Origin of the sequence: Synechococcus sp. R55.3 (assembly GCF_047461975.1) — a bacterium.
GTDB lineage: Bacteria > Cyanobacteriota > Cyanobacteriia > Thermostichales > Thermostichaceae > Thermostichus.
This window is the reverse complement of the sequence record NZ_JANSIG010000011.1, coordinates 1-51,492: the sequence shown is the minus strand read 5'-3', so window position 1 is coordinate 51,492 and position 51,492 is coordinate 1. Positions and strand designations below refer to the sequence as shown.

General features: G+C 57.8%; 50 protein-coding genes and 2 tRNA genes. 28 read left to right on the top strand and 24 right to left on the bottom strand.

What is annotated here, in order from left to right:
- Positions 1-772: 772 nt before the first annotated feature.
- Both NW849_RS03250 and NW849_RS03245 read left to right on the top strand, forming a co-directional pair.
- Complete coding sequence (locus tag NW849_RS03250) at positions 773-1,255, top strand: ABA4-like family protein (protein ID WP_414355884.1); 483 nt, start codon at positions 773-775, stop codon at positions 1,253-1,255.
- Between the two features lie 464 nt (positions 1,256-1,719).
- Positions 1,720-2,340 (top strand): biotin transporter BioY, encoded by a 621-nt coding sequence (locus tag NW849_RS03245; RefSeq protein WP_414355882.1) that lies wholly within the window; start codon positions 1,720-1,722, stop codon positions 2,338-2,340.
- Between the two features lie 398 nt (positions 2,341-2,738).
- Here the strand turns inward: NW849_RS03245 and gshB are convergent, their stop codons facing one another.
- Positions 2,739-3,686 (bottom strand): glutathione synthase, encoded by a 948-nt coding sequence (gene gshB / locus NW849_RS03240; protein ID WP_414355881.1) that lies wholly within the window; start codon positions 3,684-3,686, stop codon positions 2,739-2,741.
- A 254-nt stretch (positions 3,687-3,940) separates the two neighbouring features.
- Between gshB and NW849_RS03235 the strand changes: the two genes are divergently transcribed.
- The gene (locus tag NW849_RS03235) at positions 3,941-4,669 is read left to right on the top strand and encodes a pentapeptide repeat-containing protein (RefSeq protein WP_414328957.1); all 729 of its coding nucleotides are present in this window, start codon (positions 3,941-3,943) and stop codon (positions 4,667-4,669) included.
- A gap of 39 nt (positions 4,670-4,708) precedes the next feature.
- Here NW849_RS03235 and rpmB read toward each other — a convergent pair whose 3' ends face one another.
- Complete coding sequence (rpmB, locus tag NW849_RS03230) at positions 4,709-4,945, bottom strand: 50S ribosomal protein L28 (RefSeq protein WP_011431026.1); 237 nt, start codon at positions 4,943-4,945, stop codon at positions 4,709-4,711.
- Between the two features lie 24 nt (positions 4,946-4,969).
- Positions 4,970-5,332: a hypothetical protein gene (locus NW849_RS03225; protein ID WP_414344659.1), complete on the bottom strand. Its 363-nt coding sequence runs from the start codon at positions 5,330-5,332 to the stop codon at positions 4,970-4,972.
- 165 nt (positions 5,333-5,497) lie between these two features.
- On the opposite strand from NW849_RS03225, the gene NW849_RS03220 reads away from it, so the two are divergent.
- The 5 genes from NW849_RS03220 to NW849_RS03200 all read left to right on the top strand — a co-directional run bounded on the left by NW849_RS03220 (position 5,498) and on the right by NW849_RS03200 (position 10,341).
- Positions 5,498-6,610, top strand: coding sequence for a dockerin type I domain-containing protein (locus tag NW849_RS03220; RefSeq protein ID WP_414355880.1), 1,113 nt, complete (start codon positions 5,498-5,500; stop codon positions 6,608-6,610).
- A 368-nt stretch (positions 6,611-6,978) separates the two neighbouring features.
- A complete protein-coding gene (locus tag NW849_RS03215; protein WP_414355879.1) occupies positions 6,979-8,115 on the top strand; it encodes an NYN domain-containing protein in 1,137 nt (378 codons plus the stop codon).
- Between the two features lie 224 nt (positions 8,116-8,339).
- Complete coding sequence (locus tag NW849_RS03210) at positions 8,340-8,957, top strand: HD domain-containing protein (protein WP_414329611.1); 618 nt, start codon at positions 8,340-8,342, stop codon at positions 8,955-8,957.
- 70 nt (positions 8,958-9,027) lie between these two features.
- A complete protein-coding gene (locus NW849_RS03205) occupies positions 9,028-9,465 on the top strand; it encodes a peroxiredoxin (protein WP_011432689.1) in 438 nt (145 codons plus the stop codon).
- Positions 9,466-9,513: 48 nt separating this feature from the next.
- Positions 9,514-10,341: a D-alanyl-D-alanine carboxypeptidase family protein gene (locus NW849_RS03200; RefSeq protein ID WP_414355877.1), complete on the top strand. Its 828-nt coding sequence runs from the start codon at positions 9,514-9,516 to the stop codon at positions 10,339-10,341.
- Between the two features lie 106 nt (positions 10,342-10,447).
- Here NW849_RS03200 and NW849_RS03195 read toward each other — a convergent pair.
- Positions 10,448-10,519, bottom strand: a tRNA-Gly gene (locus NW849_RS03195).
- 152 nt (positions 10,520-10,671) lie between these two features.
- Here NW849_RS03195 and zds point away from each other — a divergent pair.
- The 3 genes from zds (at position 10,672) to NW849_RS03180 (ending at position 13,651) form a co-directional block, all read left to right on the top strand.
- Positions 10,672-12,114 (top strand): 9,9'-di-cis-zeta-carotene desaturase, encoded by a 1,443-nt coding sequence (gene zds, locus NW849_RS03190; protein WP_414355875.1) that lies wholly within the window; start codon positions 10,672-10,674, stop codon positions 12,112-12,114.
- A gap of 352 nt (positions 12,115-12,466) precedes the next feature.
- Positions 12,467-13,039: a Uma2 family endonuclease gene (locus NW849_RS03185; protein WP_011432692.1), complete on the top strand. Its 573-nt coding sequence runs from the start codon at positions 12,467-12,469 to the stop codon at positions 13,037-13,039.
- A 39-nt stretch (positions 13,040-13,078) separates the two neighbouring features.
- Complete coding sequence (locus NW849_RS03180; RefSeq protein WP_414355874.1) at positions 13,079-13,651, top strand: Uma2 family endonuclease; 573 nt, start codon at positions 13,079-13,081, stop codon at positions 13,649-13,651.
- A 97-nt stretch (positions 13,652-13,748) separates the two neighbouring features.
- Here NW849_RS03180 and NW849_RS03175 read toward each other — a convergent pair whose 3' ends face one another.
- The 5 genes from NW849_RS03175 to NW849_RS03155 all read right to left on the bottom strand — a co-directional run bounded on the left by NW849_RS03175 (position 13,749) and on the right by NW849_RS03155 (position 19,321).
- Complete coding sequence (locus tag NW849_RS03175) at positions 13,749-15,119, bottom strand: cytosine deaminase (protein ID WP_414355887.1); 1,371 nt, start codon at positions 15,117-15,119, stop codon at positions 13,749-13,751.
- Between the two features lie 75 nt (positions 15,120-15,194).
- On the bottom strand, positions 15,195-15,524 hold the full coding sequence (locus NW849_RS03170) for a YggT family protein (protein WP_414355873.1): 330 nt from the start codon (positions 15,522-15,524) through the stop codon (positions 15,195-15,197).
- Positions 15,525-15,702: 178 nt separating this feature from the next.
- Positions 15,703-16,071 (bottom strand): hypothetical protein, encoded by a 369-nt coding sequence (locus NW849_RS03165; protein ID WP_414355872.1) that lies wholly within the window; start codon positions 16,069-16,071, stop codon positions 15,703-15,705.
- A 55-nt stretch (positions 16,072-16,126) separates the two neighbouring features.
- Complete coding sequence (locus NW849_RS03160; RefSeq protein ID WP_414355871.1) at positions 16,127-17,899, bottom strand: ABC1 kinase family protein; 1,773 nt, start codon at positions 17,897-17,899, stop codon at positions 16,127-16,129.
- A gap of 135 nt (positions 17,900-18,034) precedes the next feature.
- On the bottom strand, positions 18,035-19,321 hold the full coding sequence (locus tag NW849_RS03155) for a glucose-1-phosphate adenylyltransferase (protein WP_414355870.1): 1,287 nt from the start codon (positions 19,319-19,321) through the stop codon (positions 18,035-18,037).
- Positions 19,322-19,445: 124 nt separating this feature from the next.
- On the opposite strand from NW849_RS03155, the gene NW849_RS03150 reads away from it, so the two are divergent.
- The 3 genes from NW849_RS03150 (at position 19,446) to sat (ending at position 22,097) form a co-directional block, all read left to right on the top strand.
- On the top strand, positions 19,446-20,228 hold the full coding sequence (locus tag NW849_RS03150) for a ParA family protein (RefSeq protein ID WP_414355869.1): 783 nt from the start codon (positions 19,446-19,448) through the stop codon (positions 20,226-20,228).
- A gap of 140 nt (positions 20,229-20,368) precedes the next feature.
- Positions 20,369-20,734 (top strand): hypothetical protein, encoded by a 366-nt coding sequence (locus NW849_RS03145; RefSeq protein WP_414355868.1) that lies wholly within the window; start codon positions 20,369-20,371, stop codon positions 20,732-20,734.
- Between the two features lie 166 nt (positions 20,735-20,900).
- The gene (gene sat / locus NW849_RS03140) at positions 20,901-22,097 is read left to right on the top strand and encodes a sulfate adenylyltransferase (protein WP_414355867.1); all 1,197 of its coding nucleotides are present in this window, start codon (positions 20,901-20,903) and stop codon (positions 22,095-22,097) included.
- Positions 22,098-22,174: 77 nt separating this feature from the next.
- Here sat and NW849_RS03135 read toward each other — a convergent pair whose 3' ends face one another.
- The 8 genes from NW849_RS03135 to pstS form a co-directional block, all read right to left on the bottom strand.
- Complete coding sequence (locus tag NW849_RS03135) at positions 22,175-24,175, bottom strand: primary-amine oxidase (protein WP_414355866.1); 2,001 nt, start codon at positions 24,173-24,175, stop codon at positions 22,175-22,177.
- 244 nt (positions 24,176-24,419) lie between these two features.
- Positions 24,420-24,596, bottom strand: a complete 177-nt coding sequence (locus NW849_RS03130) for a hypothetical protein (RefSeq protein WP_414355865.1) — start codon at positions 24,594-24,596, stop codon at positions 24,420-24,422.
- A gap of 368 nt (positions 24,597-24,964) precedes the next feature.
- On the bottom strand, positions 24,965-25,390 hold the full coding sequence (locus NW849_RS03125; RefSeq protein WP_011432703.1) for a hypothetical protein: 426 nt from the start codon (positions 25,388-25,390) through the stop codon (positions 24,965-24,967).
- Between the two features lie 43 nt (positions 25,391-25,433).
- Positions 25,434-26,261, bottom strand: a complete 828-nt coding sequence (locus NW849_RS03120) for a TlyA family RNA methyltransferase (protein WP_414355864.1) — start codon at positions 26,259-26,261, stop codon at positions 25,434-25,436.
- A gap of 95 nt (positions 26,262-26,356) precedes the next feature.
- Positions 26,357-27,184 carry a phosphate ABC transporter ATP-binding protein PstB gene (pstB, locus tag NW849_RS03115; protein ID WP_414355863.1) on the bottom strand — a complete coding sequence of 276 codons (828 nt, stop codon included), beginning with the start codon at positions 27,182-27,184 and terminating at the stop codon, positions 26,357-26,359.
- A gap of 82 nt (positions 27,185-27,266) precedes the next feature.
- The gene (gene pstA / locus NW849_RS03110) at positions 27,267-28,157 is read right to left on the bottom strand and encodes a phosphate ABC transporter permease PstA (protein ID WP_414355862.1); all 891 of its coding nucleotides are present in this window, start codon (positions 28,155-28,157) and stop codon (positions 27,267-27,269) included.
- Positions 28,158-28,163: 6 nt separating this feature from the next.
- Entirely contained in the window at positions 28,164-29,132 is a 969-nt protein-coding gene (pstC, locus tag NW849_RS03105) for a phosphate ABC transporter permease subunit PstC (RefSeq protein WP_414355861.1), read from the bottom strand.
- Positions 29,133-29,165: 33 nt separating this feature from the next.
- Positions 29,166-30,242, bottom strand: coding sequence for a phosphate ABC transporter substrate-binding protein PstS (gene pstS / locus NW849_RS03100; protein ID WP_414355860.1), 1,077 nt, complete (start codon positions 30,240-30,242; stop codon positions 29,166-29,168).
- 623 nt (positions 30,243-30,865) lie between these two features.
- Here pstS and rplI point away from each other — a divergent pair.
- From rplI to glmS, 8 genes are all read left to right on the top strand, one after another.
- Positions 30,866-31,330, top strand: a complete 465-nt coding sequence (rplI, locus tag NW849_RS03095) for a 50S ribosomal protein L9 (RefSeq protein WP_414355859.1) — start codon at positions 30,866-30,868, stop codon at positions 31,328-31,330.
- A 179-nt stretch (positions 31,331-31,509) separates the two neighbouring features.
- The gene (gene dnaB / locus NW849_RS03090; protein ID WP_414341640.1) at positions 31,510-33,285 is read left to right on the top strand and encodes a replicative DNA helicase; all 1,776 of its coding nucleotides are present in this window, start codon (positions 31,510-31,512) and stop codon (positions 33,283-33,285) included.
- A 131-nt stretch (positions 33,286-33,416) separates the two neighbouring features.
- Positions 33,417-34,313, top strand: coding sequence for a universal stress protein (locus NW849_RS03085; protein WP_414355858.1), 897 nt, complete (start codon positions 33,417-33,419; stop codon positions 34,311-34,313).
- A gap of 46 nt (positions 34,314-34,359) precedes the next feature.
- Complete coding sequence (gene larB / locus NW849_RS03080; RefSeq protein WP_414355857.1) at positions 34,360-35,193, top strand: nickel pincer cofactor biosynthesis protein LarB; 834 nt, start codon at positions 34,360-34,362, stop codon at positions 35,191-35,193.
- Positions 35,194-35,453: 260 nt separating this feature from the next.
- Positions 35,454-36,341, top strand: coding sequence for a TerC family protein (locus tag NW849_RS03075; protein WP_414355856.1), 888 nt, complete (start codon positions 35,454-35,456; stop codon positions 36,339-36,341).
- A 204-nt stretch (positions 36,342-36,545) separates the two neighbouring features.
- Complete coding sequence (locus NW849_RS03070; RefSeq protein ID WP_414355855.1) at positions 36,546-37,352, top strand: ABC transporter ATP-binding protein; 807 nt, start codon at positions 36,546-36,548, stop codon at positions 37,350-37,352.
- Entirely contained in the window at positions 37,352-38,575 is a 1,224-nt protein-coding gene (locus NW849_RS03065; RefSeq protein WP_414355854.1) for an MlaD family protein, read from the top strand. The genes NW849_RS03070 and NW849_RS03065 overlap by 1 nt, the downstream gene beginning before the upstream one ends.
- 146 nt (positions 38,576-38,721) lie before the next feature.
- A complete protein-coding gene (glmS, locus tag NW849_RS03060; RefSeq protein ID WP_414355853.1) occupies positions 38,722-40,569 on the top strand; it encodes a glutamine--fructose-6-phosphate transaminase (isomerizing) in 1,848 nt (615 codons plus the stop codon).
- Here glmS and NW849_RS03055 read toward each other — a convergent pair.
- Entirely contained in the window at positions 40,530-41,036 is a 507-nt protein-coding gene (locus tag NW849_RS03055; RefSeq protein WP_414355852.1) for a heavy metal-responsive transcriptional regulator, read from the bottom strand. The genes glmS and NW849_RS03055 overlap by 40 nt on opposite strands.
- 160 nt (positions 41,037-41,196) lie before the next feature.
- Entirely contained in the window at positions 41,197-41,604 is a 408-nt protein-coding gene (atpC, locus tag NW849_RS03050; RefSeq protein WP_414355851.1) for an ATP synthase F1 subunit epsilon, read from the bottom strand.
- 306 nt (positions 41,605-41,910) lie between these two features.
- On the opposite strand from atpC, the gene NW849_RS03045 reads away from it, so the two are divergent.
- Positions 41,911-42,549: a Crp/Fnr family transcriptional regulator gene (locus NW849_RS03045; RefSeq protein WP_414355850.1), complete on the top strand. Its 639-nt coding sequence runs from the start codon at positions 41,911-41,913 to the stop codon at positions 42,547-42,549.
- A 261-nt stretch (positions 42,550-42,810) separates the two neighbouring features.
- Here NW849_RS03045 and NW849_RS03040 read toward each other — a convergent pair whose 3' ends face one another.
- The 3 genes from NW849_RS03040 to NW849_RS03030 all read right to left on the bottom strand — a co-directional run bounded on the left by NW849_RS03040 (position 42,811) and on the right by NW849_RS03030 (position 45,170).
- Entirely contained in the window at positions 42,811-43,494 is a 684-nt protein-coding gene (locus NW849_RS03040; protein ID WP_414355849.1) for a Uma2 family endonuclease, read from the bottom strand.
- 14 nt (positions 43,495-43,508) lie between these two features.
- Positions 43,509-44,171, bottom strand: a complete 663-nt coding sequence (locus NW849_RS03035; RefSeq protein WP_414355848.1) for a Uma2 family endonuclease — start codon at positions 44,169-44,171, stop codon at positions 43,509-43,511.
- Positions 44,172-44,345: 174 nt separating this feature from the next.
- Positions 44,346-45,170, bottom strand: a complete 825-nt coding sequence (locus NW849_RS03030) for a creatininase family protein (RefSeq protein ID WP_414355886.1) — start codon at positions 45,168-45,170, stop codon at positions 44,346-44,348.
- Positions 45,171-45,344: 174 nt separating this feature from the next.
- Here NW849_RS03030 and NW849_RS03025 point away from each other — a divergent pair, with 174 nt between their 5' ends.
- Positions 45,345-45,761 (top strand): hypothetical protein, encoded by a 417-nt coding sequence (locus tag NW849_RS03025; RefSeq protein WP_414355847.1) that lies wholly within the window; start codon positions 45,345-45,347, stop codon positions 45,759-45,761.
- Here the strand turns inward: NW849_RS03025 and NW849_RS03020 are convergent.
- A complete protein-coding gene (locus tag NW849_RS03020) occupies positions 45,758-47,023 on the bottom strand; it encodes an aspartate aminotransferase family protein (RefSeq protein WP_414355846.1) in 1,266 nt (421 codons plus the stop codon). The two genes, NW849_RS03025 and NW849_RS03020, sit on opposite strands and share 4 nt — an antisense overlap.
- Positions 47,024-47,158: 135 nt before the next feature.
- Between NW849_RS03020 and cysC the strand changes: the two genes are divergently transcribed.
- Complete coding sequence (cysC, locus tag NW849_RS03015; protein WP_414355885.1) at positions 47,159-47,686, top strand: adenylyl-sulfate kinase; 528 nt, start codon at positions 47,159-47,161, stop codon at positions 47,684-47,686.
- Positions 47,687-47,782: 96 nt separating this feature from the next.
- Positions 47,783-48,718: an alpha/beta fold hydrolase gene (locus NW849_RS03010; RefSeq protein WP_414355845.1), complete on the top strand. Its 936-nt coding sequence runs from the start codon at positions 47,783-47,785 to the stop codon at positions 48,716-48,718.
- Between the two features lie 9 nt (positions 48,719-48,727).
- On the opposite strand, the gene NW849_RS03005 is transcribed toward NW849_RS03010, so the two are convergent.
- Positions 48,728-49,264 (bottom strand): HNH endonuclease, encoded by a 537-nt coding sequence (locus NW849_RS03005; protein ID WP_414355844.1) that lies wholly within the window; start codon positions 49,262-49,264, stop codon positions 48,728-48,730.
- A 223-nt stretch (positions 49,265-49,487) separates the two neighbouring features.
- Between NW849_RS03005 and NW849_RS03000 the strand changes: the two genes are divergently transcribed.
- Entirely contained in the window at positions 49,488-51,098 is a 1,611-nt protein-coding gene (locus NW849_RS03000; protein WP_414355843.1) for an apolipoprotein N-acyltransferase, read from the top strand.
- An 82-nt stretch (positions 51,099-51,180) separates the two neighbouring features.
- Positions 51,181-51,253: transfer RNA gene (locus tag NW849_RS02995), tRNA-Thr, on the top strand.
- The last annotated feature ends 239 nt before the right edge of the window (positions 51,254-51,492 follow it).

Here is a 51,492-nt window from a genome sequence, read left to right as displayed (position 1 = left end):
GTAGTAATCCGTACTGAACATATTATACATTATTTTCAGTATAGTTGAGCTTATTATTGACTAGAGTCATGCTCCCTAAGCAAGCTACTTAATCATACTCGTTATGACTTTGCTCTATCAAGACTGGCAGAGGGGATGGATTCTCAGGCCAGAGCATGGCAGGATAACACCATTCCTCACTGCTCTCTCCCTCAGTAGCCAACCCAGCCATGTGGCAACTCCTCAAAGCCTTATGGGGAAAGATCGCCGGCCAAGCCCCCCCTGCACCCCCCGCTGCCGCGCCACGACCACCCCTTGACAAGAGGCTGGTTCAGCAGCCCTCTCCCCGGAATGTCCCTGCTGCAGAGGCCGCCCGCAAAGAAGAAGCCCCTGAGCCCACACCAGAACATCCCGCCCCAAAAGTTGCAGCAGCCCAACGGGGTGAGGAACCTGTGGTGTGGATCCCTTCTCAGGAGAAATCCCCAGACTCTGTGGCAGTAGAATCCCCCATCGGCCCGGCTCAACCCACCTCTACCGCCAAAAGCATCAGCAGCTTCTGGGCCATGACCGACACTGGATCCCGGATTTCCTGCATTGCTGCCACCACCGACAGTGGCCGTGCGGTCAGCTCCATTGCGACTGCTAGGCTCCGCCAACCGGAATAGCGACCGGGATCCCTCTGGCTCCAGAAAAAAACTTCAGGAATAACTCCTATCCATTTCCACCCGCTACTGCAGGGATCCCCAGGGGGCATTGGGCCGATAATGGACAGGTAGCGTTGGGGGTTCCAAGCATGCTGGAGATGATCTTTAACGGGGCCAACTGGTTTGCTTTGCCCTTTTGGGCCTTGATGATTCTGCTGCCGGGTTGGAAGGTAACCCGCAAAGTGATGGAATCGCTTTTGCCCATCGCTCTTCTGGCGGCGGTTTATTTGTATCTTTTGGTCACCGGGTTCAACGCGGATGTTCTCAAGGAATTTTCCGACCCTCAACTGTCTCTGACCAGCCTAACCGACCTATTCAGTCAACCCGCCGTTATGGCGACGGGATGGGTACACTACATCGTCATGGATTTGTTTGTGGGCCGCTGGATCTTCTTGGAAGGGTGGGATAAGCGAGTATGGACAACCCATTCCCTGATTTTGTGCTTGTTTGCCGGGCCTGTGGGTCTGCTCTCCCATTTGCTTACGGTGGCGATTGTACAAGCAACTCGCCAGAACCGGCCCAGTGTCGCTCAACCTGAAAAAGGCTCAGAAGTGCCGCAAGAATCCATCTAGCCCCTGCTTGGCTTTATGGCTCTTTCCGATGCACAGGGTGCAAAATGAGCAGCGTGGGATCATCCTCGACCTCAACGTTGCTGCCACGCAGCTCCCCAGCGCTACGTACTCGCCAGCACACAGGGTGGTTCCCGAGTGCCTTTAGGTGCCGTTGTAAACAACAACCACAAAACCCACTGAGGTCGGATCCAACCGTCAGGCTGTCGGGTTTAGGGCCTACAGCCCGTTTACGCGAACAATGCGCCCTGTGCTGCTGTGGGCGAGAGCGGCTGACTACCCTGGCACTGCAGGCGGCGTAGCACAAAGCCGCTTTAAAGGGCGGGGCTTCAAACCCAGTTTTTCGGTAACCGAATTCTTGTATTCTGAAACCCTGACATACTCCCCGCCCTACTGGCTTGCTTCCGCGCAGCGATGGGACGGGGCCTCAAGCTCAGTCTTCGGGTAAACAGGAGTGCAAACCTCTCATGACTGCTACCTTTGTTCACACACCCTTGGCGCAAACTGTTCTGCCTCGCCCTTCCCGAACTCGGGATCTCCTGCTGGTTCTGGGGGGAAGTTTGTTCGTAGCTGCCTTGGCTCAGGTGCGGATCCCTCTGCCCTTCACGCCGGTACCGATTACCGGACAAACCTTTGGAGTAATGCTGGTGGGGGCAGGCTTTGGGGCACGGCTGGGCTTTCTCACGTTGCTGGTGTACCTGCTGGAAGGGATCCTGGGATTGCCCTTCTTCAGCGGTGGCAGATCCGGGCTTAGCCACTTGGCGGGGGCGACGGGGGGCTACCTATTGGCTTTTCCCCTGGCTGCAGGGCTGATGGGTTGGTTGGTGGAGCGCTGGGGCGTGGATCGCAACCCCTGGAAGATGGCGCTGGCGATGTTGTCCTGCTCAGCTCTGATTTATTTGCTAGGAGCCACTTGGCTAGGGGTGTGGCTGAACCAGAATGTTGAGCCCACCTCGATCTTGGCCGTCCTCAACAAAGGGGTCTTCCCTTTTATTCCAGGAGACTTGGTGAAGTGCGGACTGGCGGCAGTGCTGCTGCCCACCATCTGGCGCTGGGTGGGTCGGGAAAGGCCACCGGCAGACTCCTAGCCCACTGGGCAAGAGCAGCAACTCTAAAGACCGCTCCGGCAAAGCAGAAGGGGCCTGGGATTAGCCTCGGGTCGGAAAATCTAAAAAAAAGATAACAGCTCCGAGGATTTGGCCTTTTTTCTGAGATTCTAAAAACTGTGCTCAATACGGTGTTCAATACGGCCTATTCATGGAGCTTTTCTTTATATTGCTCTAGAGTTTTATAAGTCGCTGACTGGTCGCGGCAGAGCCCCCTTGTGGGGCTTTTTATTTTCTATCTGCCGACCGGAAAAAGTTGAACTCAACCTACTATGGTCATTCCAAGCTATAATTTGATCTCTATAGACTCCCTAAATAGACGGGATCCCTGCCATGCAACAGACGCGCCGGATCCCAGAAACATCCTGGTGGGTAGTCATTCAGCCCTTGACGGGCACCTTCTTTTCCAGCCACTGAGCCACTTGATCTGCCAGGTCAACTCCTTCCAACTGACAGAGTTCTCGCAGCATTGTTGGGCTGGTCACGTTCACTTCGGTTAGTCGTTCCCCGATAACATCAATCCCGACAAAATACAGCTTCTCCTGCCTGAGCACCGGCGCCAAAGCCCCGCAGAGAGCCCGTTCTTTTTCGGTAATCTTGGTTTTTTCCACTCGACCGCCGGCGGCAATATTGCCCCGAAAATCTCCCTCTCCAGGGATCCGATTGACGGCACCCAAAGGCTCTCCTTCCAGCAGCAAAATGCGTTTGTCTCCTGCCGCCGCCTGTGGCAAATACTCCTGCACCATCACAGGCAGCCGACCAAATTGGGTGCTCATTTCAATCAACGAGTTGAGGTTTGGATCCCCGGCATTGACCCTCAGGATCCCTTCCCCACCTTTGCCACCCAAAGGCTTGAGCACCGCCTGTCCTTCCTGTTCGACGAACTGACGCAGCAGACGCTTGTTGCTGCTGACGCGGGTGCGCGGGATCCACTCTTGAAATTGCAGGGCATAGAGCTTTTCGTTGGCCGAGCGGATCCCGGCAGGATGATTGAGCACCAGTGTGCGGCTGGGGGAGAGACGATCCAAAAGGTAAGTGGCATAGAGATAGGCCGTATCCACCGGCGGATCCTTGCGCATCCACACCGCCTGCATTTGGCTCAGGGGCAGCAGTTGCCGGTCTTTGACCTCATACCAGGGATCCGCTTGCAGATCCAACCGGATTTCCTCAAGGGATCCCCACGTTTCCCCTTGATCCCAGTAGAGATCCGCCAGGCCCAGGCAGAAAATGCGGTGCCCCCGTTTCTGCAGAGCTTCCATCAGGGCAATGCTGGTGTCATGGCCCACCTGCAACTGAGGCAATGGATCGACAATAAAAGCTACCTGCATGGGAGGTGTGGTTCACTGACGAAAGGCTGCCCCGAGTATGCAACAAATCGGAGCCGATGGCTCTCCCCCGGTAGGCTGTTTCCACAAGAGAAGACCCCCTCTGGAAAGCTCGATGCAGAGTTGTCTTTTTAATATCCTCTTAACCTCGACAGGCGACGCAAACGTTAGCTTGATAGGTGGAATCCCCAGTTGGCCCTCAGTTCTCGGCTGGGTTGACCGGATTTCTGGCCTAACCTGTGAGGAATGCTCCATCTGTGAGTGCTCCCCCTTCTCAACCCTCAGAGCCGGTTCGCATTGAAACCACGCGGGACTTGCTGGAAGCCTTGCGTGAGGGGCGCTCCCTGGTGGGTGCCAACCTGGAGAATGCCTACCTCTCGCGGGGCCTGTTCGACCGCATTCAGATGCCCAAATCCAATTTGACGCGGGCTAACCTGCGCTCGATCAGCCTGCAGCAAGCCGACCTACGTCTGTGCAACTTTCGCCGCGCTGAGCTAGAGCGGGCCAATTTTACCGCCTCAGATCTACGGGGATCCAGCTTTAGCCAGGCTCTGGGGGACTACAGCAACTTTACCGCCGCCAAACTGGACAAAAGCAGCTTTCAGGGGGGCCGTTTCAGCCATTCCATCTTTCGCGAAGCCAGCTTGGTGGCTGCTAATCTGGCGGAGGGGAACTTTTTTGCCGCCGACTTCCGCCAGGCCAACCTATCTCGCTGCAACCTCTCCCAGGCTGCCTTGGTGAGTTGCCAGCTTCAGTTTGCCAACCTAGAACAAGCCATTTTGGTGGGGGCCAACCTACGGGACGCTCAGATTGAAAACACGCTCTTCAGTGGAGCCGATTTTACCGATGCCAAGCTCTCCGATGAGACGCGCAAGCTCTTAATCGAGCGGGCCAGCGGCACCAACGAGCTTACCCAACGGGATACCCTCAACACCTTGCTGGCGGGATTGCAACCCAAGTCCCGTAAGCTTTTTGGCTTGCTGTGAGGTTGGAGCCGTCAAGGACAACCGGGCTAAAGAGAAAACTCAAAACTGGTTGAGGTCGATCCCGGCTTCCCGGGCCATGGCTCCTATCCCTTTGGCCTTGAGAGTCTTCAAGGCTTTGGTGGAAAGGCGCAGACGAACAAACCGCTTACCCTCTTCCCACCAGATGCGCTTCCACTGCAAATTGACTTCCTGCAGGCGCTTGGTGCGCCGGTGGGAGTGGGAGATGGCAAAAGCGTTGTTGCGTTTCTTGTTGGTTAGTTGGCAGCGACGCGCCATGGGATCAAAGCAAACTCAGCCTAGCTATCGTAAGGCATCTTTTTGTTGGGCAGCAAGCTGAAGTTGACTTTGCAACTGGGCTAGCTCTGCCTTCAGTCGGTCAAAGGTTTGTTGGCAGTGGTTAACGCTTTTTAGGGGCAGCTCTTCATTTTTGGCAATGCAGGTCACCTGTACAGAGCCGTCGGCAGCCTGACGGGTGCGATCCACAAACACTTCCACCGTCACCAGTTTGGTGTGGGGATTTTTTCCGGGAGGCTCGCCGGCCACCCAATAATCAAGGCTGTTGTGGAGGATATTGAGTTGGCAGCGCTCCAAAACAGCGCGGATCGACTCGCTGAGCTGCTCGGCTGAGCCCACAAGCTGGGTAACGCAAGAGTATCGAGCCATAGAACAGGCAAGCCACCACGGTTATCCTACCATTAAGTTTTCGGCTCCTGCAACCAAAGGCGAACCAGCAAAATTGCGCTCAAGAGTACTCTACACCGGCTCGGTTAGCCCTGCTGCGAGGAGGTGAATTACGTTAGAACATGAACAACTCCCAGGAGAGTTGCCATGTTTAGGGTCTCCTGTTTGGCTCATTCTCTTTTGCTACTGGGATCCCTTGGCCTGGGTTGGATAGGCGTGTCTTTTGCCCACGCGCAGCCCTTTCAGGCGGGCGACCTGGATGGGGATGGCCGTTTGACGGTGCAGGATCTCAACCTGTTGGGGGCCTACTTGCGGGGAGAACGGGGATTGACCGACGACCAGATCCGAGCTGCCGATGTCGACCAGGATGGACGGATCACAGAAGCCGACTGGCAAGTGTTGCAGCAGCGCATTCAGGCAGCAACGGATGTGCCCACAGGACAGGTGCAGTTGGATTCCGCCTATTCGGGACAGGTGGTGGATCGGCTGACAGGGCAGCCCTTGGCCGGGGCGGAGGTGGCCATTCCGGGGGCGGGTATTTCGGTGCGCACCGATGCCCAGGGTCGGTTTCGCCTGCCAGGGCCGCTGCCGGCAGAAGAAATTTTGGTGGCGCGGCTGGAAAATTACTTGCCCTATTCCCAAAGTACAGGCAACGGTCAAGCCGGCGGGGATCGGCCTTGGCAACTGCAGTTGGAGCGCTGGGATCCCAACACAACTTTGGTACTGGAGGCGAATGTCATCCGCCTGGGGGATAACCAGTACTCACCGGAATCGGCTGCCGCCGGGCAATTTTTGGGCCCTGCCCAAGGGGTGGAGATGACCCGCTCTTTCACTTTGCAACGCCTGCCTTCGCGCCCACCGGTTTTGCGGATTGGATCCCTGATTGGGTTGGATACTGCCGCCGCCTATCGGGCCGGCCAATCCCGGATCCCCAGCGCCAATATGTCTCCCATGCAGGTCATCCTGAACGGAGTGGAAATCGAGCAGATTCACCTGGGGGGAGATAACCTACAGATTCCCCTGCCGCTGCAACATCTGCGCCTGGGCCTGAACACTGTTACCCTGCGCACTGGCAAAACCCTGATTCAGCCCCCCATGGTCACCCGTGGTCCCCAAGTACCGATCAGCATTCCCCTTTTCGGGGGATCCCTGCACATCTCGGTGCCGCTGGGAGGTGATACAGTCATCCGGCACGGTGGAGCCTGGGTGGATCATGACGATGTGCAGTTGGCTAACGTAACCATCGAGATCCCCAACTGACCCTGCTCCGTTCAATGGTTTTACGGCCCATACCGTCAGCCAATAGCTTGGACGTTGAATCCAGGTTGAGCGGGCCACGGGGCCTGTCGGTCAAGAGGAACAAGTTTGAGCCTGCTTTCGATAACTGACTCGATATCTGATCCGTTTGCTCAACAAGGGAAATACGTTTGTCCAGCGATTGGAAGATTCCCCTTCCAACAGCCGGCATACTGCAGTTGCTGAATTGCTCCTCTTCGATGCCTCTGTGAGTTCTGTGCATCTTGCTCTTCAAGAGGGATCCCTGAGGTGGCCCATGTGAGTGAGGTGAAATCCTGGCAACCGAGCAGATCGATAACCCAAACTGAGGAGAGCTGACTATGAGTATGAGTATGAATAGGGCTTCTGCCTTCCCCTTAACCTGGCTGTGGACGGGATCCCTGGCCCTGGGGGTGACGGCCCTGGTGACCCGCCAAGTGATCTGGGGGCTCTTACCTTTGGCAGCAGCCTACCCTGCCATCCGCCGCCGCGAAGAACAGCTTGGCCAAGTTCTGGAACAGACCTGGACACAGCAGCAACAGACAGCAACCCAACTGGAGACCCTGCAAGCGCGTTTCGAGGTGCTGGACGCTCGGCTCACTGCTGAACCGTCCCTTCTGCAGCAGACCTTGGCTTCCCCGGCTGAAGCCATTCAAGAGCTCGAGCAGAAAGTAAAGGTTTTGGAGCCCATCTGGGTACAGCAGCAGCAGACGGCGGCCCAACTGGAAACATTACAAGGGCGGATCGACGCCCTCGAAGCTCGGCCCACGTCTCATCTGTCCGTGCGGCAACAGCTAGCCCCCATCACCCAGGCCATCCAGCACATCCAGCAGCGGTTAAAAGCCGTGGAGCTGCGGTTGAATGCTCTGCCGGTATCCCAGCCCCAAGTGACTTTGGAGCAACTGGAGTTGGTGCAGGCGCAACTCCAACACCTGCAGCAGCTGGTGGCATCCCAGCCGAACCCTGCTTTTCCCCGCAAAGCCCTGGGGGTGTTCATCGACGCGGCCAATCTCCACGCCAGCGCCCAGCAGTGGGGATCCCATCTCGACTATCCCAGTCTGCTCAGCTGGCTGGCCCAGGGCAGATCCGAGATGGAAGTGCATGTCTACAGCGGGGTAGATCGCCACAACCTAGCTCAGCGTCGTTTCCTGCGGGAGTTGAGAAAACAGGGCTATCGGGTGGTCACCAAGCCGGTGGTGATCCACGCCGACGGCAGCCGCAAAGCCAATCTGGATGGGGAGCTGATCGTGGACTTGATGGCGATGCACTCCCACTACGAGACGGTGCTGCTGCTGAGTGGGGATGGAGATTTTGTGCCGGCCCTCAAGCATATCCGCCGCCAAGGCTGCCGGCTGGAGGTAGCCGCCTACAGGCCGAACACGAACCCGGCGTTAATTCGGATAGCCGACCAGTTCGTGGATTTGTGCGCTTGGCAGGGGACAGGAACGCTGGTGCCGCTGCCTGCAAAACAGACTCCGGCCACCGGCTAAACCTTGCCATCTCAGCACAGTTACATCGATCCCTGACTCCCCTCTCCCAAGGCAGGGAGAGGGGCTGGGGTTGAGGGTAGGCGGCACAGCGTCTTAACCTTGTTTGAAGTGATCAGAAGTGCTCATCTTCTCTAACCATTTTCTGATTTGCAGTCTCAACGCCTGAGACTCGCTTGGATCAACCTTGCCCAAGCAGTCAACTTAACCCCAATTGGAGAGTCCAGATGTCAACGCAACTCACACAGCGGTTTGTGCAGGCAATGCACTATGCCCATCGCTGGCATGCTTCTCAAACCCGCAAGGGAACCGGGATCCCTTACCTCAGCCATCTGTTGGCCGTAGCAGCCATCGCCCTGGAGCATGGGGCGGATGAAGATGAAGCGATTGCCGCTCTGCTCCACGACAGCCTAGAGGACGGCCCCCACAACACAGGCGAGCCCCGGGCCCAGATTGAGCAACAGATCCGGGAGCACTTTGGAGAACGGGTGCTGCAGATCATCCTGGGATGTACGGATACCGAAAGCGATGGCTCCCGAGGCGAGCCCAAAGAAAACTGGAAAGAGCGCAAAACCGCCTACCTGAAGCACCTGGAAACGGCAAATGCCTCGGTTTTGTTGGTGGCCGCCTCTGACAAGCTGCACAACGCCCGCTGCATCTTGCGGGATTTTCGCCAACTGGGGGATAAACTCTGGCAGCGGTTTTCCGCCGGAAAAGAGGGATCCCTGTGGTATTACCGATCGTTGGCAGAGATTCTGAGGCGACGGCTGCCCGGCAATCTATCGGCGGAGCTTCAAGAGCTGGTGGCTGAGTTGCAATGCCAAGCTGGAGCGGTAATGCCTTGACAGAGACAAGCAGGGCTGAAGAAAATGCTGAGGGCAGCCCTATTCATCACACTTTTTGGGTCACGCACCTATGGTTCTCGCTGTTGGCACCCCTGCTCCTGGGTTCAACACCACTGACACCCAAGGCAACCAGGTTTCGCTGGCTGATTTTGCCGGCAAAACCGTTGTCCTCTATTTTTACCCCAAAGACGACACCCCCGGCTGTACCAAAGAAGCCTGTGGATTCCGCGACGCCTACGCCGACTACCAAAGCAAGGACGTGGTGGTGCTGGGGGTGAGCATGGACGACCAGGCTTCTCACCAAAAGTTCACCGAAAAGTACAACTTGCCTTTCCCCCTACTGGTGGATAGCAGTGGGGTGATTACCCGCGCCTACGATGTGGATGGGGGCGGCTATGCCAAGCGGGTGACCTACGTCATTGATGGCGAGGGCAAAATTGCCAAGGTCTACCAGAACATCAATACCGAAACCCATGCCCGCGATATTTTGGCGGATTTGGGTTTGTAGAAACGCTGCCTCTTTTCAGTACTCCTCGCTAGATCCCGGCCTTTGCGCATGAACGACGACATTCCGGTCGCCCGTCGCCAGTCCACTCCGGCGAAAAAAGCGCAAAGTTCGGTGCCTGCCCTGAGGTCCCGTCTAGTCTTGGGCCTGGTGCTGGTTGGGCTAGTGCTCCTGGCGGGTTGGGGGATAGAGAAGTTACCGGGATCCCAGCAGGCGGCGGATCCCCAAGTTCTGGAAGAAACCGGTCAGCCCCCTCTGCCGCAGCCAACTGTGCAGAATGGGCGAGCTTCCTTGCTGGGGCACTATGCCTATTCAGAAGCTCCTGCAGATAGCTTGCGGGTGGTGGGCCACTACCACGGTCGTGAGGTGCGCCTACGCCAGGCGGCTGCTGAAAGTTACCTTCGCATGAGCGAAGCAGCTCAAGCTGCCGGGATCCGCCTTGTCCCCATTTCGGGGTTTCGCTCCATTGCAGATCAGGAGTTCCTGTTTTTTCAATTGGCCCAATCTCGAGCCTTGCGACCCGAGGAGCGAGCTGCGGTCAGCGCTCCCCCTGGCTACAGCGAGCACCACACCGGCTATGCCATCGATATTGGGGATGCCGAGTTTCCGCAGTGGGATACCCAAGAAGCCTTTGAGGCCACTCCCGCCTTCCGGTGGCTGCAGAGCAACGCAGCCCGCTTTGGCTTTGAGCTGTCTTTCCCCAGAGACAACCCTCAGGGGGTAAGCTACGAGCCCTGGCACTGGCGCTTTGTGGGCGACCGTGACAGCCTGGAGACCTTCTACGCTCCCCAAATCAAACCATTCCCAAATCAGCCCAATCAAACCGAGACCCCTACTCTCCCGTCTTCCAGAGGGAGAAGAGCTGGGAGTGAGGGCTGACTCCTTTGGGGAGAGAGGAAAGGGGGAGCTCCTTGGGACTACCGTCACGGCCCTCTCCCTTGCAGGGATCTCATTCCCCTCTTGAATGGGTTCACAAGCCTAAGCAAGCGGATGACGCGATTCGAACGCGCGACCGTCTCGTTGGCAACGAGAAGCTCTACCACTGAGCTACATCCGCATCGGGAAGTTTATGATGGCAAGCTTTGTGGTGGTTTGTCAAGTCAGGGATCCCTGGCGCATTTTGTTCCAGAATGAGAGAAGTTCATCTTTCTTTGCAGTTGCGCAAAGTCTGGGCGAGATCCCGGGCAGCGCCTGTTTGAGGGTATTGCTATGCGGGTAGCCATTATTGGGGCCGGATTGGCCGGGTTGGTGACGGCAGTCGATTTGGTCGAGGCAGGACACGAGGTGCAGCTCTACGAGGCGCGGCCTTTTGTCGGCGGCAAGGTGGGATCTTGGCAGGATGCCGATGGCAACCACATCGAGATGGGGCTACACGTTTTTTTCTGTAACTACAGCAACTTGTTTGCCCTGATGAAGAAGGTGGGAGCCTACGAGAACCTGCTGCCTAAGCAGCACACCCACACCTTTGTCAACCGAGGCGGGCAGACGGCCAGTCTGGATTTTCGCTTTCCCCTGGGGGCACCTTTCAACGGCCTCAAAGCCTTTTTCGCCACCGAGCAGCTCTCTTGGGCGGACAAGCTGCGCAATGCTCTGGCGCTGGGTACCAGCCCCTTGATTCGCGGCTTGCTGGACTATGAAGGGGCGATGCGGCAAATTCGCGCCTTGGATCGGATGAGCTTTGCCGATTGGTTTCGTCGGCATGGGGGATCCGAAGGTAGCCTGAAGCGGATGTGGAACCCGATTGCCTATGCCTTGGGCTTTATTGACACGGAGCAGATTTCTGCCCGCTGTATGCTGACGATCTTTCAGATGTTTGCCAGCAAAACAGAAGCCTCCAAGCTCAATCTCCTCAAGGGATCCCCGGACACCTACCTCACTCAGCCCATCGTCCGCTACATCCAAGCCCGCGGGGGCCAGATCCACACCCGCAGAGGGGTCAGTCGCATTGAAGTGAGCGACTCCTCTCCCTACCCCGTGACCGGCTTGCTCTTGACTAATGGAGAGCGGGTAGAGGCAGATGTGTACGTGTGCGCAGCGGCGGTGGAAGGGGCCAAGCGGCTGATCCCGGAAGTGTGGCGGCAGTGGCCACAATTCGACAACCTCTACAAGCTGGAATCCGTACCGGTGGCCACGGTGCAATTGCGCTTCGATGGCTGGGTGACGGAGCTGAACCCCCAAGGCCAGGCCAAACGAGCTGGCGAACACCCAGAGGCTCTTGGCATCGATAATCTCCTCTACACTGCCGATGCCGATTTTTCCTGTTTTGCCGATCTGGCCCTCACCAGCCCCGCCGACTACTACAAACCCGGCCAGGGATCTCTATTACAATGCGTGCTCACGCCGGGGGATCCCTTCATTTCCATGCCCAACGAGCAAATTGCCCAGCACGTGTTGCACCAAGTCCACGAGCTGTTTCCTTCATCCCGGCAACTGAACATGACCTGGTACAGCGTGGTGAAACTGGCCCACTCCCTCTATCGAGAAGCGCCGGGCATGGATCCCTATCGCCCACAGCAAAAGACCCCAATACCCAACTTCTTTTTTGCCGGCAGCTACACCGCCCAAGACTACATCGACAGCATGGAAGGGGCCACCCTCTCCGGCCACCTGGCTGCTCAGGCCATTCTGGCTGCCCACAGGGATCCCCAATAGGAGGACTTTCACCTGATGGCACTTGACCCCTTTGACATACTCCCCGTCATAAAGGGCGAGGATTCCGGTTCCTGGTTCTGCTACGGCACTTCCTCTGTCGGGTTGCCCTCCCATTCGCGCCAGCGGGACGGAGCCCTTGAAGCCTGCACTCTCTCGCTTTAGCGGCGCGGAGCGCTTTGTGTCGGCATGAGTGCGGGAGTATGTCACAGTGGGTACCAGAAGTCTTGGCCCAAAGCCGAGAGTTGGGTAGAAGTCCAGCCCTTCGCGCCCCTCGCCAAAAAATACGCTCCATCCTAGGGGATCAATACGAGCCACAGGCCCCATACCCTGAGAGTTTTGCCCAGGAAGGATGATGATCGCCCTCAACCTGCAGCCGGCTGTGAATTTAACCGATGAAGTTTTCGAGCAGCTCTGCCGGCGGAATCCTGAGCTGCGCCTGGAACGCACCGCCCAAGGAGAACTGATCGCCATGGCTCCTGCAGGCAGCGAAAGCAGTCGTCAAAACTTGAGCCTTAGCGCCCAGCTCTGGCAGTGGAACCGGCAAACTCAGCTTGGTGTGGCCTTTGACTCTTCCGCCGGTTTTGCCTTGCCCAATGGGGCCATTCGCTCTCCCGATGCTGCTTGGATGCCCAAAGAGCGCTGGCAGCAGCTCACCCCAGAGCAGCGCCGTCGTTTTGCTCCCCTCTGCCCTGACTTTGTGCTGGAACTGAAGTCTCCTACTGACGAGCTGGCCATCCTTCAGGCCAAGCTGCAGGAGTACCTGGACAACGGATCCCAACTGGGCTGGTTAATCGACCCGGAAAGCGGGAAGGTCTATGTCTATCGCACAGGTCAGCCGGTGCAAGTTTTGGAGCGACCTACCAGCTTGTCTGGGGATCCCGTTCTCCCTGGCTTTGTGGTGGATCTCACCTTAATCTGGGAATAGTGCTCCCCACGCTCTAAAACTGCCCACCAGGATGAGCTCATGATTGCCCTCAACCTGCAGCCGGCTGTGAATTTAACCGATGAAGTTTTCGAGCAGCTTTGTCGGCAGAATCCTGAGCTGCGCCTGGAACGCACCGCCCAAGGAGAACTGATCGCCATGGCCCCTGCAGGCAGCGAAAGTGGATTCCGCAACGCCGACCTACTGGGCCAACTTTGGCAGTGGAATCGACGCAAGAACTTAGGTTTTGTCTTCGACTCTTCCGCCGGTTTTGCCTTGCCCAATGGGGCCATTCGCTCTCCCGATGCTGCTTGGATGCCCAAAGAGCGCTGGCAGCAGCTCACCCCAGAGCAGCGCCGTCGTTTTGCTCCCCTCTGCCCTGACTTTGTGCTGGAACTGAAGTCTCCTACTGACGAGCTGGCCATCCTTCAGGCCAAGCTGCAGGAGTACCTGGACAACGGATCCCAACTGGGCTGGTTAATCGACCCGGAAAGCGGGAAGGTCTATGTCTATCGCACAGGTCAGCCGGTGCAAGTTTTGGAGCGACCTACCAGCTTGTCTGGGGATCCCGTTCTTCCTGGCTTTGTTATGGATCTCACCCTAATCTGGGGATAACCGACCCACCCCATGACTCCAAATTTCATTTTTCCCACTCTGGGGAGAAACGCCAGGGATCCCCAAGCTGCTTCGCTGCAATTCAAGTAACCCTGCTCTACTGCTTGGAGCCAGAACTAACCGCTGCTCCCACCCTCTCCATTAGGTCGTCCAGCTCGCTGTAGTCCGGCAAAGCCGTGTCGATGGCCTGCCCCTGACGCAACACCACCCGGTCATGTTGGGGTCGCGAGAGCAGCTCGTCAAAGCCACGTCCCTTGAACAGCACCAGATCTGCCGGCAAGCCCACCCCAATTTGCCCTCGCTCGGTCAAGCCCATGATGCGGGCAGGGGTGGTGGTGATGGCCTGGGGCCAATCCCCATAGGGGGTATCCAGGTGCAAAATGCGGGTGGCCTCCCGGAACACCTCCAAGCCATCGTGATCCCCAAAGCCATAAAAGGGATCCCGGCAATTATCGCTGGCTATCATCACCGGCACGCCCAAAGCCTTCAGCTCATGCAACAGCGTCACTCCCCGCCAGCGGGGGGTATGGCCGGGGTTACGGGCTTGCAAATATAGGTTACACATGGGCAGGCTGACCACGGCAATTCCCGCCTCTCTGACCAAGGCCATAGTCTTGTGGGCCACCTCCGGCGGTTGCACGGCCAGGCTACAGCAATGGCCACACACCACCTGATGGGGAAAATCGTTGCGCAAGGCCGCCGCTGCTACGTGTCTCAACGTGAGGGATCCGGGATCATCCGTCTCATCCGTATGAAAGTCCAGATTCAGGCCCCGCTCCTTGGCCAGGGCAAACACCCGATCCAATTGCCGATCCAGTTCCGGCCCCATCGCCGCCACCCCACCCAGGATCCCGCCCACTTCCGCCACCTTGTCCGCCAGCTTTTCCCCTGCAGGGGTGAGAAAGGTATCCAAGCTCAGAAGCGTGACCGCCTGGAGTTCCAGCTTGCCCGCCCACTCTCGGCGCAACTGGACAAACACCTCCCAGTTGGCCCCCATAACTTGAGGGTTCTCACAGGCCAGATGGGTGCGCACTGCCTGGGATCCATGGGCATAGCTGCAGCGCAAACCAAAGCTGAAGCGACGGTAGAGATCCTCCCGAAACTGCTCCGGATCCCCGTCATAGGCTTGCTTCATCTTCACCCAATCTTCCTGGCCGGCCTGCCTCGCCCCGGCAAAGGTACCATCGGGATTGGGGGTGCGCGGCCACACATGTCCCTTGTCCAGGTGGGTATGGATGTCCACAAAACACGGCCACACTTGGCCCCGCCTTAGATCCACGCTGGGGATCCCCTGGGGCGGGATCCCTGTTGCCGCCTGGATTTGGCGGATCTGCCCCCCTTCGATTTCCAGATCCAGCAACACCAGGTTATCGCGGTTGGGAACAGCTCCTGGCACCGCCTCCTTCAGTACCGACAGGGGAACCTGAGCATTCAGCAGCCAGTAGTGGGCAACGCCGGGGATCTGCATGGCGGGCAACGAAAAAAGCAGCTCTCCATCGTAAAGGGATCCCGGCCTATCCAGATGAATCCAGTGCTACAGCGGCTAGGCAAACTGGCCCACCACCTGCATGGCAAAACTGAGCAAAATGAAGGCCAGCCAGGGGGAAAAGTCCAAGCCGCCAATGGGGGGGATGATGCCGCGGAACAGGTTGAGATAGGGATCGGTGAGTTGGCTGAGCACCGACAGGATGGGGTTAGACCAGTTCAGTTGCGGGAACCAGCTCAGCAAGATCCGCACGATCAGCAGAGCATTGTAAATGACGATGAACTGGTAAAGGGAGCGGAACAGCAACGACCCGGCAGTGCCGTAGACCAACCCCAGAGAGAGGCCGTCCATCCAGGCGAGAGGAGACAACAAGTGGCTAAGCATCATAGCGGTTCAGAGAAGGGAATGAACAAAACACAGATCAGTCAGACAGACCAAACGCCGTCAGCAGAGGCAAACCTCACATCCGATGGCAACCCATCCAAAGATGCAAGGCAGAAAGCCATTGCCGCCTCTAGTTTGACATGGGCGGGAGACCCCTGAGGTTCCTTCTTCCCGCTCAAGCTCAAGAGTTTTCCTCAGCAGCAGGGGCAGGCACTTCCTTGACAAGCAACTGAGCCCGGGTGGCCTGGATCGCCTCGTTTAACTCGGCAATCTTGGCCTCTAGAGTGCGGCGGGCTTGGGCAATTCGTTCTGCCTCATTTTCCCACTTCTTCCAGTCGCTGGACATGGCGGGCTCACCTGAAGCACTGAGGCGCGGTCGTTCAGGGGTTGCGGAGGTGCCGTTGAGGCGATCTGGATCCCGGCGTTGGCCTTCGGCGGATCCCTTGCTGAGTCGAGGGGCAAGCACAAACCCGATCACCCCGCCGATGATCCCTCCCAACACGGCGCCGGTCACTACACCCGCAATGAAATCACCTTTCTGATCTGCCACGCTTCTGTCCAGCTCAATAAACAACAAACTTAAACTTGAGCCACCTTCTTCCGTTCTATCTTTCCTGTCCCACTCCTGCCAGCAAATCCGACCAGGGTTGAGGTGGCCGCCAGCGGCTAAGATGTTCCAGATGGGCTTGCACCTGATCCCTGAACTCGGCAAACGTGTGTTGCAGATCGCCGGTCGAGGGTAGGGATCTCAGCGTCGCCTGCCAGAGGTAGGCCGGGGAAAGTTCAGGGCTGATCAACCGCCACAGGCGCTGCAGCTCCTCAAAGTGAAGGCGATCATCTTCTGTGAGGGAAAGCACCAACTGGCGGCGCAGATCGCGGGCCTCTTCCGACATCAGGTAGCGCAAGCCCATTTGGGCGGTGGGCAACCAATCCAGTTCCCCATCGCTGCGGGCAATTTGAATCAGGTTCTCCAGGCGGTTCCAGCGGAACTTGCCGTCTTTGATCAACACTTGCAGCAGCCGTTGACGAATACGAGGCGATTCGTCCGTCAGCAGGCGCTTGGCCACATAGGGATAGGCCACACCGACGATGCGGAACTGGGGATAGAGGCTGAGGGCTACTCCCTCTTGGGTGACCAAAGAGCGGATCACCAGAGCAAAGTGGGAGGGCACCTGAAAGGGGTAGCGGTACATCAAGTCGGAGAACTGATCTGTGGCCGTTTTGAAGTTAAAGTTGACCACCTCTTGGGTCAGCACGTCTGCCAGCACCTTTTCCAAGGCGGGGATCAGCTCTTGGCGGCCGACATCCGACTGCAAAAAGCCCAGATGAATAAAGTCATCGATCAGGGCGTTGTAGTCGCGATCCACCAGGTGAACCAGAGCATCCACCAAGTACTCCTTCATTTCCTCGGTAAGCTGATCCATCATGCCGAAATCGATGTAGGCCAAGCGACCATCGGCCAGGGCGAACAGGTTGCCCGGATGGGGATCCGCGTGGAAAAAGCCGTATTCCAGCAATTGCTTGAGGGCAGCAACCACCCCGATACGCACCAATTGTTTCACCTCCAGGTTGGCTGCTCGAATGCGCTCCACATCCGTCAGCTTGATGCCGTCGATCCACTCCAGGGTCAGAACCCGGCGGGTGCTGTAAGCCCAGAAGATGCGCGGCACGTACACATCCGGATCGTCGCGGAAGTATTCGGCGAAGCGCTCGCAGTTTCGCCCTTCGTGCAGGTAGTCGATCTCTTCAAAAAGCTTGCGGCCAAACTCATCGACCACCGCCGTCAAAGTACTGCCCAGGTTTAAGGGCAGCCAGGGGCCCAGCCATGTCGAGGCCCAGCGAATCAGGTACAGATCCAGGCTCAACTGCTCTCGCAGATGGGGTCGCTGCACCTTCACCGCCACCCATTCGCCGCTGTGCAACTGCGCTTTGTAAACCTGGCCCAAACTGGCAGCAGCCACCGGCTCTGGAGAGATCTGGGCAAAGATCTCGGCAATCGGACGGCCCAACTCGGATTCGATGCGGGCAAATGCTTGCTCGGAAGGAAATGGCGGCAGTTGATCTTGCAGTTGGGTGAGTTCTTCTAGGTAGTCTTTGCGCACCAGATCGGGGCGGGTGGAGAGGGCCTGACCCACCTTGATGAACGTTGGCCCCAGGTCGGTGAGCAGCTTTCGCAACTGCACCGAGCGCCGTCCCACATTGCGATCAGTGTGTCCCCACAGTTGATCCCAGCGCAAACAGAGGACAAACCACAAGAAAGGCCAGAGAATGGCCAGCGCCCGACCGATCACTTGGGGCAGGCGCCAGCGGTAATAGCGGCAGATCAATTGCGGATCGTAAACTTCCAAAGCGGCAATGGGCGAAGTTCTACTAAACACACTCCAGCGATCTCACAGTCTTTTGTTTTGAAGCTCTTGGTATCCATCTTAACAGAAAAAGCCTCGCCGTTTCTGCGCAAGGGCCTGTCAGCCCCATCCTGCCCCCTTCTCGGCCAGGGCCGGCCTGTTTCCCCCTCAAATGATGGTGTTGTCCGGGATCACCGAGTCTTTGATGATGGTGACGATGCCGTTGCTGATCCAGATCCCTTCCTCTTCCCGCTGCGCTTCGGTGACGTGATCCTTGTTGAGGATGCGGACATTGCGCCCAATGCGGGCATTCTTATCCACGATGGCGTTGACAATGTGGGAGTTGGCCCCGATGCCCACCGGTGGGATCCCTTCCTCCAGCCTGGCCTGTCGCTCTTCTGCCGACTCGTAGTAATCGGCTCCCATTACCAGGGTGTTTTCCACAATGGTGTTGGCCTCCAAGCGGCTGCGAATGCCGATGATGGAGTTGCGAATTTGGGCGTTTTTGATGATGCAGCCATCGGCGATCATGGAGTTGACGATCTGGGAGTCGAGGATTTTGTTGGGGGGCAAAAAGCGCGGGCGGGTGTAGATGGGCATTTCGCTGTCGAAGAAGCTGAAGGGCGGGTTGGGCTGCTGCACCAGTGCCAGATTGGCCCGGTAAAAAGCCTCGATGGTGCCGATGTCTTCCCAGTAACCCTGGAAGAGATAGGCTTGCAGATGGTATTTGCCGATGGCTGCCGGCAGCACCTCTTTGCCGAAGTCGGTATGATCCTTGACTTTGAGCATCTCGATGAGGGCTTCCCGCCTGAACACGTAAATCCCCATAGAGGCAATGTAGGGTTTGGCTTTGGCCTCTTCCGGGCTGAGGCCGAGAGCTTGCGTGTCCACCTGGCAGGCTTTCAGCAGATCTCCTTTCGGCTTTTCCTTGAAATCCACAATGCGACCGTTTTCGCCGAGCTTGAGCAAGCCAAAACCCGAGGCCACTTTTTCTTCACAGGGGAGCACCGCCAGGGTCACATCGGCTCCCACCTGCCGGTGATGGTGGATGAAGGGGCGGTAGTCCATGCGGTAGAGGTGATCCCCAGACAGGATGAGGAAGTCCCGCGGCTTCCAGGAGTCCATCAGCCAGAGGTATTGGCGAACGGCATCGGCGGTGCCTTGGAACCAATCGGGATTGTCAGGGGTTTGTTGGGCCGCCAAAACGTCCACAAAGCCGCCTGTGAAGGGGGACAAGCGGTAGGTGTTGACGATGTGGCGGTTCAGAGAGGCAGAGTTGAACTGGGTGAGGACGTAGATTTTTTCGATGTCGGAGTTGATGCAGTTGCTGACCGGGATGTCGATGAGGCGGTATTTGCCGGCCAGGGGCACAGCAGGTTTAGCGCGGCGCTTGGTCAGGGGATAAAGTCGGGTGCCACGCCCACCTCCCAAGATGATCGCCAGTACATCGCGCATGGTTGTCCTCCACCAGGCTACACCCAATAGCATAGACTGCTGCGGGGCCACCTAAACGGCTGTCCTGTCGGATCTGGCCGGGCTGCTCGGAAAGGGGAACAAGTTGGCAAAACGGGGGGAGCTGATGGCGCGCATCCTGGCCTTTACCAACAACAAAGGGGGCACCGGCAAGTCCACCCTCTGCGTCCACGCGGCTCAGTTGACGGCCCAGCGGGGATACCGAGTTTTGCTCATCGATCTCACGTCCCAGGCCACCGCCAGCAACCTTTACCTGGAAGGGGCCGGATCCCTGGCGGCACTGGAAACGGCTTGGGCCAGCTTACACCCGCAGCACCAACGTCCTCTGGAAGAGGTGATCTACTGCACGGACAAGGGAGTGGATGTGGCGCCCTCCCACAGCACCATGGCGGAAGTGGCGGCCCAACTGGCTGCTGCCGGAGAGACGGGTCAGGATCTGTTGCAGCGCCAACTGGATCCCCTGCTGCAGGACTACGACTTCATCTTTCTCGATACGCCGGGAGAACTGAATGCTCTCACCGCCAATGCCCTGCGGGTGGCCCAGCGGGTACTGATCCCGACGCGGCTCAACCGCGCCGATTTCTCCTGCACGGAAGTAACCTTGCGCTACATTGAGGCCCTGAAAGGCCAGCTCAGCCACGCCCGCGCCGTTTTGACGATGCTGGACGACCGCTATCTGCCGGGGGGCATTTGGTCGGGATCCCATACCGGGCAATTGTATGTGCAAGCGCAACAGATTTTTGCGGATGTGCTTTCACCCGTTACTATTCCAGATAGCAGCGATTTGCGCATTGCTTTTGACTACGGCTTGACGGTGATGGACTATCGGCCTGGGTCGGCGGTGTGTCAGCGGCTGCTACAGTTGGTTGAACACGAGGTGCTCTTGTGACCGGATCTGACCGTAGCCTCTTTCCTTCGTCGGGGGAAACTTCCCGCCGCTCTGGCGGAATTCGGCGCAAGGCCAGTGCTAAAACCAGTTCAGAGCCCACCTCTGCAGAGTCTACTCCCACAGGTGAGGAGCCGACAACGATGTCTTCTCAGTCTCCCCCAGAACCAACCCCAGAATTGCCGGAAATTGCAGCCCTCAAAAGCCAACTGGCCGAAGCTCAACAACTCTTGCAGGACTACCAAAACAAAGTCTCTGCCCTGCAAGCTCAATTGCAGCAAGTCACTGCCCATCGGGACGAATTGCAAAAGGCGCTGGCGCAGTTGCAAGCGGTCGCAGACGAGCGGGCTAAAACCATCCAGGAGTTACAGAACCCCAGAGGACAAGCCCCCATTCAGCCCAAACCCCAATCCTCACCTCTGCACGCGCAAAAGAAGATTATGAATCGGCCCATCTTCGACAATGTATCAGCCACCGATGAAAGCATGCCTCCCTATCTGCTGGATTGACTGGGATGGAGGGGATCCCTGAGGGTGTGAGCCTGGATGGGGTCTCCATCTGTTCTGCTCCCGCCTGCTTTCAGCCCGACCTGTGCTTTCTTCCCCACTTTCTGGGGATCTGGGATCCGATAGTTGGATATTGGATTGGATAACCTTTGTTCCCGCTGCCCTTCCCATGAGCCAATCTCCATCGACTCTCCCTGCTGGTGATGCCATTCCGCCCCACGGGGGCACCCTGATCAACCGCATTGCCCCGCCTGAGCAGGCGCAGGAGCTGCGTTCCAAAGCCGAACATTGCCCCATTCTTTATCTCGACGAGCGGGCCCAATCGGATCTGGAGATGATCGCTATCGGGGGCTTCAGCCCACTGACGGGGTTTATGGGGCGGGAAGACTACCAGGCCGTCCTGGAAACGATGCACCTGGCCAATGGCTTGGCTTGGTCGCTGCCGGTCACCTTGCCGGTCTCCTCAGAAGTGGCAGCGGGTCTGAAAGAGGGGCAAATGATCGCCTTGGCCAGCTCCGCGGGCAAGATCCTGGGCTTACTGGAGCTGACCGAGAAGTTCACCTACGATAAAACATACGAAGCCCGGCAAGTTTATCGCACCACCGATGAGCAGCATCCAGGGGTAAAGGTGCTCTACGAGCAGGGATCCGTCTATTTGGCCGGCCCCGTCACCCTCCTGCAGCGGGATCCCCACCCTCTTTTTCCGGCCTACCAGATCGATCCGGCCCAATCGCGGCACCTGTTTCGGGAAAGAGGCTGGAAAACCATTGTGGGCTTTCAAACCCGCAACCCCATCCACCGCGCCCACGAGTACATCCAAAAATGTGCCTTGGAAATTGTGGACGGGCTGTTTCTGCACCCGCTGGTGGGGGCTACCAAAAGCGATGACATTCCCGCCGATGTGCGCATGCGCTGCTACGAGGTGTTGATCGAAAAGTACTACCCCAAGGAGCGGGTGATCTTGGCCATCAATCCTGCGTCGATGCGCTACGCCGGCCCCCGCGAGGCCATTTTCCATGCCCTCATTCGCAAAAACTACGGCTGTACCCATTTCATTGTGGGACGGGATCACGCCGGGGTGGGGAACTACTACGGCACCTACGATGCCCAACACATTTTTGATGAGTTCCAGCCGGGGGAGCTGGGCATCATTCCCTTGAAGTTTGAACATGCTTTCTATTGCACCGTCACCGGCACCATGGCCACGGCCAAGACCAGCCCCAGCCAACCCCACCAGCGCATTCACCTATCGGGTACTAAGGTGCGGGAAATGCTGCAACGCGGTGAAGTGCCCCCGCCGGAGTTCTCTCGACCGGAAGTGGCCCGCCTGCTGGCCGAAGCCATGCGAGAACAGGGATCCCCCTGAGTGGCAATCAAAAAGGGCCTGAGACAGACCAGACCCTCTGTATTGAAAGTTGAAGTTAACAAGATTCAAGCCGAATATCAGGCCGGCTCCGCCAGATTGATCGTCGGGTTGCGGTCGAAGAAGCCCCAAGGTATCAGCTTAAAGCCCGTTCTGTGTACAGGCATCACCGGCCAATCCTCTGGGCGCGGCACATGGGAAACGCCCAAGGAATACCAAACCACCAGATCCTCCCCTTCTAGAGGTTGGTCGTCGCTCACCCACTTCGGCAATCCTTCTCCAGGCCCGCTTTGGTTGGGATAAGGGCCAGCAGCATACAGTTCGCCGGGCTGGTAGTGGGTAGCCCAGAAGTGGTGGGTGGCAAATCCGGCCCGCTCCCGCACGTTGGATCCCTCGACCGGCAGGAACATGGCATTGGGGCCGGGCATGAGGGCGTAGCCGGTAGGAGCGCCGAGGGCGTTGGTCTTGCTGCTGGAGACGATGACCCACTTACGGCTGCTGGCCATGTTCAAGTCCCGTACGGCCTCTTTTTCGCTGAGCAAATGCTTCTCCTCCATGATGAAGGCGTTGCCTGCCGGGTTGTCGGGGCTTTGGGGCAGGGGCTTGAGGTTCATCTCCATAACGGCATTGTCGGTGCCATCCACATCCATATCCAGCCGGAAGCTGAAGTAGTGCTGGTGGTTGGTACCGCCCACATTGGGTGCCATCAGGGGGGCAAAGGGATCCGCGTCAGCAGTCGTCACAGCATCTGTACCCTTGGCCAAGACGATTCCGGTCAGATCTGCCTGCACTTCAAAGGTGCCATCCTGGTGAAACACCCAGCTAATGCCGTAGTCGTAATTGCCGATGGCGGCGGTCATGGTCATGACCAACTCACGGCTGCGGCGCACATCGTTGCGCTTTGTGTTGTACTCGTAGTGCTTCCAGAGCATGCCGTTATCCCGCTCGTAGAGGCCAATCACCCCCGGCATCACGTAGGGCTCCCCATCGTTGTCGGCAAAGACGGCATCCAGCAACAGGCCGTTCTCCGGTACCTCCTTGCCCAGCTCCATGGTGTTGGCGAGCAAGCCAAAGTTGTATTCCCCCACATCAAAGGCGTTGCGGAAATACCAGGTTTCATCGGGATCCCCGTAGGGCACCACCATCTCCGAGAGGCTCACCCGGTAGAACACAGGCCGTTCTTCTTCTCCCTCTTGGTAGCGAGCAGTGTAGAGCACCAATCCCTCGCGCGGGTGCATCAGGTAGCGGAACTTCCAGCCTTGCCAGGTGATCTCGTTACCCTTGATGTCGTAGCTGGCGCCCTCGGGGTGGGTAATTTTTAGAGGTTTGGGGGCGGGGCGAACGCTGCCCAGAGAAGCGAGGTCGTAGTCAAAGCTCTCTTTGGAGAAGGCCACAAGGGTGTCATCGTCGATCAGCTTTGAGACTTTTCCCGTGTTCAGGTTCACAGTGGCCAAAACCCCTTCAATGGGGGCACCGTAGTAGTTCCAGTTGTCGCCTTTGTAGTAGGAAATGCCGCGACAGAAGCGATTTCCGGAGGCTTTTTCCTCTTCGCTCAAGTTGCCCGGCGCCCAACAATCCACAGCCACGCGGTCGAAATCGGTGATCCCCCGCTTGCGCATTGCCTCTTGCCAGCCGGGATCCGCCTTCACCACTTCTGCGGCCAACCCAAACTCGCTGCTCACCATCGCCGGTTGCACACCGGTCACTTCCGTCCAGCTAACCAGCTTGTTTTCCATCAGGTCGACAATGGCTTCGTGGGTGCGGTTGGCCTTCGGTTCGTAAACGATGGCAAAAGCTTCTCGGCGAAAGGGATCCCCCGGCTGAAAGCTGAGCACCTCGGCTTTGTCGGGCTCCCGCAGATCGATCAGCACAAAGGTGGCATCCTCGGCCAAGTTCTCGGCCTTGCGGATAACGCTGGCCGTCATTTTAATTTCCTCGGCAGTCAGGGGATCCAGCGGGTGAGAGGCCTTGGGGGATCCCGGCGAACTGGCGATGGTCAGAGCTACAATACCGACGCCAAATACAACTGTGATAACCAATATCTTTAGCCAACGTGGCCACTGCCGCCCAATGTTCAACATGGATAAACCCCCTTTTGGGTATGCGGATGGGGTGAGGATTGCCGGCCAAGCCCACCCCTCTAAAGTGGCCTCATTCAAGCATATGGACGGGGTTACAAGTGCATCCAACGCTACCAAGTCCGCTGCCGGCCTCTGCCTTATCCCATAAAAAACCCCACGCCAAAGGCATGGGGAGAATGCATGACGGGAATCCGGCTCTCCTACACCCTGAGGTCAAAAAGCCCTGAATAGGTGGCAACAGCCCTCATCCCGCTTCAAACCGGAGTTGTTCGGGATCCACATAATAGCAGCGGGCATTGTCAGCACAGATCAACGCCCAGCCATTTTGGTCAGCCTCGACCAAAGTATACTCAGACTGGGGGATGAAGTGGCCTTGGTGGTTTCGGGTATCGCTCTTAACCCAAACAATCTGACGGTTCATCTTAAAGTTCCTCCCATTTGCGGTCAAAGGGGTCAAAAGAGTAAGGTTCGAAAATAGGACTCGATCTCAGCGGCTATGGAAGCAGCGGCAATACAGCCCGCACCGCAATACAATGAAGTGCAGCGTAAAAAGTACAGCCACCACCGGGCCAAGCATCTCGCACCAACCCAGAGCCCAATCTCATCAATTGAGTCCGGCGAAGGGAAGGCGATGAGAGCTAGCCCCTATGGATAAATGGATTTCATCTTGCGATTGGGTACAATGAAGTCTAGCACCGACCCCATGAGGACATCGCTAAGAGTTGTAGATTAAAATAACGAGCCCTAGATTTTCCTAAAATCTTGTTGCAAAACCAGGAATAGGGTCACTTAATCTTCTTCAAAAAGCCAGTTGTAAATCTTGCTCAAGTGGGGCCAAGCGGGACGGCGGTTCCCTCCCTCTTGCAGGTTGGATTTGACACCCTCAATCTGCTCGGGATCCCGTGCCAAGATTTGCTTAATGGCCTCCACCTGCTGGCGTACCCCGGTTTTTTTCAGCTCCAGCATGGCTAGGGTCAGATTCACACGGGGCTGGGCATCCACCGGATCCAACTTCACAGCAGTCTGGGCGGCCTTCAGAGCTTTTTCCGCCTGCCCCTCCAGAAGGTAGAGCCAGGACAAGCACGTCCAAGCCGCCGCCGCCTTTGGGGATCCCTTACAGATTGACTCAAAAGAGGGAATTAACGTCTTGGCCGCTTCCCCGGATTCATAGCGCCGAATCCCTTCCTGAAATAATTCTTCAATTTTTTGGCTCATCTCCCTCAATCCAGCACATTAGCTTATTGACAAAATCGACGATCTATGCATGTAAAGTCGCTCTCGCCTGCTCGCTCATCTGTTGTAGCGCACTGCCGCTGGGGAGAGGGATCCCTTCTCCTTCAGCCAGCCAGAGCCAATACTCGATATTGCCGGCAGGGCCAGTGATGGGCGACCACGTGTAGCCTTGCACCTGCCAGCCCTGGGCCACGGCCGAGCGCATCACCGTCTCCAGCACGCGGGCATGGACAGCCGGATCCCGTACCACCCCCTTTTTACCCACCTGGTCTCGGCCCGCCTCAAACTGGGGCTTCACCAGCAACAGCGCCTCCCGTGGGAAACGCAACAGGTTCCACAGCGGAGCTAGCACCTTAGTCAGGGAAATAAAAGACAGGTCTACCACCGCCAAATCCGGCCAGCTCTGGGGAGGTGCCTCGCTTCCGTACAGATCCTCCGGCTGCAGATGGCGCAAGTTGGCCCGCTCCTTTAGGATCACCCGCGCATCCGTTCGCAAAGACCAGGCCAGTTGCCCATAGCCCACATCCACTCCGTAGACCCGCTGGGCTCCCCGTTTCAACAAGCAGTCTGTAAAACCTCCTGTGGAAATGCCCGCATCCAAACAAATACGACCCTGCACCTGAACAGGAAAAGTTTGCAGCGCCCCCTGTAGCTTTTCTCCCCCCCGTGAGACAAAAGCAGGCCCAGACTGGACTTGCACCGCTGGATCCCCGCTCACCCAGGTTCCAGGCTTTTCCGCCCGCACCCCATTTAGAAAGACTTCTCCTGCCAAAATGGAGCGTTGCGCTTGCTGGCGTGAGGAAAAATATCCGCGCTCCACCAACCAGCTATCCAGACGCACCCGCTTGGCCATCTCGCCGGTGCCTCACCTTGCATAGATCTTCCCGCCCATTAGAATAGGCGAGCGGGATCCCAACTGACCAGAATTGAGGGATCGCCAACAGCAGATTAGCCAAACCGTCCGCTCACGTACTCTTCCGTTTCCCGATGGGCGGGAGAGTTAAAGATTTTCTCAGTGCGGTTAAACTCCACCATCCGTCCGTAGCGAACCCCCTCTTCGTCGACTTCAGTGTTGAAGAAGGCGGTAAAGTCGGAGACCCGCGCTGCCTGCTGCATGTTGTGGGTAACGATAATGATCGTGTAGCGACGGCCCAGTTCCTTGAGCAACTCCTCAATGCGCAACGTGGAGATTGGATCCAACGAGGCACAAGGCTCATCCATCAGGATAACCTCCGGCTGGATGGCCAAGGTGCGGGCAATGCAAAGACGCTGCTGCTGTCCCCCCGAAAGGGAGAGCCCACTCATCTTCAGCTTGTCTTTCACCTCATCCCAGAGGACGGCCTGACGCAATGTGCGCTCTACCAGCTCATCCAAGTCTCCTTGGTAGCCGTTGACCCGTGGCCCAAAGGCAATGTTGTCGTAGATTGATTTGGGGAAAGGGTTGGGCTTTTGGAACACCAGGCCAACTCGCCGCCGCACTTCAGCAGGATCTACATCGGGATCGTAGATGTTTTTCCCGTGAAAAATTACGGATCCCTCTACTCTCGCCCCCGGGATCAGATCGTTCATGCGGTTAAAGCAGCGCAGCAAAGTACTCTTGCCGCAGCCGGAAGGGCCAATAAAAGCAGTGATGTGATTCTTGGGAATCTTCAGAGAAACCTGCTTCACCGCCAAATGAGAGCCGTAGTAAACACTGACTGCTTGCGTTTCCAGCTCAACAGTTAAGTTGGCAGACTTCTCAGAGGAATCAGGAGTGCCGGGAAATGGAGGGCGCATAGGAGTACCAGAGGTAGACGTTGCTTCAGAACCCAAACTCAAAATCGAAGAATAGTGAGGCAAAAATCTCAGAAGAACCAGATCAGATAGTAATGGTTTCCTGACGACGGCTCAGCAGCAGCCGGAAACTGGTCGTGGTGATCAAAACCAGAATCACCAAAGCCAAGGCTCCTCCCCAAGCAATTTTCTGCTGGTTCTCGAAGGGAACAATGGCAAAGTTGTAGATCAGCACCGCCAGCGAAGCTACTGGCTTCAGCAAACCATCGGGCCATAGGAAACTGAACAGAGCAGTAAAAATTAGAGGTGCAGTCTCCCCAGCTGCTCGGGCAATGGCCAAAGTCACCCCCGTTAGGATCACCGGCAAGGCAGCCGGCAAAACGACCCGAAACACAGTCTGCACCCGCGAAGCTCCCAAGGCGTAGGCGGCAGCCCGAGTGTCCGCCGGCACCAAGCGCAGAGCCTCCTCGCAGGAGAGGATGATGATCGGCAAAGTCAATACCGATAGAGCTACTCCGCCAGAAAGGGCAGAAAAGGTCTTGGTGGAAAGCACCAGCACCCCATAGGCGAACACGCCAGCGACGATGGAAGGAACCCCCGTCAGCACTTTGATAATGAAACGCAGAGATGATGCTGTAGAACTGTTCTGGCCGAACTCCGAGAGATAGATCGCAGCAAATAGACCAATAGGGAAAGTGATTGTAATGGCAATCGATACCACAATGATCGTTCCCAGCACAGCGTTGCCAAAGCCGCCTACCTGATCGCCAGGAGGAGGAGGAAGCTGGGTTAAGGTCTGCCAATTGAAGCGCTCAATGCCATTGACGAAAACATAGTAAAGGATGGAAGCGAGCACAACAATCGCAAAAATGCTGGAAGCAAAGATCAGGCCTGTCATCACCCAGTCCAGCACGACGCGCTTGGATCTGACTTTGCGTTTGAACAAATTGGCCTGTGCTGCCACTTGTGTCGCCATGTTCCTCTACTCCCGAGAAGCCGTCAAAGCAAACTTGACCTGACGAACCAATAGCTCAGCGATGATGTTGACCACCAGCGTAATGACCAGCAAGATCAAAGCCGCATACATCAGAGCCGAGATCTGCTCGTCGGCTGCTTCTGCAAACTCGCTGGCCAGCAATGCAGGGATGTTGCTGGCAGGGGCCAAAAGCGAGACTCTAATCCCCCGCGCATTGCCAATCAGCATTGCCACCGCCATGGTCTCGCCCAGGGCGCGTCCCAAACCCAGCACCACAGCCCCCAACATACCCCCAATCGCAGCCGGTAGTACCACTCCAAAAATGGCTTCCCATCGCGTAGCCCCCATCGCATAGGCAGCCGCGCGCAGCTCAGGAGGAACAGCCACCAAAACCTCTCTGGCGATGGCCGTGATGATGGGGATGATCATGATCCCCAAGACAACCCCTGCCGTCAACATCCCCGGCCCAATCGGTGGTGTGCTGAAAATGGGAAGCCAATTGAAGTTCTCGTACAGGAACATCTGAACGGGGCGGAAGAAGGGGATGAAGACAAACAATCCCCAAATGCCGAACACCACACTGGGAATAGCCGCCAACAGCTCAACCACAATGATCAGAGCCAGACGCAAGGACTTCGGAAGAAAATCCTCGCTCAGAAAAATAGAGATGCCAAAGCTAAAAGGAACCCCCACAATCAGAGCGATGAGAGAAGTCACTAGCGTGCCGTAGATCTGTGGCCAGGCCCCATAGATATCCTCGACCGGATCCCAGGTGGTGCTCCAGAAGAAACTCAGTCCAAACTTGCTGATAGCTGGCAAAGACTGAATGCCGATCTCCAGAGCAATCCAGAGCAGCAGGAAGGCCGAGAAAAACACGGCAATCCGCGTAGCCCAGATAAAAACCTGGTCGCGCCGGCGCTGGAAAACCGGCCGAGGCCGAAACATAGAACTGCTGTCAGAAAAAAAGGTATTCATCCGCCTGAAGCCAGAAGTGGTTGGTAAGAGTTTTTACGGGGTAATGCCTTCCAGCGCAGCCAGAGCTTTTTGCCGCGTTTCTTCCGGCAGAGGGACATATCCCAACTGCTCAGCGAAAGCCTGCCCCTCAGTGAGGCCGTAGCGGAGAAACTCTCTAACGGCCTTGGAAGTCTCGGCTTTGGGGTAAACCTTGTAGGCAAGGATCCAGGTGTAGCCCGCAATAGGGTAAGAGTCTTCCCCACTAGGATCCGGATCGACCCCCAGCAAACGCTCGTCGAGCTGAATTCTGGCCAGCGCCGCTTTCTCCGTCTCGACGTTGGGAGTTACAAACTTGCCTGCCCGGTTTTCCAGACGGGCAATGTTCAGGTTGTTGAGCTTGGCAAAGCCGAATTCCACGTAGCCAATCGAGCCAGGAATTTGCTTGATCTGCTCGGAAACCCCTTCGTTCCCACGCGCCCCTACGCCGGTTGGCCAGTTTACCGAAGAGCCGCGACCCACCTTTTGCTTCCACTCTGGGCTAATAGCGTTGAGGTGAGTGGTGAAGATATCGGTGGTACCACTTCCATCAGAGCGATGCACGACGGTAATCGGCAAATCCGGGAAAGTCACCTGTGGGTTAAGGCCAGCCAGCAGGGGATCGTTCCAGTTCTTGATCTTGCCCAGGAAGATATTCGCCAGTGCCAGGCGGGAAAGGCGGATTTCGGGGCCCACCCCAGGAATGTTGTACGCTGCAACTAACGCTCCGCCCACCATGGGTACAGAAACCATCCCTTTGGGAGGGTTAGCCTCATTCTCAATTTGGTTGATCTCTTCAGGACGGGGCACGCTGTCACTGGCACCGAAATCGACCGTGCGGGCTACAAACTGCCGACGACCCGCACCGCTTCCTACAGACTGATAGTTGACCTGGATGTTAGGGTTTTTCTTGCCAAACTCTTGGGCCCAAGTTTGATAGATGGGGGCCGGGAAGGTCGCCCCAGCGCCATTGATGGTGATGGTCTGCTGAGCAAACACCCGCTGCCAATTCGCCTGGCTAGCCGCAAAGCCGGCAACAGTGGCAGATAGAAACTTCAGGAAAGAACGACGCTCCAAGGGGTGCAACGTCACCATACAGATCTCCTCTCCCAGATGAAGACAAAATCTCAGTCCAGATCTAAAAAAGGCTACTTCACTCGAGAACCTTACCCAACCCAATCAAAACTCGTCGGGCTGGGTATGCCACTACCGCCTGGAAGCTTGGAGGCAACCCTCAAGCTAACCCTGCGATCCTCAACAAGCCTTCAACCGATAGCAACATCCCAGGGATCCCTTTGAGCACGCAGGGTTCCCTCGGGAACGCTCCATTGAAGACTTCGCCAGTCCGCGCAGCTACTATAACGTAAAGGCCAGTTGTTTTTGGTTAAAACGAGGCTAAGCCCAGGTTATCTCTAGGGATATCCGCCAAATGTTGCAAACCCCTCAAGGGATCCCCTTTGGTGTCAGCCACTCCCTATCCTGGATTGGGTATCTCCCAAAACAGAGAACTTCCGCCTTTTGAGTTTGGAAAGGTGGCTTCTTCATCTTCCCGCCAAGGTTCAGAGCTGGAAGAGGACTCTAGAGACCTGCCAATCGGGAATAAGCTCTGAGAAGGGATCCCCTATGCCGACGGGCTGGTGGCTATGGCACTCTGGGCTGACGATGAACCTGCTGAGCCTCTAGAATGGAGGGCTGTCGAGAAAAGAAGTGTCTTCCCAATGTCGAAACGTAACATGCAGGTTGTGCTGCGCCAGGCGATCCCAGGGCTGGGCAAGCCCGGAGAGATTGTCAACGTCAAGCCCGGATATGCTCGCAACTACCTCTTCCCACGGCAGATGGCGGTGCGGGTTACCCCTGGCATATTGAAAGAGCAGCAGGTGCGTCTGCAGCAGGAGGCAGCTCGTAAACTGGCAGAAAGACAACAGGCGGAAAACTACAAGACTGCTCTGGAGACCATCGGTCGCTTTGTCATCCGTAAGAAAGTGGGAGAACACGATCTCCTATTCGGGCAGGTGACCACCAGCGATATTGCCGAGGTAGTGCTGGCTACCAGCGGCCTGGATATCGACCGCCGCAACATTCTGCTCAACGAGGAGATCAAGAAAACCGGGGTTTATCCCGTGCAGGTAAAGTTACACCCCGAAGTTACCGCTACGCTGCGCATTCAGGTTACTCCCGAATGAGGACTCACCTTCGAGGATCCCTGAGTTCCCGTGAGGGATCCCGGGGTGAGTAGGGTTTTTGCCTTAGGCAACAAGCGGGTATGCTCAGCCTAGAGCTTGACCCGCCTGACGATTGGAGCTGACTGGCTGAGAGGCCGGTTGCCCTAGGGCTGGGTTGATTTTCCTACTCCTGGCTTGTGGTGATCAGCGATTACGACTTAACGGGTGGGGATCGGCTTCCTCCTCAAAACATTGAAGCCGAGGAGGAAATCCTGGGGGGCATTCTCCTCGATCCGGATGCGTTGGTGCGGGTCGCGGAGTTTCTGCGTCCAGAGATGTTCTATATCTCTGCCCACCAAGAGATTTACCGGGCTGCTCTCCAACTGCACAGCCAAGGGCAGCCCACTGACCTGATGACTGTGTCTGCCTGGTTGGCGGATCATCATCTTCTGGAGCGGGTGGGAGGAACAGGGGCGATTCGTCGCCTGCTAGAGCAAACCGTCAGCAGCGTCAACATCGACCAGTATGCTCGCCTGGTGATGGATAAATACATGCGCCGCCAGTTGATCCAGGTGAGCAACACCCTGGCTCGTTTGGCCTACGATACCAGTCAGCCCCTGTCTCAGGTGATGGATCAAGCCGAGCAGCAGGTGTTTGGCCTCACCCAAGAGCGAGTGCAGCGTAGCCTCATCCCGGCTTCTGAGGTTTTGGTCAATATCTTCTCGGACTTGGAAGAGAAGTTCCAAAGCGGGGCACAGCTTCCGGGGATCCCGACCAAATTCATCGACCTGGATAACCTGACTCAGGGCTTGCAGCGATCCGACTTGTTGATCCTGGCCGGTCGTCCCTCGATGGGGAAAACCAGTCTTGCCCTCAACATTGCCCAAAATGTGGCTGCCTATGCCAAGCAGCCGGTCGCTATCTTTAGCCTGGAAATGTCGAGGGAGCAACTGGTGCAGCGGCTTTTGGCCAGCGAAGCCCGCATCGACAGCAGCCGTCTGCGCTCTGGGCGCATTAGCGAACACGAGTGGCAGCGCCTGGGCCAAGCCATTGGTTTTTTGTCGCAACTGCCCCTGTTCATCGACGATACCCCCGACTGTACTGTTACAGAAATTCGCTCCAAAGCGCGGCGTTTGCAGGCGGAACAGGGGGGAACGTTGGGGATGGTGTTGATCGACTACCTACAACTGATGCAGGGATCCGCCGCCGACAACCGGGTGCAGGAGCTGTCGCGCATTACTCGTGGCCTCAAGGCCATGGCCAAGGAGCTGATGGTGCCGGTGCTGGTGCTGTCTCAGCTCAGTCGAGCTGTTGAGTCTCGCTCCGATAAGCGCCCGCAACTGGCAGACCTGCGGGAATCGGGCTGTCTGGCCGGGGATACGCAGGTGATGGATGCGGATCGCGGCAAGATCTGGCGGTTGGATCAACTGGCGGCCCTACCGGCTGCGGCGGAACTGCCCCGCCTGCTCAGCTTGAACGGACGCGGACGCCTGGTGCCCCAGCAGCCGGTGAAGGTGTTTCGCAGCGGTCACCAGCCCACTTGTCTTCTGAAGACCCGCCTCAACTTTTCCATTCGCGCCACCGGCAATCACCCCTTTTTCACCCAACAGGGCTGGAAAACCTTGGACGAGCTGCAATTGGAGGAAGAGGTGGCGGTGGTGGTGCAGGAGGGGCTGATCTGGGATCCGGTGGTGTTCATCAGCGAGCCGGGGGAGCCTCAGCCGGTTTACGACATCGAGATGCCCCGCCATCACAACTTTGTGGCCAACGGGCTGCTGGTACACAACAGCATCGAGCAGGATGCCGATCTGGTGATGATGATCTACCGCCCCGAGTATTACGATCCCAACACCAGCGATCGCGGCATTGCCGAGGTCATCATTGCCAAACATCGCAACGGCCCCACCGGCACTGTGCGCCTGCTGTTCGAAAGCCAGTACACCCAGTTTCGCAACCTGGCAGATCCCAACCGCTGAGCAATCGACGCCGAAGAGGGATCCGGAGCTGCTGCCTTGGGAACAACCCCGCAAGGTGTTAGCTTAGGATCGCTGCGGGCCAAAGCGTTGCTCTTGAGCCGGCTACCCTCTCTCCTAATGCTCAAAACGATATGTTTAAAAACGTGTTAATTGCCACCGACCGCCGAGATGGCCTGCAGCGTTTTGGCAAGTGTCTAGAAGATCTGCACAGCAATGGCATCGAGCGCGTCACCTTCGTCCGCAGCGTAGATTGGCAAGAGGACGACATCGGCATTCCCGACGACATTACCCCCGAAGTCCAGGCAGAGCAGACCCAGTTGCAGAAGCTGCTGAACCCGATCCCGGCGGGGTTGGAAGTCAAGGCTCTGGTGCAGGCGGGCAGGCCAGCCGATCTAATCCTAAAAGGCATCCAAACCTATGGCTCCGATCTGCTGATTACAGGCATGGGTACCCACAACCTGCTCGCCGAAAAATTGTTCGGCAGCACCACCATGACGCTGTTGCCGAAGCTGAAAATCCCCCTACTGGTGATGCGCCCCCAACTGCTGGCTACCTTTACCCTGGAAGAATTGCGCTTGCGCAGCCGCCACCTGTTTCGCTGCCTCTTGGTGCCCTTTGACTTTGAGCAGCCGCGTCAGCAGTTGCTGAACCATCTCGGCCACCTGCTGCCCGGTACTTCCCAGTGCCAGACGCTTACCCTGCTCTACGTGGTGGATCCCAGCGCCCGCCGCAACCAAGGAACTCCGGTGGAGGTGCTCAAGCGCAAAGCCGAGGCTGACCTGGCCCAGGTGCTTGAACCCCTGAGCGAGCAGGTGAAGCCCGTACAGTTGCGCACCCTGGTGCGGGTGGGATCCCCTCTCAAAGAGATCCTAGCTACTGCTGCCGATGAAGACATGACGGCCATCGCCACTGCCTCCCCCCACGTGGGCAGCTTTTGGGAGTGGTCGGTTCGCAGCCTCACCGGCGAGATTTTGCGGCAAAGTTGGCATCCGGTGTTGTTTTTCCCGCGCGGGTCTTTGGCCCAATAAATCCAGGCAAGATCCAAGCCGAGTGTTGCAATTGAACTCATCCTCCATGAACCCCCCTTCCACGACAGCGCTGCAGGATCTGTTTCGGGCGGTGGCCCAAGGGGAGCTCACCCCAGAGCAAGCCCTGCAAGCCTGTCGCTTTCTGCCCTTTGAGCCGGTGGGAGACTTCGCCCATGTGGATCACCACCGTCCCTTGCGCACGGGCTTTCCTGAAGCAGTGTGGGGGCCGGGCAAAACCCCAGATCAGATCGCCCAAATCCTGGAGCAACTCCACCAGCGGGGATCCCTGGCCTTGGCCACCCGCATCGAAGCCCAGGTGTATGCCGAGATCCGCAGCCGCTTGCCCCAGGCCCAGTATTCCGAGTTGGCCCGCTTGTGTTGGATCCCGTCCCAGCAGGTGGTCAGCCATCCTGGACAGGTCAGCGTGATCTCCGCCGGCACTGCCGACTTACCGGTGGCAGAAGAAGCCGCCCTCACGCTGGAGCTTTCCGGATTTCAGGTGAAGCGCCTCTGGGATGTGGGGGTGGCCGGGATCCATCGGCTGCTGCACAACCGGGCGGCCCTGCAAGCAGACGTGCTGATCGTGGTGGCGGGCATGGAGGGGGCCTTGGCCAGTGTGGTGGCGGGTCTGGCGGATTGTCCGGTGATCGCTGTGCCCACCAGCATTGGCTACGGGGCCAGCTTTCAAGGCTTGGCTGCCCTGCTCACCATGCTCAACTCTTGCGCGGCGGGGGTGGGAGTGCTGAACATCGATAACGGTTTCGGGGCGGCCATTCTAGCAGGCCAGATCCTGCGTTGCGGACAACGGCTGGCAGCTCGATTGAGTTCATGCGGCCCCACTGGAGATCCAACAGGGAATCGACAGATTTCGGAAGGTTAAGAATTGTAAATAGATCCTGAGCCAAACAGGCTATACTCAGGCCATAGTTTAGGCTTGGGCTTTCTCTTTCCCATCCTTCGGGAGTTTGAGGGTGTTGCCTCTGGTCACCTAACTGGGTTCATGCCTTTTTCTGGGGTACCTTTATCCGAAGATGGGGAGGGTTCCTACGCTGGTTAACTGCTGTGTTGGACTGACTGGGGCGGACAAAACGCGCGAATATGCTAATTGATGCAACACTTGTCAAAAATGCAACAGATGCGATGGGAGCGACCTTGATCCTGGCGCAAGGGATGACTCAGTCCTTCACCTGGACAGATATTTTCTTGGTAGTGGCTTTGGTGTTTTTGGAGGCCGCCCTCTCTGCGGACAACGCCGTTGCCCTAGCAGCTCTGGTGAAGCATCTGCCCACCCCCCAGCAGCAGAATCGGGCCTTGCGCTGGGGCATCATCGGCGCTTACGGCTTTCGCATCGCCATTGTCTTTGCAGCGGTTTGGTTGGTGGAGTATCCGCCCGCCCAATTCTTGGGGGCCTGTTATCTGCTCTGGCTAGCCTGGCAGCACTTTCGGGGCGAGGAAGAAGGCCAAGAACAGGACATCACCCGCCACGCCAATTTTTGGCAGACCCTGGTGATGGTGGAACTGACGGATCTGGTCTTTTCTTTCGACAGTATCGCTGCTTCGGTGGGTGTCTCCCGCAAGGCTTGGGTAATCATCCTCGGCGGCATTCTCGGCATTACCCTGATGCGCTACATGGCTTCTCTGTTTTTGCGTTGGTTGGACGAGTTCTCTCACCTGGAAGACGCCGCTTTTGCCATCATCGCCTTGGTGGGGAGCACCATGTTGTTGGAGGTGTTTTTCCCCCAAATCGAGATCCCGGAGTGGGGGATGGTGGTGGCTGTGATCCCCCTATTTGTCTGGGGTTTCTCGCGGCGCGTGAAACTCAATTCGGAGCAGGATGAACAGCCGGAGCTGGCTGACGGAGAGAAGAGGGAAGAGAAAAGAGCAGGGGTTACAGACGAGATGGAGATCGTCCCCTCCGGTTGGGTGGCTGCCCTTGAGGAAGACCTCGCCCCTGAGCTGCAGAGCAGAGAGAATGGAGAGGAGAGGTACGGCTTGGGCTTATCGCCAGGGATCCCTGATCTGCCTTGATAGGGCTGTGGGCTGCTTCATTGCCTTGGCCCCTGCCGACTCCTAAACTAGCAGTGAAGCCGACTCAAGGAGGGAAGCATCCTGAGCCCCCAGTTTTGCTTGAAATCATTGGTCAAGTGCTTCAGAAGCAGCATAGACAGCCCAAAGGAGCAGCAGGCCGCGGAAAATAGGCTCCAGCCTTTGGCGAGGGCGGAGGTTCTGAGCATGCCAGCAGTGCAGAGCACTGCCCCCTTGGTGGAGCTGCGCCAAGTTTCCAAGCGCTTCGGCTCGACGGTGGTGCTTGACCACGTGGATCTGAAGGTGTACCGGGGTGAGGCCCTGGGCCTGGTGGGGCCTTCGGGCACCGGGAAATCGACGCTGCTGCGCATCATCGCCGGCCTAACGGAGCCAGACGCTGGAGAAGTGCTCTGGTGCGGGATCCCGCTCCCGGAGATTCAAGCCCATCATGCAACTCCCCCTTTGCGAGTAGGGATGGTGTTTCAGCAGGCCGCCCTCTTCGACTCCCTGACGGTGGAAGAAAACGTGGGTTTTTTGCTCTACGAGCACTCGCAGTTGCCCCGCTCCCGTATTCAGGAATTGGTGGCCGCCAAGCTGGAGGCGGTGGGGCTGGCGGGCAAAGAGCACAACCTGCCAGAAGAACTCTCAGGGGGGATGCGCAAACGGGCTAGCTTCGCCCGCGCCATTATGGAGGATCCTTCTCTGCCCCAGGATGAGCCCCAATTGCTGCTGTACGACGAGCCCACAGCGGGCTTGGATCCCATTGCCTCCACGGTAATTGAAGATCTCATCCGGGAGCTGCAGCAGGTGAAAAAAGCCTGTGAGAGCTACATTGTGGTGACCCACCAGCACAGCACCATTTACCGCGCCACCGACCGCATTGTGTTGTTGGCTCAGGGGCGGGTGCAGTGGGAGGGATCCGTGCAGCAGATTGAAACGTGCGATAACCCCTTTGTGCGGCAGTTTTTCAGCGGTAGCGTAGAAGGGCCAATTCAAGTGGCGGGGCAGGTGTGATGCGTTCGCGAGCAGTGCGAGAAGGGGCAGTGGGCCTGTTGATCCTGGCGGGGGCGCTGGGCTTTGCCGGCCTGTTTTTGTGGATCTACAACCTGCGCTTCGGCAGTCGCGGCTTTCAATTTACCGTCACCTATACCAACGTGGCCGGGCTGGCCGAGGGATCCAGTGTGCGGCTGCGGGGGGTAACCATAGGTCGAGTGGAGCGGATTGTGCCTCAACCCAGCCAAGTAGAAGTACAGGTGACCATTGATCAGCCCCTAGTCATCCCCCGCGATTCCCTGTTTCTTACCAAACAGACGGGGTTGGTGGGGGAAACGGTGATGGATATCCTGCCCCAGGGGAGGGGTCAGGCGGCAACGGGATCCCCTCTGGCAGCGGATTGCGACAGCAGTCAAATCATCTGCGATGGGGATGTGGTGGAGGGCAAACCTGGAGTGGATTTTGGCCAGTTATTGATCCGGCTGGATCAGTTGCTCACACGGATTAACGACGATGAGCTCTTCGACACCCTTAACGCCACCCTAGAAGGGATCACCCGCGTCGCCAATAGCGTAGCCAGTCTTTCAGAAACCGTAGAAGAGCGAGTAGCTGCCCTGCGCACCGAAGATCTGGACTTGTTGCAATTCACGACCGCTGCCACAGCCATCCAAGACGCGGCTGGAGCTGTGGGGGGAACTGCCCGCAGTTTTCAAGCGGCTGCCGATCAATTCACCGCCCTGGTGGATCAAAACCGCACTTCCCTTAACGCCGTCCTGGAGAACATTCAGCAGGTGAGCGCCGATCTACAGGCCATGTCGAGCGCGGTGCGCCCGCTGGTTACCGATCCACAACTCCAGGCCGATGTGCGCCAGATCCTGGCCGAGGTGCGAGCGGCTGCGGAGAACGTGGCCCAAGCTACCGAAGATCTGCAGCAGATTGCCGCCAGCCTCAACGATCCGGGCACTTTAGCTACTCTGCGCCAAACCCTCGATTCCGCCCGCATCACCTTTCAGAATATGCAAAAAATTACCGCCGACATCGACGAGCTGACCGGGGATCCCCAGTTTCGCCGCGGCATTCGAGAGTTGGTGTTGGGGCTGAGCAACTTGGTCTCCAGCGTCCCTGGGGAAGATGGGATCCAGCCCGCGGTGGCCGAAGGTTATCAGTTCCATTTTGCGCCCGTCTCTTTTGCCCAGGGAGTTGCCCCTGGATCCCAAGGATGGCAGCCGCAGACTTCCCCATAAATTGGCAACCCGCTGAGGTGAACAACGTCGGCCAAAGCCGTTGAAGGGATCCCGAAGCTGGGGTAGGCTTTGCGGATAAGGTGCTGTGCCTACGGCACCCCCTATGGCTACGCAACGCTGGCGCGACTGAGGTTGAGGTGTGAGGAATGTGTGGCATTGTCGGCTACGTGGGTTTTCAGTGGGCTGCCCCCATCCTGTTGGAGGGCCTGCGCACCTTGGAGTATCGGGGCTATGATTCTGCCGGCATCGCCACGGTGGATCCCGAAGAGGGATTGAGGATTGTTCGCGCCACCGGCAAGCTGCACAACCTGCTGGTGAAGCTCACCGCCAACATGCCCACCGCCAAGGTAGGGATCGGACATACCCGCTGGGCCACCCACGGCGGCGTGACCGAAGAAAATGCCCACCCCCAGTGCGACGAGCGCGGGCGCATTGTGGTGATCCAAAACGGCATTGTGGAAAACTACCTGGAGCTGAAGGAGCGCCTCTTGGAGCGGGGGATCCCATTCCGCTCCCAAACCGATACGGAAGTGATCGCCCAACTGCTCGGCCTCTATACAGAAGAGCTGGGCTCCTTTGAGGCGGCCTTTGGCCAGGTCATGGGGCAACTGCGGGGGGGAAACGCCGTGGTGGCTCTGGATCGGGAGGCGCCGGATCGGCTGATCGCAGCCCGTTTGGGCAATGCCGGAGCCGTGGTGGTGGGAGAGGGAGAAGGGGAAAACTTCGTCGCCTCCGATCTGCCTGCCATTGTCCGCCATACCCGCAAGGTGGTGTTCTTAGAAGATGGGGAAATGGCGGTTCTCACGGAGTCTCAAGTGCGCTACCTGCGCATTACCGGCGAGGAGCTGCGCAAATCCAGCATCACCGTGGCCTGGGATCCCGTCTCAGCCGCCAAGGGAGGCTACAAGCACTTCATGCAGAAGGAGATCTTTGAGCAGCCCCGCACCACCACCGATACGCTACGGGGGCGGGTGGATCTGGAACAGGGCCGGGTGACACTGGAGGGGCTAACGCTTTCTGAAGCACAACTGGCCCACATTGAGCACATCCACGCCGTAGCCTGTGGTACTGCCTGGCACGCCTGCTGGGTGCTCAAGTACTTCATCGAGAGCTTGGCCCGTACCCCCGTGGAGGTGGACTATGCCTCTGAGTTTCGCTACCGCCAGCCGGTGTTGCGCCCCAACCACCTGTTGCTGGCTCTAACCCAGTCGGGAGAAACCGTCGATACGCTGGCAGCCATGAGCGAGGCCCGCACCCAAGGGATCCCGACTCTGGCGATTGTCAACGCCATCGGATCCCAGGCCAGCCGCCTGGCGGATGCTGGAGTCCTCTACATCCATGCCGGGCCGGAGATTGCCGTGGCTTCCACCAAAGTGTTTACCGGCATGTTGGTGGCAGGGTACTTGCTGGCCTTGCAGCTGGCCCAGGCCAAAGGGATCCTCAGCCCGGCCCAGATCCAAGCCCACCTGCAAGCCTTGATCGAGCTGCCGGGCAAGATCAGCCTGATGCTGAAGGACGCCGCCCTCTACGACCAACTGGCGGAGCAGTACCATCATGTTGCCAACATGCTCTATCTGGGCCGCTGGGTTAACGCCCCGATTGCCCTGGAAGGAGCTTTGAAGATGAAAGAGGTGAGCTATATCCACGCCGAAGGCTACCCGGCAGGGGAGATGAAGCATGGCCCTATCGCCCTCATCGACGAGCGGGTGCCGGTGGTGTGCATTGCCACCCGGGATCCCGTCTACGAAAAAATGCTCTCCAACATCGAACAGGTGCGGGCGCGGGGGGGACGGGTGATCGCCCTCATCAACCCCGAAGACACCCAGGTGCGGGAGAAAGCCGACCACATCATCGAGGTGCCCAGCACGACACCCCTGTTGTCGGCGGTTCTGAACGTGATCCCCCTGCAGTTGTTCGCCTACGCCATGGCTTTGCGCCGCGGAGCCGATGTGGATCAGCCGCGCAACTTGGCTAAGTCGGTAACAGTGGAGTAACGGCTGTCGCTCTTGCCACCGCCGGCCCCTGGTTTTTGCAAAATCGGGCAGATCACCTCTTTTTCATCAGCAGCCGCAGGGGGGATCTGCCAATCGGAGAGGAGACCTTGAATTTGGCTTTTCAGCGCTTGCAGATCGGCAATTCGCTGTTCAATCTCCTGCAGCTTGCCTTGCAGATGCTGGCGAATTTCTGGACAAGGCTGCTCCCCTCGGTCGTGGACATCCAGGATTTGGCGGATTTCTTCTAAGCTCAGGCCCAGGCTCTGGCAGCGGCGGATAAAGGCCAGACGAACCAAAACCGAAGGGTCGAACAGCCGATAGCTGGACTCCGCCCGTTCCACCGTTGGCTTCAGCAGGCCTATCGATTCGTAGTAGCGCACCGTGCGTACAGGCAAGCCGGCTGCTAGAGCCACCTGGCCGATCTTCAGGCTAGCAGACAAGTCCTGGACAGCAGCAGGATTCAACATGCCTTCAACTGGATCTTTTGTGGATTCCTCCAGCCTAACAAAGCCAATCTCGGAAGATGGAGAATGGCCATCTGGCTGCGCCTCACCTCCCCCTCTTCCCTGCAGCTTGGGCTATATCTGGAGATCCTGCATCGGGACAGAGTCAGCTTCAAGAGATCCCTCAGGTCTTACTGCCCATCTCGGCAGCTTGGATCAAGGCCCTGGCCCGCTGTTGATCCAACTTGGCCTGCAAGCGCTCTTGCTTGTCGCTGCTGGTATTCAAAACTTTGCTGGCTTCATCCAAGAGGGCCTGAGCCGCCGCCTTATCCACTGTTTCGCCCCGCTCGGCTCGGTTAACCAGGACGGTTACCTCGTTGTTTTCGACTTCTGCAAATCCGCCCATGACCGCAATGGCCGACCACTTTCCATCGGCTTTGACCCGCATAACGCCATTGCCGATAGCAGTTAAGAGGGGGGCGTGCCCGGTGAGAATGCCCAATTGGCCCGAAGTGGCAGGGAGGATCACTTCCTCGCTGGGGGCATCCCAAACCGTGCGGTCGGGGGTAATCACACGAACCATCAGCGTCACGACAGATCTCCTGAAAGCTTGAGCACTTTCGCGTCGACGGTGCGGAGCACCCTGGTTTCGATCCTAGCGGATTAGGATCCCTGCAGCTTTGCCTGGTTCCCCTTTTGTCTTTATTCTCTCGGGGCAGCCACACTTAACCTGGACATAACCTTGCCTTTACTTCAGACTGGGAGGCAAGCGCTAAGGTGTTGTCGGGAACACTTATCTCATGCCCCAACCTCAGCATTGACGGCCAGCCCATTGCTGTTGGTTTGCAAGGGGGAGCCCAACGACTGGTGCGCCCAGTTTTCTTAGCGGAGCCAGCCTATGCCTGAAGCGATGCCTAGCCATTTTGCTGCCGGCCTGTCCACACGGGAGCGCCAACTGCTGGAAGACCTCTACCGCAGCCGCAGTTTATCCCCCTACACTCCCGGCCAGGTTATCCCTTTGTTTCCTGATGAATGGGTGATCGTCTGTCGGGGGGTGGTGCAGTTGACCACCCTCTATCCCAACGGTGGTGAGGCGCTGTTGGGGTTTGCCGGCCCTTCCATGCCCCTGGGATCCCCGCTGACGATGTTGGATCCCTACCAAGCCACGGCTTTGACGGCAGTTGATGTGCTGCGGCTGCCGGCAGCAGAAGTGGAAGCCTCAGAGATCCTGAGTCAAGGGCTGCTCAAGCAGGTGGTGCGTCGGCTGCGCCAAACCGAAGCATTGCTCGCCTTGGCCGGACGGCGGCGGGTGGAGGATCGGCTGCGCCAGTTGCTCTCCCTTTTGGCTGGGGAGCTGGGATCCCCAGTTGCGACAGGGGTTCGCATTCAGGTGCGCCTTACCCACCAGGACTTGGCCAATGCCATCGGCACCACCCGGGTCACCATTACCCGTCTCCTGAACCGTTTTCGCCAGCAGGGCTGGATTGCGGTGGACAAAAACCGTCACCTTGTTATCAAACTCGCCCCCGCTCCGTGAAGCTAGTAGAAAGCCAGTAGAAGCTGAATAAGATCTGCTTCTAGGGCATGGCTAAAAGCTGGCAGTTTTTTGTTCGGAGTTGTAGTCGTTGCAGGTTAGAGTGAGATGCCTGGGCCATTGAGAAAAGACTTTGGCCGCGTGCATTATTGCTCCGCAACGCTGACGCGACCAATGTTTTGGGTGTGGGTGTAGTGCCCTAGTTTGAATCGAAATCAAGGTTTATCCCTAGTTCTTCGACTGGAATCTTCATCAGTGGCAGCCTCAAGCATGGCCTTGTAACTGTTGGATGAGCCAGCTAGCAGCAGCAGTGTTGGTTTGGGTGGCAAGTCGTTCCAGGGCTTGTTCAAGAAGAGCTATTTCTAAGCCTGTCAGCATTTCTAAGCCTGTCAGCACCTGTGACTGGGAGATTGCCCTATAACGCCCCCCCTCAGCTAGCCCAAAGGCAAAGACGCGGCGCCCTTTGACGTCTATCACCCAATACTCGGGAATACCCAAGCTGGCGTAAAGTTGCTTTTGCTCATCCAGGTCAATGCTGAGGGTAGTATCGGCAATTTCGCCCACCAAGTCAGGCGCTCGTTGGTAGCGCAGATCAATCCGCCGCGGTTCACCGGACTGGTACTTGGGGATGTTATCGCCTTTGTAGAGCACCAGATCGGGGGCACAAGCATGGGTCTCGGGGCGTTCGATCAGACAGCGACCATAAGACTGCAAGGGGACATCGGGGTGGAGAAAGGTCCATGCGAAAAAAATTGCCGTCATGAAATCGCTGACGGAGGCATGCTCTGGCCCTTCTTTGCCCATGTTGACCCACAACCAGCCCTGATAAAAGGAAAGTTTCTGCCAATCCACAGCGGGATGGTCGCGGATAGCCACGTAGTCCTGCCAGGTGGCGCTGTGGCGCTCGAGGATAGGGGGGGTTGAGGTTTTTAGGGAGATGACAGTCATATCAATCTTGGTTCTTAAGCCCGGCTTTGCAACTGTTGGAGGAGCCAGTTGGCAGCAGCGGTGTTGGTCTCCTCGGCCAGCCGCTCCAGGGCTTGCTCGAGAAGGTCTATCTTCAGACCTGAGAGCACCTGTGACTGGGCAATGGCCCGATACTGGCCCCCCTCAGCTAGCCCAAAGGCAAAGACGCGGCGCCCTTTGACGTCTATCACCCAATACTCGGGAATACCCAAGCTGGCGTAAAGTTGCTTTTGCTCATCCAGATCAATGCTGAGGGTAGTATCGGCAATTTCGCCCACCAAGTCAGGCGCCCGTTGGTAGCGCAGATCAATCCGCCGCGGTTCACCGGGCTGGTACTTGGGGATGTTATCGCCTTTGTAGAGCACCAGATCGGGGGCGCAGGCATGGGTCTCGGGGCGTTCGATCAGACAGCGACCACAAGACTGCAAGGGGACATCGGGGTGGAGAAAGGCCCAAAAACCAAAGACGATGGTGATGAAATCGCTGACGGAGGCATGCTCTGGCCCTTCTTTGCCCATGTTGACCCACAACCAGCCCTGATAAAAGGAAAGTTTCTGCCAATCCACAGCGGGATGGTCGCGGATGGCCACGTAGTCTTGCCAGGTGGCGCTGTGGCGCTCAAGGATGGGTTGGGTGGCCGGTTTTAAGGAAAGGGTCATTGGTCGCACTGGCGAAGCGTAGCTCTATCACCCCTTAGCAAAAATGAGATGGGGGAGTTCATCTCTTCTCTTCAATCCTAATGGTTTCAATGGCCAGCCAGTTTTGGCGAAAGCCTTTCACAAAGCAGGCCGTAGGTCTATAGGGCAATGAACCACAGACCTTTGCCTGGATCCCTAGACCGGCAGCGGGGCTTTGCGCCAAGCCTTGGGCTGCTGGAACCTGTGCAGATCTCGGATCAGCCGCACCCAGCTATCGGACATGGACTCCACCAAAACTTTGCCTTTCTCCGGCGTGGCGGCAGTGGCATCGCCCAAAACTCCGCTCTGGGTGAGGTCGCGAGTTGCCCAAGCGAAAGGGATCCGCCCTTCCATGCTGAGCAAGCTGTTTTCCGGCAGATCGTGGGGATATTCGCAGACCAATCGGTCGGTTCGCACCGTATCGGGCAAAAGGTGCATCAGCATACTGGTCTCCCCATCGCCGGCGTGAATACCCAATTCCCGCTCTTTCTCGGTAAACAGCTCTCGCCCTTCGTGGGGAACCCGCCAGACGGACACCGGGAACAGCATGAAATCTTCATACTTCTGGTGAAGATCGCGGGCGACAATCTCCAGCACCTGTGGCTGGCCGCCGTGGGAATTGAGGAATACCAGCTTGCGAAACCCAGCTCGGTAGATGCTCTCTGCCACTTCCGTCAGCACCGCCATCAGGGTTTGGGCCGAGAGGGTAATGGTGCCGGGGAAATGCCAGTGCTCGTTGGCTTTGCCGTAGCATTGGGTGGGCAAAACATAGGCCGGGATCTCAGGCTCCAGCTTCTCCATGGCGCGCCCGATGACCGCCGTGCCGATGCAGGCATCCACCACCAGGGGCAGGTGGGGCCCGTGTTGCTCAATCGAGGCAACCGGCTGGATGATCACCACGTTCTCTTTATCGGGCATGGCCTGGATCTCTGTCCAGGTCAGGTAGGGGAAAAAGCGGTGGGGCGGGACAAAAGTGTGCATCATGGCGGGATCCGTCCAAGTCTGATCAGAAAGCTACCTAGCACCATGCCACAAGATCGGGTTCACGAAATGTCCGCAAAGACGGGATCCCCGGCCAACCCGCCTGCCAAAGAAAAGTAAGGAGGCCATCGATTAGGATCAGTACAGTCCATATCGTCTTCAGTTAACGATTGCATGACCCTGTTGCCTCGTTTGCCCGCCCGATGTGGCTCTGTGGAGAATATCCCTTCCAGAAGCCGCCCTTTGCCTGCCCCGGTGGAGGTGGGCAGCACTCCACCCTCACCCCGTCCCATCCTCGCCCTGCCAGGGCCGCAAGCCACCCTCTATGTGGAGCTGATTCAGGCTTCTCTCCACAATCTTGCGGCGGGATCCCCAGCATTGCTCTGGGTGCGACCTCTCTTGCTCAGGCAGGGATCCCAAGTCTTGAACCTGCGGGCCACCTCGGATTTGCTCTGGCCTGCTGCCGGCTTTGTCCCGGCCTATGCGGAGGAGGTGTTGCCCCTTTTGGAGCAGGCAAGGGATCCCGCTCCCCACGAGCCCTCTGCCCGACAGCAGTTGCAGGCCTTTCTGCGACAAGTTTGGCGAGGCTAGGCTTCCCCGGAATGGCCAAGGGAGGCGGCCAACCTCTGCAAAGCCGATTCCAACATCACCAGAGCCTCGTCGATTTCCGCCGGGGTGACGATCAAGGGGGGCACCAAGCGCACCACCTGGGATCCTGCCGGCACCAACAACAGCCCGCAGTCCATCGCCGCCTTGACCGCTTCAGCCGCCGGGATGCGCACCACCAAACCCTGAATCAGGCCCCAGCCCCGCACTTGCTCAACGAGCTGTGGAAACTGCTCCGCCAGGCGGGACAGCCCCTGACGCAGATACATCCCCGTCTGCTGGGCATTCCAAACCAAACTCTCTGACATCAGCGTGCGGCAAACCGCCAGACCCACCGCACAAGCCAAGGGGTTGCCCCCAAAGGTGCTGGCGTGATCCCCCGGCTGAAACACGGCGCAAAAGTCTTTCGCCAACAAGGCCCCGATGGGGATCCCACCGGCCAGGCCCTTGGCCAAGGTGAACACATCCGGCTCCACCCCCAGGTTACAGTGGCCCCACAGCATGCCGGTACGGCCCATGCCCACCTGCACCTCATCCAACATCAGCAGAACGCCCCGCTCGCTGCAGATCCGGCGCAACCATTGAAAATAGGCGGGATCCCCCGGGACAACCCCCCCTTCCCCCTGCAACGGCTCCAACAGCACGGCACACACCCGCTCGCCCCAGCGATCCAACACTGCTGCTGTGCCCTCGATGTCATTGTAGGGAACGTAATCAAAGCCGGGCACCAGAGGGGCAAAGTCTTTCTGGTATTTCGGCTGGCCGGTGGCGGTAACGGTGGCCAGGGTGCGGCCATGGAAGCTGGCATGGGCGGTGAGGATCACCGGATCTGAGATCCCGCGCACCGCGTGGGCATACTTGCGGGCCAGCTTGATGGCTCCTTCATTGGCTTCCGCCCCTGAGTTGCAGAAAAACACTTTGTCGGCACAGGAGTGCTGGGTCAGCCATTGGGCCAGTTGCGCCTGCGGCTGGTTGTAGTAAAGGTTGGAAACATGATGCAACTGTTGCGCCTGCTCGGTGAGCGCCTGAATCCACACCGGGTGGGCATGCCCCAGAGTACAGGTAGCAATGCCGGCCACAAAATCCAGGTACTCCCGCCCCTGCTCATCCCAAACTCGACACCCCTGCCCGCGCACCAAGGTCAGGGGATAGCGCCCATAGGTGGCCATCACATGCTCGGCAAACAGCTCGGCAGTTGTCGGGGATCCCGAGGGGGCACTGGCAAGAGGCGAAGTTAGAGGAGACATGGCCGGTAAAAGATTGCTGTCGTGTTGGCGGCGCGGAGCGCTTTGGGGCTGACGCAAGCCGTGTTTCGAGTGTACCACCCTGCTTTGGAGATGATATTCTGGCGGGGCCAAAGATTCAGGGATCCCTACGAACCGATGTCGCGGCGGGGGGTAACGGTCTGGTTTACGGGATTGAGCGGGGCGGGCAAAACCACCCTGAGCTGCGGCGTGGCCCAGCAGTTGCGCGCTTGGGGGCTGCCGGTGGAAGTGCTCGATGGGGACCTGGTGCGGCAACATCTCACCAAGGGTCTGGGCTTCAGCAAAGTGGATCGGGAGGAGAACATTCGCCGCATCGGCTTTGTGGCGGAGATGCTGACTCGGCACGGGGTGATTGTGCTGGTGTCGGCTATTTCCCCTTATCGGGCGGTGCGGCAGGAGGTACGGCGATATATTGGCAGCTTCATCGAGGTCTTTGTGGATGCCCCTTTGGAGGTGTGCGAACGCCGGGATGTGAAGGGCCTCTATCGAAAGGCGCGGGCAGGCTTAATCCAGAACTTTACCGGCATCGACGATCCCTACGAGCCGCCGGAACAGCCGGAGGTGGTGTGCAAAACTGCCGAGCAAAGCATCTCCGAATGTATTGACCTGGTGATACAAAGCCTAAAAAGCAGAGGTTATGTCTAACAGGCCCACTGCTCTTACGTTGCCCGTAGAGGGTGGGCTTCCCCCCGGAGTAGCTGCAAAGAACCTAGAATTAAGAAAGGCTTACAAGCAACTCCTATGGCTTCGACATCGGTATCGGCCACTCCCATTTCGGCGCGGTGGATCTGGCGAGGGCAGTCAGTTCATTACGTCAAACAGGGTGAGCAGGGGCAGCCTCTGCTTCTGGTACACGGCTTTGGGGCCTCTACCGACCACTGGCGCAAGAACATTCCCGAATTGGCTCAACATTATCAGGTGTATGCCATTGATTTGCTGGGTTTCGGTCGCTCTGCCAAGCCCAACTGGGACTACCGCACCGAAATCTGGCGGGATCAACTGCGGGACTTTTGCCAACAGGTAATCCGTCGGCCTGTGGTGGGGATCGGCAACTCCCTGGGCGGCTATGTGGTGCTCAGTTTTGCGGCGGAGTGGCCGGAGTGGGTGCGGGGCGTGGTGCTTTTGAATGGGGCAGGTGGGTTTTCCACGCTCAAGGGATCCCCGACCGGATGGCGGCAATGGATAGGCGGATTGGTGGGCTGGGGCCTGCGCCAGCGCCTGGTGTCTTACCTGCTGTTTCAGTATTTGCGGCAGCCGCACGTGATCCGAGCCAAGCTGAAGCAGGTTTACTACGACCCGGCAGCCGTGACCGATCAGCTGGTCGAGGACATTCATCGCCCCACCCAGGATCCGGGTGCTGCCGATGTGTTTGTGGCCTTGATGCGAGGCGGCCAGAAGGGACGCTATGTAGATGAGCTGCTGCGCAGCCTGGTGCGCCCGCTGTTGTTGATCTGGGGAGAGCGGGATCCCTGGATGCGGGCGCGGGAACGCTCTAAGCTCTACCGGGCCCACTACCCTCAAGCGATGGAATACTTCCTGGAGGCTGGCCACTGCCCCCACGATGAGCGTCCAGAACAGGTCAATGCCCTGATCCACCAGTGGATCGAGACAGGAATCCCGGCCACCACTTCTCCCCCCATTTCCAAAGCTGCCCCTGCATCAGAACTCCATCCTTAGGCGGCCAGTCTAGCTTGGGTCGTCCAACGATTCCCCCTGGGGATCCCCTTCTAGGCCGATGGTGTACTTAGACCATTCTCGATGGGAACCACTGCCGACGGCTTTGGAGATTTCAAAGTAAAGAGTGCTGTGGGGACGGCGGGGTTGGCGCAGCAGGGGCATACCGGCTTCGCGGGGGGTGCGGTTCCCTTTTTTCACGTTGCAACGCACACAGGCACTGACCACATTTTCCCAAGTATCTCCGCCGCCACGGGAGCGAGGGATCACGTGATCCAGGGTGAGATCTTCGCCGAAGCAGCCGCAGTACTGACAACGGTGCCCATCCCGGTAGAGGACGTTGCGGCGCGTGAGCGGGATCTCCTTATGGGGAACGTGGACATAGTGGCGCAGGCGAATGACGGTGGGCAAAGGAATGTTGCCGTACACCACTCGGCCATTGTGCTCAATTTGCTCGGCCTTGCCCTTGAGCAAAAGAACGACCGCCCTGCGCCAACTGGTGATGTTGAGCGGCTCGTAGGAGGCATTCAAAACCAAAACTTTGCCCATAGTGCTACGCACCGCTGACGGGATCCCTAACCCAAGCCGGGAGGCACCAGCCCCCTGAAGTTATGCAAAATGTTAACACAGCTTCAGATTCGGGCAGTAGGAGCCCTGTGCTCCAGGAGATAGTTGCGGCTGCTGCAAGGGCGCTACTCTGGAGAGGATCCGTCGGCAGGGGCGTGTTCAATCCCCGTGGGGTTTCCCGAAGAGGCTGAATTTTATTGAGGTGATGAAGCTGGAACTGAAATCTTCAACTCAACGGCAGGATCTGCCCCAAAAGAGAAACCCAGGCGAGGGATCCCGCTGGCTGATGGGTCTAGCCATCCTGCTGCTCTGTCTGGGGTCCCCCAACCGCTGGTGGCACTGGTTTCCGGGGGCGCTGCTGGGCCTAGCCCCGCTGTTTGACCTGTGCGAACAACGGCAAGGGTGGGCGCGGTGGCGTTTGGCCTATGGCCTCTGGTTTTGGGTGTGCCTGTACGCCTTCTGGGTGGATCCCTTCTCGGTTGAGGTGTTGAGCGCCTGGGAGATCCTAGGGGGCGTGGTGGTGGCTCCCCTGATCCCCCTCTTTTTCACCACCGCTACGCTCCTGAGTTTGCAACTGAGTCGTCCCCTGCCGGCTTGGGCACGTCCGCTGGGTTTGGCCACGGTCTGGACGGGCTTGGATGGGCTGTTGGGCTTGCTCTGGTGGCCCATCCCTTTCCACTGGGGATCCTTGCTGTTCGACTGGCCTCTCGGGATCCAGGTGGCCGATGTCACCGGGATCTGGGGGGTTACCTTTTTTGCCGTGTTCGTCAATGGGGTTCTTTGGCAGATGGCCAGGCAGATTTCCAGCCGGTGGCAGACGGCTAGGGGATCCCTGAGAAACGCTTTGGGTGAGATGCTCAAGAACAGAGATTTCTGGAGTACGCTTGCCTGGGGCCTGGGGCTGACAGGGCTGGTCTTGGCTTATGGAAGCGTGCGCCTGGCTTACTTCGATGCCTTGGCCGTTGAAAACAGGGATCCCGGCTTTCGGGTGGGGGCAGTGCAGCAGGTGGCTTGGCTGGAAGCCGATCGCAGTTGGGACTACCGCATGGAGCGCTACCGGGAGCTGCATCAGCTTTCTGCCCAGGGGGTGGCTGCCGGGGCGCAGTTGGTGATTTGGCCGGAGGGGGCGCTGCGGGCACGGCTGCTGAATACCGGCCTAGAGCCTTACGTGATCGAGCCGATGCAAGCGATTCTGCCACCGGAAGGCGCTTTGATTACGGGGGCAACAGAGCCGGATCCCCGCACAGCCCATTTGCCGGAAGAGCAGCAGCGATTTTTTAATACGGCCCTGTTGTTTGACGCCCAGGGCAACTTGCTGGATGGGTTTGGCAAGCAGTGGATCTTTCCCTATTTCGAGTCGGGGCGCTATGTGCCCTCGCCGGATGGCTACCGACCTTTGGCCGGGGGGGAGCTTTTCGGGCCTTTGGGGGTGATGATCTGCTTGGAGAGCGTGTTGCCTGCGCCCAGCCGAACTTTGACTCGTCGCGGTGCCGAGTCTTTGATCGTAATTTCGGATGATAGCTGGTTTGGTAATAGCCACTGGCCGATGCTGCATGGCAAACTCTCGGTTTTTCGGGCTGTGGAAAATCGGCGTAGCGTGGTGTTTGTCAACAACACCGGCGGCAATTTGGTGGTGGATCCCTCAGGTCGGCTCCAGCAGGTCGGCCCCATCTTTCAGCGGGGGGTGATCACGGGAGAGGTGAGGCGGCGCTCTGAGACAACTTTCTACAATCGCGCAGGGGATTGGCTGGCGTGGCTAACGTTGGGGCTGTCTTTGGGGCTATGGCGTTGGGGATCCCGAGTGAGGCAAGGATGAGTTAGGATCAGTAAACCTGCCCAGGATCAAGATTGGGATTGCTTGCTCCGGAGCGGCGGGTTCCCCTATCGAATCAACCGTTGCTGATGTAGCTCAGTTGGTAGAGCAGCTCACTCGTAATGAGCAGGTCGTCGGTTCGAGTCCGATCATCAGCTTTCTGGAATTGAACACCTTGGAGTCCCTCACACTCCTGCTCTAATTCATTGCTCGCCCACTATTGTTGATTTTGTTTTCACTGATTAACTCTTGATTGCTATAGCAGCAGTTATAGCCGTTTTAGCCTAGGTCGTGTTGATCTTATGTTAGGATAGAGAGAATAATTTATAGAGGAAAGAGGATGAAGTTGGTTTTTTTAGATGAAAACAAATGGCAGAAGATATTGGCTTTTTTACAG

Bases quoted from the DNA above. Each gene is read 5' to 3' on its own strand.
- pstC (WP_414355861.1), bottom strand. From the start codon at position 29,132: ATGAATACCTTTTTTTCTGACAGCAGTTCTATGTTTCGGCCTCGGCCG.
- NW849_RS03250 (WP_414355884.1), top strand. From the start codon at position 773: ATGCTGGAGATGATCTTTAACGGGGCCAACTGGTTTGCTTTGCCCTTT.
- NW849_RS03020 (WP_414355846.1), bottom strand. From the start codon at position 47,023: ATGTCTCCTCTAACTTCGCCTCTTGCCAGTGCCCCCTCGGGATCCCCG.
- NW849_RS03010 (WP_414355845.1), top strand. From the start codon at position 47,783: ATGGCTTCGACATCGGTATCGGCCACTCCCATTTCGGCGCGGTGGATC.
- NW849_RS03200 (WP_414355877.1), top strand. From the start codon at position 9,514: ATGAACGACGACATTCCGGTCGCCCGTCGCCAGTCCACTCCGGCGAAA.
- NW849_RS03185 (WP_011432692.1), top strand. From the start codon at position 12,467: ATGATCGCCCTCAACCTGCAGCCGGCTGTGAATTTAACCGATGAAGTT.
- NW849_RS03145 (WP_414355868.1), top strand. From the start codon at position 20,369: ATGTCTTCTCAGTCTCCCCCAGAACCAACCCCAGAATTGCCGGAAATT.
- glmS (WP_414355853.1), top strand. From the start codon at position 38,722: ATGTGTGGCATTGTCGGCTACGTGGGTTTTCAGTGGGCTGCCCCCATC.
- NW849_RS03125 (WP_011432703.1), bottom strand. From the start codon at position 25,390: ATGAGCCAAAAAATTGAAGAATTATTTCAGGAAGGGATTCGGCGCTAT.
- NW849_RS03000 (WP_414355843.1), top strand. From the start codon at position 49,488: ATGAAGCTGGAACTGAAATCTTCAACTCAACGGCAGGATCTGCCCCAA.
- NW849_RS03215 (WP_414355879.1), top strand. From the start codon at position 6,979: ATGAATAGGGCTTCTGCCTTCCCCTTAACCTGGCTGTGGACGGGATCC.
- NW849_RS03150 (WP_414355869.1), top strand. From the start codon at position 19,446: ATGGCGCGCATCCTGGCCTTTACCAACAACAAAGGGGGCACCGGCAAG.
- pstS (WP_414355860.1), bottom strand. From the start codon at position 30,242: ATGGTGACGTTGCACCCCTTGGAGCGTCGTTCTTTCCTGAAGTTTCTA.
- zds (WP_414355875.1), top strand. From the start codon at position 10,672: ATGCGGGTAGCCATTATTGGGGCCGGATTGGCCGGGTTGGTGACGGCA.
- NW849_RS03055 (WP_414355852.1), bottom strand. From the start codon at position 41,036: ATGTTGAATCCTGCTGCTGTCCAGGACTTGTCTGCTAGCCTGAAGATC.
- NW849_RS03210 (WP_414329611.1), top strand. From the start codon at position 8,340: ATGTCAACGCAACTCACACAGCGGTTTGTGCAGGCAATGCACTATGCC.
- NW849_RS03075 (WP_414355856.1), top strand. From the start codon at position 35,454: ATGGGAGCGACCTTGATCCTGGCGCAAGGGATGACTCAGTCCTTCACC.
- NW849_RS03170 (WP_414355873.1), bottom strand. From the start codon at position 15,524: ATGATGCTTAGCCACTTGTTGTCTCCTCTCGCCTGGATGGACGGCCTC.
- NW849_RS03225 (WP_414344659.1), bottom strand. From the start codon at position 5,332: ATGGCTCGATACTCTTGCGTTACCCAGCTTGTGGGCTCAGCCGAGCAG.
- NW849_RS03220 (WP_414355880.1), top strand. From the start codon at position 5,498: ATGTTTAGGGTCTCCTGTTTGGCTCATTCTCTTTTGCTACTGGGATCC.
- NW849_RS03065 (WP_414355854.1), top strand. From the start codon at position 37,352: ATGCGTTCGCGAGCAGTGCGAGAAGGGGCAGTGGGCCTGTTGATCCTG.
- NW849_RS03025 (WP_414355847.1), top strand. From the start codon at position 45,345: ATGACCCTGTTGCCTCGTTTGCCCGCCCGATGTGGCTCTGTGGAGAAT.
- NW849_RS03130 (WP_414355865.1), bottom strand. From the start codon at position 24,596: ATGAACCGTCAGATTGTTTGGGTTAAGAGCGATACCCGAAACCACCAA.
- larB (WP_414355857.1), top strand. From the start codon at position 34,360: ATGAACCCCCCTTCCACGACAGCGCTGCAGGATCTGTTTCGGGCGGTG.
- NW849_RS03120 (WP_414355864.1), bottom strand. From the start codon at position 26,261: ATGGCCAAGCGGGTGCGTCTGGATAGCTGGTTGGTGGAGCGCGGATAT.
- NW849_RS03035 (WP_414355848.1), bottom strand. From the start codon at position 44,171: ATGACCCTTTCCTTAAAACCGGCCACCCAACCCATCCTTGAGCGCCAC.
- gshB (WP_414355881.1), bottom strand. From the start codon at position 3,686: ATGCAGGTAGCTTTTATTGTCGATCCATTGCCTCAGTTGCAGGTGGGC.
- pstB (WP_414355863.1), bottom strand. From the start codon at position 27,184: ATGCGCCCTCCATTTCCCGGCACTCCTGATTCCTCTGAGAAGTCTGCC.
- rplI (WP_414355859.1), top strand. From the start codon at position 30,866: ATGTCGAAACGTAACATGCAGGTTGTGCTGCGCCAGGCGATCCCAGGG.
- NW849_RS03155 (WP_414355870.1), bottom strand. From the start codon at position 19,321: ATGCGCGATGTACTGGCGATCATCTTGGGAGGTGGGCGTGGCACCCGA.
- rpmB (WP_011431026.1), bottom strand. From the start codon at position 4,945: ATGGCGCGTCGCTGCCAACTAACCAACAAGAAACGCAACAACGCTTTT.
- NW849_RS03175 (WP_414355887.1), bottom strand. From the start codon at position 15,119: ATGCAGATCCCCGGCGTTGCCCACTACTGGCTGCTGAATGCTCAGGTT.
- NW849_RS03085 (WP_414355858.1), top strand. From the start codon at position 33,417: ATGTTTAAAAACGTGTTAATTGCCACCGACCGCCGAGATGGCCTGCAG.
- NW849_RS03030 (WP_414355886.1), bottom strand. From the start codon at position 45,170: ATGCACACTTTTGTCCCGCCCCACCGCTTTTTCCCCTACCTGACCTGG.
- NW849_RS03205 (WP_011432689.1), top strand. From the start codon at position 9,028: ATGGTTCTCGCTGTTGGCACCCCTGCTCCTGGGTTCAACACCACTGAC.
- NW849_RS03040 (WP_414355849.1), bottom strand. From the start codon at position 43,494: ATGACTGTCATCTCCCTAAAAACCTCAACCCCCCCTATCCTCGAGCGC.
- NW849_RS03245 (WP_414355882.1), top strand. From the start codon at position 1,720: ATGACTGCTACCTTTGTTCACACACCCTTGGCGCAAACTGTTCTGCCT.
- cysC (WP_414355885.1), top strand. From the start codon at position 47,159: ATGTCGCGGCGGGGGGTAACGGTCTGGTTTACGGGATTGAGCGGGGCG.
- NW849_RS03005 (WP_414355844.1), bottom strand. From the start codon at position 49,264: ATGGGCAAAGTTTTGGTTTTGAATGCCTCCTACGAGCCGCTCAACATC.
- pstA (WP_414355862.1), bottom strand. From the start codon at position 28,157: ATGGCGACACAAGTGGCAGCACAGGCCAATTTGTTCAAACGCAAAGTC.
- sat (WP_414355867.1), top strand. From the start codon at position 20,901: ATGAGCCAATCTCCATCGACTCTCCCTGCTGGTGATGCCATTCCGCCC.
- NW849_RS03180 (WP_414355874.1), top strand. From the start codon at position 13,079: ATGATTGCCCTCAACCTGCAGCCGGCTGTGAATTTAACCGATGAAGTT.
- NW849_RS03070 (WP_414355855.1), top strand. From the start codon at position 36,546: ATGCCAGCAGTGCAGAGCACTGCCCCCTTGGTGGAGCTGCGCCAAGTT.
- NW849_RS03135 (WP_414355866.1), bottom strand. From the start codon at position 24,175: ATGTTGAACATTGGGCGGCAGTGGCCACGTTGGCTAAAGATATTGGTT.
- NW849_RS03045 (WP_414355850.1), top strand. From the start codon at position 41,911: ATGCCTGAAGCGATGCCTAGCCATTTTGCTGCCGGCCTGTCCACACGG.